The organism is Litorilinea aerophila (genome assembly GCF_006569185.2).
Lineage (GTDB): Bacteria > Chloroflexota > Anaerolineae > Caldilineales > Caldilineaceae > Litorilinea > Litorilinea aerophila.
The window spans coordinates 115,343-173,013 of the sequence record NZ_VIGC02000007.1; the positions used below are offsets into that span (position 1 = coordinate 115,343).

At 64.9% G+C, this 57,671-nt stretch carries 42 protein-coding genes (2 of these 42 running past the window's edge); 24 read left to right on the forward strand and 18 right to left on the reverse strand.

Annotated elements, in window-relative coordinates:
• The 6 genes from FKZ61_RS06885 to alaS form a co-directional block, all read right to left on the reverse strand.
• Window positions 1-674, reverse strand: the 5' portion of a protein-coding gene (locus FKZ61_RS06885) for a glycosyltransferase family 4 protein (RefSeq protein WP_141609344.1). It extends 586 nt beyond the left edge of the window; only the first 674 of its 1,260 coding nucleotides appear in the window; it begins with the start codon at window positions 672-674; its stop codon lies beyond the left edge, outside the window.
• Window positions 675-754: 80 nt separating this feature from the next.
• On the reverse strand, window positions 755-1,708 hold the full coding sequence (locus FKZ61_RS06890) for an ABC transporter substrate-binding protein (protein ID WP_229964170.1): 954 nt from the start codon (window positions 1,706-1,708) through the stop codon (window positions 755-757).
• A 235-nt stretch (window positions 1,709-1,943) separates the two neighbouring features.
• A complete protein-coding gene (mltG, locus tag FKZ61_RS06895; RefSeq protein WP_170199382.1) occupies window positions 1,944-3,248 on the reverse strand; it encodes an endolytic transglycosylase MltG in 1,305 nt (434 codons plus the stop codon).
• 22 nt (window positions 3,249-3,270) lie between these two features.
• Window positions 3,271-3,819, reverse strand: a complete 549-nt coding sequence (gene ruvX / locus FKZ61_RS06900) for a Holliday junction resolvase RuvX (RefSeq protein WP_141609347.1) — start codon at window positions 3,817-3,819, stop codon at window positions 3,271-3,273.
• 23 nt (window positions 3,820-3,842) lie between these two features.
• On the reverse strand, window positions 3,843-5,432 hold the full coding sequence (locus FKZ61_RS06905; RefSeq protein WP_141609348.1) for a baseplate J/gp47 family protein: 1,590 nt from the start codon (window positions 5,430-5,432) through the stop codon (window positions 3,843-3,845).
• A gap of 156 nt (window positions 5,433-5,588) precedes the next feature.
• A complete protein-coding gene (gene alaS, locus FKZ61_RS06910) occupies window positions 5,589-8,288 on the reverse strand; it encodes an alanine--tRNA ligase (RefSeq protein WP_141609349.1) in 2,700 nt (899 codons plus the stop codon).
• A 294-nt stretch (window positions 8,289-8,582) separates the two neighbouring features.
• Here alaS and FKZ61_RS24240 point away from each other — a divergent pair, with 294 nt between their 5' ends.
• Window positions 8,583-11,198 carry a CHAT domain-containing protein gene (locus FKZ61_RS24240; RefSeq protein WP_141609350.1) on the forward strand — a complete coding sequence of 872 codons (2,616 nt, stop codon included), beginning with the start codon at window positions 8,583-8,585 and terminating at the stop codon, window positions 11,196-11,198.
• Between the two features lie 49 nt (window positions 11,199-11,247).
• On the forward strand, window positions 11,248-13,875 hold the full coding sequence (gene mutS / locus FKZ61_RS06925) for a DNA mismatch repair protein MutS (RefSeq protein WP_141609351.1): 2,628 nt from the start codon (window positions 11,248-11,250) through the stop codon (window positions 13,873-13,875).
• A gap of 6 nt (window positions 13,876-13,881) precedes the next feature.
• On the opposite strand, the gene FKZ61_RS06930 is transcribed toward mutS, so the two are convergent.
• Window positions 13,882-14,733, reverse strand: a complete 852-nt coding sequence (locus FKZ61_RS06930) for an ABC transporter ATP-binding protein (RefSeq protein ID WP_141609420.1) — start codon at window positions 14,731-14,733, stop codon at window positions 13,882-13,884.
• 440 nt (window positions 14,734-15,173) lie between these two features.
• On the opposite strand from FKZ61_RS06930, the gene FKZ61_RS06935 reads away from it, so the two are divergent.
• The 5 genes from FKZ61_RS06935 (at window position 15,174) to purN (ending at window position 22,927) form a co-directional block, all read left to right on the forward strand.
• Complete coding sequence (locus FKZ61_RS06935; RefSeq protein WP_229964171.1) at window positions 15,174-17,453, forward strand: MFS transporter; 2,280 nt, start codon at window positions 15,174-15,176, stop codon at window positions 17,451-17,453.
• Window positions 17,454-17,494: 41 nt separating this feature from the next.
• Complete coding sequence (locus FKZ61_RS06940) at window positions 17,495-19,723, forward strand: MFS transporter (RefSeq protein ID WP_170199386.1); 2,229 nt, start codon at window positions 17,495-17,497, stop codon at window positions 19,721-19,723.
• A 255-nt stretch (window positions 19,724-19,978) separates the two neighbouring features.
• Window positions 19,979-21,184: an MFS transporter gene (locus FKZ61_RS06945; protein ID WP_141609354.1), complete on the forward strand. Its 1,206-nt coding sequence runs from the start codon at window positions 19,979-19,981 to the stop codon at window positions 21,182-21,184.
• Complete coding sequence (gene purM, locus FKZ61_RS06950; protein ID WP_141609355.1) at window positions 21,181-22,209, forward strand: phosphoribosylformylglycinamidine cyclo-ligase; 1,029 nt, start codon at window positions 21,181-21,183, stop codon at window positions 22,207-22,209. The genes FKZ61_RS06945 and purM overlap by 4 nt, the downstream gene beginning before the upstream one ends.
• Window positions 22,210-22,327: 118 nt before the next feature.
• Window positions 22,328-22,927 (forward strand): phosphoribosylglycinamide formyltransferase, encoded by a 600-nt coding sequence (gene purN / locus FKZ61_RS06955; protein WP_141609356.1) that lies wholly within the window; start codon window positions 22,328-22,330, stop codon window positions 22,925-22,927.
• A gap of 36 nt (window positions 22,928-22,963) precedes the next feature.
• Here purN and FKZ61_RS06960 read toward each other — a convergent pair whose 3' ends face one another.
• Window positions 22,964-23,251 carry an FmdB family zinc ribbon protein gene (locus FKZ61_RS06960; protein ID WP_141609357.1) on the reverse strand — a complete coding sequence of 96 codons (288 nt, stop codon included), beginning with the start codon at window positions 23,249-23,251 and terminating at the stop codon, window positions 22,964-22,966.
• Window positions 23,252-24,178: 927 nt separating this feature from the next.
• Here FKZ61_RS06960 and FKZ61_RS06965 point away from each other — a divergent pair.
• From FKZ61_RS06965 to FKZ61_RS06975, 3 genes are all read left to right on the forward strand, one after another.
• Complete coding sequence (locus tag FKZ61_RS06965; protein ID WP_141609358.1) at window positions 24,179-25,837, forward strand: ABC transporter substrate-binding protein; 1,659 nt, start codon at window positions 24,179-24,181, stop codon at window positions 25,835-25,837.
• A gap of 103 nt (window positions 25,838-25,940) precedes the next feature.
• The gene (locus tag FKZ61_RS06970; protein ID WP_141609359.1) at window positions 25,941-26,882 is read left to right on the forward strand and encodes an ABC transporter permease; all 942 of its coding nucleotides are present in this window, start codon (window positions 25,941-25,943) and stop codon (window positions 26,880-26,882) included.
• Window positions 26,883-26,913: 31 nt separating this feature from the next.
• Window positions 26,914-27,801 carry an ABC transporter permease gene (locus FKZ61_RS06975; RefSeq protein ID WP_141609360.1) on the forward strand — a complete coding sequence of 296 codons (888 nt, stop codon included), beginning with the start codon at window positions 26,914-26,916 and terminating at the stop codon, window positions 27,799-27,801.
• Between the two features lie 110 nt (window positions 27,802-27,911).
• On the opposite strand, the gene FKZ61_RS06980 is transcribed toward FKZ61_RS06975, so the two are convergent.
• The 6 genes from FKZ61_RS06980 to FKZ61_RS07005 all read right to left on the reverse strand — a co-directional run bounded on the left by FKZ61_RS06980 (window position 27,912) and on the right by FKZ61_RS07005 (window position 37,068).
• Window positions 27,912-29,333 carry an MATE family efflux transporter gene (locus tag FKZ61_RS06980; protein ID WP_170199387.1) on the reverse strand — a complete coding sequence of 474 codons (1,422 nt, stop codon included), beginning with the start codon at window positions 29,331-29,333 and terminating at the stop codon, window positions 27,912-27,914.
• A gap of 346 nt (window positions 29,334-29,679) precedes the next feature.
• Window positions 29,680-30,099, reverse strand: coding sequence for an isoamylase early set domain-containing protein (locus FKZ61_RS06985; protein WP_141609362.1), 420 nt, complete (start codon window positions 30,097-30,099; stop codon window positions 29,680-29,682).
• Between the two features lie 531 nt (window positions 30,100-30,630).
• The gene (gene leuS, locus FKZ61_RS06990) at window positions 30,631-33,114 is read right to left on the reverse strand and encodes a leucine--tRNA ligase (protein WP_141609363.1); all 2,484 of its coding nucleotides are present in this window, start codon (window positions 33,112-33,114) and stop codon (window positions 30,631-30,633) included.
• Window positions 33,115-33,557: 443 nt separating this feature from the next.
• Entirely contained in the window at window positions 33,558-34,496 is a 939-nt protein-coding gene (locus FKZ61_RS06995) for a branched-chain amino acid transaminase (RefSeq protein ID WP_141609421.1), read from the reverse strand.
• A gap of 188 nt (window positions 34,497-34,684) precedes the next feature.
• On the reverse strand, window positions 34,685-36,064 hold the full coding sequence (locus tag FKZ61_RS07000) for a VWA domain-containing protein (RefSeq protein WP_229964172.1): 1,380 nt from the start codon (window positions 36,062-36,064) through the stop codon (window positions 34,685-34,687).
• Window positions 36,065-36,099: 35 nt separating this feature from the next.
• On the reverse strand, window positions 36,100-37,068 hold the full coding sequence (locus tag FKZ61_RS07005) for an AAA family ATPase (RefSeq protein WP_141609364.1): 969 nt from the start codon (window positions 37,066-37,068) through the stop codon (window positions 36,100-36,102).
• 264 nt (window positions 37,069-37,332) lie between these two features.
• Here FKZ61_RS07005 and FKZ61_RS07010 point away from each other — a divergent pair, with 264 nt between their 5' ends.
• The gene (locus FKZ61_RS07010) at window positions 37,333-38,511 is read left to right on the forward strand and encodes a YgeY family selenium metabolism-linked hydrolase (protein ID WP_141609365.1); all 1,179 of its coding nucleotides are present in this window, start codon (window positions 37,333-37,335) and stop codon (window positions 38,509-38,511) included.
• A gap of 135 nt (window positions 38,512-38,646) precedes the next feature.
• On the opposite strand, the gene FKZ61_RS07015 is transcribed toward FKZ61_RS07010, so the two are convergent.
• Genes FKZ61_RS07015 through FKZ61_RS07030 form a run of 4 tightly spaced genes read right to left on the reverse strand, consistent with a single transcriptional unit; the run spans window position 38,647 to window position 45,931 of the window.
• Window positions 38,647-41,541 carry a PBP1A family penicillin-binding protein gene (locus tag FKZ61_RS07015; protein WP_141609366.1) on the reverse strand — a complete coding sequence of 965 codons (2,895 nt, stop codon included), beginning with the start codon at window positions 41,539-41,541 and terminating at the stop codon, window positions 38,647-38,649.
• Window positions 41,542-41,579: 38 nt separating this feature from the next.
• A complete protein-coding gene (locus FKZ61_RS07020; protein WP_141609367.1) occupies window positions 41,580-43,103 on the reverse strand; it encodes a hypothetical protein in 1,524 nt (507 codons plus the stop codon).
• A 5-nt stretch (window positions 43,104-43,108) separates the two neighbouring features.
• The gene (locus FKZ61_RS07025; protein WP_141609368.1) at window positions 43,109-45,079 is read right to left on the reverse strand and encodes a S9 family peptidase; all 1,971 of its coding nucleotides are present in this window, start codon (window positions 45,077-45,079) and stop codon (window positions 43,109-43,111) included.
• A gap of 3 nt (window positions 45,080-45,082) precedes the next feature.
• The gene (locus FKZ61_RS07030; protein ID WP_170199389.1) at window positions 45,083-45,931 is read right to left on the reverse strand and encodes an ABC transporter permease; all 849 of its coding nucleotides are present in this window, start codon (window positions 45,929-45,931) and stop codon (window positions 45,083-45,085) included.
• Between the two features lie 203 nt (window positions 45,932-46,134).
• On the opposite strand from FKZ61_RS07030, the gene FKZ61_RS07035 reads away from it, so the two are divergent.
• The 13 genes from FKZ61_RS07035 to FKZ61_RS07095 all read left to right on the forward strand — a co-directional run.
• Window positions 46,135-46,476, forward strand: coding sequence for a hypothetical protein (locus FKZ61_RS07035; RefSeq protein WP_141609370.1), 342 nt, complete (start codon window positions 46,135-46,137; stop codon window positions 46,474-46,476).
• Between the two features lie 156 nt (window positions 46,477-46,632).
• On the forward strand, window positions 46,633-46,938 hold the full coding sequence (locus FKZ61_RS07040) for a hypothetical protein (protein ID WP_141609371.1): 306 nt from the start codon (window positions 46,633-46,635) through the stop codon (window positions 46,936-46,938).
• Window positions 46,939-47,095: 157 nt separating this feature from the next.
• The gene (gene atpB / locus FKZ61_RS07045) at window positions 47,096-48,115 is read left to right on the forward strand and encodes a F0F1 ATP synthase subunit A (protein ID WP_141609372.1); all 1,020 of its coding nucleotides are present in this window, start codon (window positions 47,096-47,098) and stop codon (window positions 48,113-48,115) included.
• A 134-nt stretch (window positions 48,116-48,249) separates the two neighbouring features.
• Window positions 48,250-48,477 carry an ATP synthase F0 subunit C gene (atpE, locus tag FKZ61_RS07050; RefSeq protein ID WP_141609373.1) on the forward strand — a complete coding sequence of 76 codons (228 nt, stop codon included), beginning with the start codon at window positions 48,250-48,252 and terminating at the stop codon, window positions 48,475-48,477.
• 110 nt (window positions 48,478-48,587) lie between these two features.
• On the forward strand, window positions 48,588-49,091 hold the full coding sequence (atpF, locus tag FKZ61_RS07055) for a F0F1 ATP synthase subunit B (RefSeq protein WP_141609374.1): 504 nt from the start codon (window positions 48,588-48,590) through the stop codon (window positions 49,089-49,091).
• Entirely contained in the window at window positions 49,088-49,621 is a 534-nt protein-coding gene (gene atpH / locus FKZ61_RS07060; RefSeq protein ID WP_141609375.1) for an ATP synthase F1 subunit delta, read from the forward strand. The genes atpF and atpH overlap by 4 nt, the downstream gene beginning before the upstream one ends.
• A 168-nt stretch (window positions 49,622-49,789) precedes the next feature.
• A complete protein-coding gene (gene atpA / locus FKZ61_RS07065) occupies window positions 49,790-51,307 on the forward strand; it encodes a F0F1 ATP synthase subunit alpha (protein WP_141609376.1) in 1,518 nt (505 codons plus the stop codon).
• A 118-nt stretch (window positions 51,308-51,425) separates the two neighbouring features.
• Entirely contained in the window at window positions 51,426-52,298 is an 873-nt protein-coding gene (gene atpG, locus FKZ61_RS07070) for an ATP synthase F1 subunit gamma (protein ID WP_141609377.1), read from the forward strand.
• 96 nt (window positions 52,299-52,394) lie between these two features.
• Window positions 52,395-53,801, forward strand: a complete 1,407-nt coding sequence (atpD, locus tag FKZ61_RS07075; RefSeq protein ID WP_141609378.1) for a F0F1 ATP synthase subunit beta — start codon at window positions 52,395-52,397, stop codon at window positions 53,799-53,801.
• Between the two features lie 5 nt (window positions 53,802-53,806).
• Complete coding sequence (locus FKZ61_RS07080) at window positions 53,807-54,250, forward strand: F0F1 ATP synthase subunit epsilon (protein ID WP_141609379.1); 444 nt, start codon at window positions 53,807-53,809, stop codon at window positions 54,248-54,250.
• 469 nt (window positions 54,251-54,719) lie between these two features.
• The gene (mreB, locus tag FKZ61_RS07085) at window positions 54,720-55,745 is read left to right on the forward strand and encodes a rod shape-determining protein (RefSeq protein ID WP_141609380.1); all 1,026 of its coding nucleotides are present in this window, start codon (window positions 54,720-54,722) and stop codon (window positions 55,743-55,745) included.
• Between the two features lie 295 nt (window positions 55,746-56,040).
• Window positions 56,041-56,421: a RidA family protein gene (locus tag FKZ61_RS07090; protein ID WP_141609381.1), complete on the forward strand. Its 381-nt coding sequence runs from the start codon at window positions 56,041-56,043 to the stop codon at window positions 56,419-56,421.
• A 217-nt stretch (window positions 56,422-56,638) separates the two neighbouring features.
• On the forward strand, window positions 56,639-57,671 hold the 5' portion of the coding sequence (locus FKZ61_RS07095; protein WP_170199391.1) for a 30S ribosomal protein S1. 227 nt of this gene lie beyond the right edge of the window; the window shows 1,033 of its 1,260 coding nt (coding positions 1-1,033); the start codon lies at window positions 56,639-56,641; the stop codon falls past the right edge of the window.

Genomic DNA, 57,671 nt, shown 5'->3' on the forward strand with positions numbered 1-57,671 from the left:
GTGCGTCGTTCCTCCGGCCGGCAGTGGTGGAGTCTGGCCGGATCGATGCCGTTGGGGATGACGCTGATCTTGTCCTGGGGCTGCTGGAAGTAGCGGTGTACCTCGTTGCGCATGAAGTTGCTGCAGACGATGACCCGCCAGGCTTCGTGGCAGATCTGCCACTCCAGGGCGTCGATCTGCTGGCTGGTGTAGTTGCAGATCTGCCCTTGATGGCGCCCTCGTTCTGTGGCGTGGATGGTGGTCACCAGGGGAACCTTCCACTCATATTTGAGGGCCACGCCGGCAGGACCAGCCAGCCAGTCGTGGATGTGGATCAGATCGTATTGGCGGTCTAACACCAGTTGGCGGGCGTAGGCCAGCAGCTGCTCGTTGCTGGCCACCACGCTGTTGTACAGGTCGTGGGGATCCAGGGGCGGTAGATCCAGCCGATGGACCGTCACAAAGTCATTCACCGTTTCCACGGCGTAGCCGCCGGCATAACGGGTGGTGATGAGGTCCACCTGTTGTCGGCCATGGTCGGTCGCCAGGCCGCCCAGGCGAGGCACCAGCCCCGCCACATGGCTGCCCATTCCTCCCACGATGTATGGGGGATATTCCCAACTTAACATCAACACCCGCAACATACGTTTCCTGTCATGGACTGGCTCGGTGTAGGGCTGTTGATAGGCTAGCATTTCCACCTCTTACGCTGATTCAGCTCAAACAGCGGAATAACCGGGCGAGGAGCCTCCTACGCCCTGGGGTCGCCAGGCGATTAAGGGTTGGATCGCCCTTCACGCACCCCAGGGGCGGCTTCTGGAGGTACTCCGCCTGCATCGGCCTGGTTCGTCGGCGGCTCCAATGCCTCCAACGATAAGGGGATGCTTTCTCCGCCAGGTAGAAGCTGGAACAGGCGTACTTCCCAGCCACCCGCTGGCGGGATGGTGATCCCGCTGATCACAGCAATGGCATAACGTGTGCTCTGGTAGACCAGATACGCAGCGGGCGAGTTGGGGGTGTGGGTGGTTGCCCACGGATTATACCCGGAGTCGCTCCAGATCGCCCAAAAGACGGGTCCCGTGATGGTGGCCCTGGCCCCAAAAACCGGGTCGCCCCCCTGGCTGGCCAGCCAGAACGGGATCTCTGGTTGAACCTGACGTACGGCTGTCAGCATCTTCGCCCCTTCTGCCGGGCTGCCCAACCACAGAACCGCATCGGTGGCTCGCAGCCCACTGATCTGCCAGGCCCCATCATCGACCCATTTTACTTCTATGGCTGGAAGGGAGATCTCTATTCGCGGCCAGCCCGCTTCCCAGCCAGCCAGGATCAGCCGCTGGGCTCCCTGGGCAGCGGCCGCTGTGGCCACCGCCTCGATCAGGCCGGACGCCCACTGGCTGGGCGGGTCTTGGGGTGGGGCAAAACCGTGGGGACGGGCAACCTGAAAGGGCACCACCCAGTGGGGGGCGCCCTGCCCGAGAACGGGCAACACCGCGCGCCAGGTGGCCGGATCCAGGGGGCCCACCACGGCATGCACCGCTGGATCGACCAGCAGCTTCTCGGCCGCCCGGCGGGCATGGTGGGGCTCGGCCATGTCGTTCAACGCCAGGGGCAGGATATCCAGGTGGGGGGCCGGGGTGTCCTGGATGGCAGCCCGCATGGCCGCCAGGGCCTCGTAGCCGCTCTGGCGGTAGAGGCCCTCAAAGGGCGCCAGCAGGCCAATTTTCACCATGGGGCGGATGGAGCGGCAGGATCCCAGCCAGAGGGATGCACCCAGCAGGATACACCACAGCCAGATCAGGGAGCCGGAAGGCCTGGCATCCTGTCGGCGGCCCTCTAGTAAATCCCGGCAGAAATTTGCCGATAGTACCCACCAGAGGGCGTGCCGCCGAATTTCTGCCGTGGTATTTACGCCAGACTGGACTAGCCGCCGACAGTCGCCTTCGGTTTCACAGGCAGCCATGGCGCTACCGGTAACCGTAGATCTGCAGGTTCTGCTGATGTTCGGCCAGCGTCTGGGCGAAGACGTGGCGGCCATCATCCCCGGTGCCCAGGAAGAAGCAGTAGTTGGTCACGGCCGGGTTGCGGGTGGCCTCGATGGCGCTCAGGCCAGGACTGGCAATGGGACCCGGCGGCAGGCCTGGGTAGAGATAGGTGTTGTACGGGCTGTTGACAGCGGCGTACTCTTCGATGCGTTCCGGCTTCCACCACCAGTTGCCCACCGTCCCCCGCGCGTACTGGACGGTGGGGTCGGCCTGGAGGTAGTTGCCACCCACTTCGGCGGTGCAGGTGCCGTTGAGCCGGTTGACGTAAACGCTCGCGATTAGCGGGCGCTCATCTGCCTGGACAGCCTCCCGCTCCACGATGCTGGCCAGGGTGATCAGATCCCGGCCGCTCAGGCCACTGCTGCCACCCACCAACAGGCCTGCCTGGCCCACTTTGGCCTCGAAGTTATCCAGGAAGGAGCGGAGGACCACCTCCGGATCGCTGGCCAGGACCGGGAAGCGGTAGGTGTCCGGGAAGAGGTACCCCTCCAGAGAGGCATCGGGCGGCAGGTCCTGCAGGAAGTCGTAGTCGTTGAAGAGGCTCAGGCTGCGGGGCTGGCGCACCGCGGCCAGGAAACGGTCCGGCTCGATGACGTTGTTCTCCGAGAGCCGTTCGGCGATCTCCTCGGCCCGGAAGCCTTCGGGAATGGTGACCAGCACCTCTTCAAAGAGGGCCGTCTGGAGGGCCTCCGCGATCTCCGGCATGGTCATGGTTTCCGACAGCATGAAGTTGCCCGCCTCGATGCGCCGCTCCAGACCTGTGACCCGCAGGTAGAGGTTGAAGAGGTCCGCGTCCCGGATCAGCCCTTCCTCCTGCAGGCGGGCAGCGATGAAACGGGCCGGCTCGCCTGGAATGATGGTGAAGGGACGGGGGCGGGGGTCGGTGCCGGCGGGCAGGTAGAGCTCATTTTCCCGCAGGCGCAGGCTGAAGGCCAAAATCTGGCGTTCGATATTTTCCGGCGTCAGGGCGCCCTGGCCCGCGTTGGGGTCGATCAGCCCGGCCGTCCGCTGGGGGATGCCCAGAAATTGTTCCGTCAGGTGGGCGTCGGCCACGATCCAGGTGCCCACCAGGACGCCGACGACCAGCGCCAGGAAGCCGACCCGGATCAGGTTGGCCCATAACACGGCCGGATGGCGCCAGCCGTCCTTTCCCGGCCAGGTCGGGGAGACCTCCCGGTGGCGGTTGCGATACTGAAAGACAATGCGGTTGCGAGCTTCTGTGGCCATGGGCAGTTGAACGATCGACTCTTTATCCCCGGTCGATGGGGGTCCGTTTCGAGGCATCCTGATCTCGGGCCGCCGGATCCCGGGGCGGCAGATCGATGCGGCCAAAGTCTCGGGGTTGGGGCTGTCGCCGGGCATCCAGATAGCTCTGCAGGATCACCGCGGCGGCCACCGCGTCCTCCGCCACCTGCCCCCGCTGCAGATCGTGGGCCGCCATCCACTCCTGGGCAGCAAAGGTGCTCAGCCGCTCATCCCAAAAGATGACCGGAATGGGCCGCCCCACCAGGGTACGCAGGGCGTAGGCCAGTCGCTCCGCCCAACGGCGGGTGGAGCGGGCCTGGGGACCTTCGCTGCCGTCCATGTTCAGGGGCAGGCCACAGATGACGGCCTGGGCTTCCTCCTCGGTCACCAATTGGGCCAGTTTGGCAAAGTCCGCCCGCCGGCTGGTGCGATGAATGACGGTCAGCGGGTGGGCGGCCAATCCCAGGGGATCACACTTGGCCACGCCGATGCGGGCCAGGCCCACATCCACGGCCAGCAGCTTGCCCGGTGGATTCGTCTCTGGCGGGTTCATCTTCGGCGCTTCTGGAACGGCGCTCACTGGGTGGCCACGCTTTCGTCGTATTCCACCCGCACCTGGATCCGGCTGGGGAAGGAGGGCAGGGTGGCCAGCCAGTCAGGATCCTGGTAGATGTCCGGCGGCCGGGCCAGTAGCCAGCGGGACATGAGGGCCGCCTGCGCCTCGGCCGGTGACAGCCCGGCCACTGTGCTCTTCACCTCGGCCGGGTCGATGGGAACCACATACTCGGCCCGGGCGGTCATGGTGAACTGGACCGATTGGCCGATGACCTGGGCGCCCTCCTGGCGCTGGGTGACCACTGAGTCGGCCACCAGTTTGCCGCGCTCGGGGATGGCCCGCTGCAGCGCGGCCAGAACAGCCTGGCTCATCACGGACTGGTCCAATGCCACCCCCTGGACCAGCACCCGCAGGTCCAGGCCCAGCTCGGTAGCCTCCGCGTCGTTGAACTGGTCAAAGACCTGGGCCACGGTGTAGATCTGGACCGATTCGGGCGGCAGCCATTCGTTTTCCTGCAACTCCTGTTGAAGCCGGGGGTAGGCCTCTGCCTGGGCCTGTTCTTCCAGCATGGCCAACAGGTTTTCCCGATCTTGCTGGCTGACAACCGGCACCAGGCGAGAACCGCCGCCAAAGGTGCCGTCCGGGTTGATCACCCGGACCCGGAAGCGGAGCGCCCCGCTGACGGTGTTGATGGTGTTGGCCCGCACATTGCCCTGAATGCCCGGCTCCAGGGCCTCGATGGGCACCGAGACCCGGGCGCCCACGCCGCCGGGTAGCTCGGCGGACGCGGTGGTGCGGAAGCTCACCGGCGCGCCGGTGCTGGTGCTGACGATGGTGCCTTCGGGGATGTTTACCGGCGCGGTGCCCAGGTTGCTGAAGATCACCACGCCCGTGGCCCGGTCGGTGGGCTTTTGTTGCGAGCCGGTGGTGGGTATCGAGCCGTGCAGCTCCAGGGTGGTTTCCACCAGGCGAGCGGGGAGGAGGTTGGCCTCCAGATCGGGCTCGTCCAGGTTGGGGTCTGCGGTCAGCCGCAGGACGACCTCCAGGTTTTCCCGGCCTGGCACCATGGTGATGGTGGCCGCAGGCAGAACGTAGAGGCCAAAAAAGGCCAGGACGGCCACCAGCAGGCTGCCCATGGCCACGTAGCCCAGGATGGGCAGCCACCAGGGCAGGGGGCGTCGGTAGGCTACTTCCGAGCGGATACGCTGGCGACGGGCCTGGTGGAGGGTGGGCCGGGCCGTGCGCTGCACGATTTCAGCCCGGCGCCAGGGCGGGGGCTCGGGCAGGCCCGCTTCTGGCCGCTGGGGATCGACCACGGGCACGGGCGGCTGCATTCGCCAGGGCCGTCGGGTCACGTCTTCCAGCCGCTGAAAGACAGGGATGCCCAGTTGTTGGGCCACCTTGCGGGTCTGTTCGTCCCGGGTGAGCAGGCCCAGATCCAGGCGCTGAATCTGGGCCTGGCGCTGCAGCAGGCGCATGCGAGCCGCGTTGTCCAGTTCGGTCCAGCCCTCGGGTACCTCCAGGACCACACGGTCGCTCTGAACCTGGGCCAGTTGACGCCGCAGGGCTTCCAGCCTGGCGCCAGGGGGGATGCGAATGATATCGGTCATAAAAAGGTTAAGATGCCTCGGCTGGCCCGGTCCCAGGGGCGGGCCAGCACAGTCCGACGTCAATACCGCGGCAGAAATTCGGCGGCACTTGCTCTGACGAAAACCATTGGCGAATCGCTGCCAGGCTCTGGGAGCATGCCGCCCGCGGACAGGGCGTCAATTCAGGTGGGCCTGGACCCACGCCGGCACGCTGCGCAGGGCGTCGGCCAGCTTGGCCGGATCTCGGCCGCCTGCCTGGGCCATGTTGGGCCGGCCACCGCCGCCACCCCCCATGATCTTGGCCGTGTCCCGGACCAGGTTGCCGGCGTGAATACCCCGCTGGACCACGTCGGGGGTGGCCGCCGCCACCAGCATGGGCTTATCGCCCACCACCGCGCCCACCACGACCACGCTGCTGCCCAGACGATCCCGCAGCCAGTCGGTCATCTGACGCAGGGTGTCCACGTCCGGCGCTTCCACCTGGACGGCCAGCACGGCTACGCCGTCCACCTGGGTGGCGTGGCTCAGCAGCTGCTGGACCTCCTGCTGGGCCAGTTTCTGGCGCAGTTGGGCCAGCTCCCGCTGGAGTTGCTGGTTCTGTTCTGTCAGGTTGGCGGCAGCCTGCTCGACTTCGTCGGGTCGGGCGTGGAGGATGGCCGCCACCCGGTTGAGCTGGCGGAAGCGCTCCTCGATGAGCCGCTCGGCATGGCGGCCGGTCACGGCCTCGATCCGGCGCACGCCAGCGGCCACGCTGCTTTCCGATGTGATGCGGAAGCTGCCAATCTCGGCCGTGGAGTTCACGTGGGTGCCGCCGCACAGCTCCATGCTGACTTTGTCTTCCTCGCCAAAGCTGACCACCCGCACTTCGTCGCCGTACTTCTCGCCGAAGAGGGCCATGGCCCCTTCTTGGACAGCCCGCTTGTAGGCGGTCCAGCGGGTGTGAACGTCGTAGTTGGCCAACACGATTTCGTTGGCCCGCCACTCAATGTCCCGGAGCTCCTCTCCGCTCAGGGGCTGGGAGTGGGTGAAGTCGAAGCGCAGCCGGTCCGGCGCTACCAGGGAACCCGCCTGATGGACGTGGGTGCCCAGCCGCTCCCGCAGCACCGCGTGGAGGATGTGGGTGGCGGTGTGGTTGCGCATGATGTCCCAGCGCCGTTCCACGTCGATGCTGGCCTCCGCCGGGTCGCCGACCCGCACGGTGCCGCTGGTCACCCGCCCCACGTGGACGATCAACCCCGGGATGGGGCGGCGGGTGTCGGTGACTTCCACGGTCCAGGCTGGCCGTTCCATCCCTTCCGGGAAGTAGTAAATTTCGCCCGTATCGCTCACCTGGCCGCCGCTCTCCACGTAGAAGGGCGTCTCGGGCAGGACCACCTCCACCTGGGCGCCTGCGTGGGCCTCTTCCACCGACTGGCCGTCCACGATGAGCCCGGCCACGGTGGTGGAGACTTCGGCCACGTTTTCGTAGATCAGGTGCTTCACACCCTCGCGACCAACGATGCCGGCCTCCTGCAGGTTCCCCAGCAGTTCGCCGTAGACGGCCGCATCGGGCGCGTACTTGCCCTGGACACTGCTGGCCCGGCTCTTCTCCTTCTGTTCGGCCAGGGCCGCCTGGAAGCCGGCCTCATCCACGGTGAAGCCGTGCTCCGCGGCCACGTCCCGGGTCAGATCGATGGGGAAGCCGTAGGTGTCCCAGAGGAAGAAGGCGTCCCGTCCGTCGATCTCGCTGCGCCCTTCCTCCCGCAGGCGGGCCATGAGGTCGTCCAGCATGTTGAGGCCGGTGGAGAGGGTGCGATGGAAGCGCTCCTCCTCCTCGGTGATGGTGCGCAGGATGAAGTCTCGCTTGGGCGGCAGGTCGGTGTAGTGGCCGCCCATCAGCTCGATGACCGTATCGGCCAGGTGGGCCAGGAAGGGCCGTTCGAAGCCGATGAGCTTGCCGAAGCGGGCTGCTCGGCGCAGGATCATGCGCAGGATGTAGTTGCGGCCTTCGTTGCCCGGCAGGACGCCGTCGCCGATGAGGAAGGTGATGGCCCGGCTGTGATCGGCGATGGCCCGGTAGCGGAAGAGGTGGGCCTGGCGCTCCTCGTCGGTGTGGCCGGCCAGCTCCTGGATGCGCTGCATGATGGGCAGGAAGGCATCGGTGTCGTAGTTGTTGTCGGTCCTCTGGAGGATGCTGGCCAGACGCTCCAGGCCGGCGCCCGTGTCCACGCCCGGTTTGGGCAGGGGAACCAGGGTGCCGTCGGCCTTCTGGTCGTACTGCATGAAGACCAGGTTCCAGATCTCCAGGTACTCGTCGTCCCGGTTGACGCCGGCTGCGGTCTGTTTTTCCAGGTCGCCCCAGTAGTAGTGGATCTCCGTGTTGGGGCCGCAGGGGCCGGTGTCGCCCATGGCCCACCAGTTGTCCTTCTTGCCAAAGCGCAACACCCGCTCCGGCGGCGCGCCCACGTCGATCCAGAGCTGCTCGGATTCGTCGTCCTCGGTGTAGACGGTGAACCAGAGGCGTTCCAGGGGCAGCTCCAGCTCGTGGATGAGGAGGTTCCAGGCGTACTGGATGGCCTCTTTCTTGAAGTAGTCGCCGAAGGAGAAGTTGCCCAGCATCTCAAAAAAGGTGTGGTGGCGGGGGCTGGGGCCGACGTTCTCCAGGTCGTTATGTTTACCGCTGACCCGCATGCACTTCTGGCTGGTGGTGGCCCGGGTGTAGGGGCGCTTTTCCAGCCCCAGGAACACGTCCTTGAACTGGACCATGCCGGCATTGGTCAGGAGCAGCGTGGGGTCGTTGGTGGGCACCAGGCTGCTGCTTTCCACCACGGCGTGCCCCAGCTCGGCAAAATAGTCCAGCCAGAGTTTGCGGATTTCATGGGTGGTCAGTCGTTTCATAACGGCAAGCCTTCTGCGCTAGATGGGTCGGGCGTCTGTCTCCGGGACAAGGGTCTCATCCCTGCGATTTTAGGGCAAGATCTGGTGAGTGTCAAAATAGCGGGGAAACAGCGGGTGCATCCCTTCGGGCCACGTGGGGGCTTGGCCATGCCACATCTGTTCTATATCCCACCCCCGTGCTGTATCTGTGCTATAATGGTGCCTTTGAAGAGGCGGGTCGATGCAACCCACACTGCCCTGCGCGCAAGCCGCACAGGCGCGAAACCACCGCGAAACCACCAGGAGCAAATCGACATGGCCTGGATCAGTTTGGATGAACTGCTCGAACAGATCGTGCTGGCGGTTTATGCCCGCTGGCATGAGCCGGAGCTGGCCGGGCTCCAACCGGAGCTGGACCAGGCACGCCGGGACCTGGCCCATACCCTGACCACCCTGGCCGAAGATGCGGTCCCGGTCGGGGAAGACGCCATCCTGGCCTTCCTGGACCGACTGGCCGCCTGGCCCGAGGTGGTGGCGTGCGCGCCGGAGGCCTTCGACCAGGTGGCGACCCTGCGGGAAGCCCTCCTGCGCCGACGCCAGGGAGGACGGCCCGTGCGGGGGACCGTGGTCAAGGCCACGGATCTGAGCCCTGCCCGGCGCCAGGATCTGGTGGCACTCCTGGAGGAGGGGCAGCCGGCGGTGCTGGCCATCCGCCGTCGACACTACCCCCGGGATCCGGGCCAGTGGGCCATCCTCCTGGAGGAGGTCCTGGATCGGCTGTACTTTGACTGGGATCAGCTCCCTCTGGCCATCCGCCAGGAGCTGCTGGACCGCCTGGCTGCCCTGGCGCCGGCCGTGGACGCCGGGCACTCCCTCCCCGCGGACCAGATCCTGGCCCTGTTGACCTGGCTGGAGGCCCAGCCGGCGGTGGTGGCCATCGCCGCGCCCGCCTTTCTGGCCCACAAGCTGGCCCAGGCGCCCAAGACCATCCGCCACCCGGGGCAGCGGTTGGTGACCGTTGGCTCCCGCTTGGCCACCATGATCACCCAGCCGCCTTCCGTGGACGCGCAGCTCCATGCCGCTGCCATCGACCGCATGGAGGCCGCCCCGGCAGAGCCCTTTCCGGCGGAGCTGATGGAGGCGGCGCCCGCCGAGGGTCAGGAAGCCCCCGGCCAGGAGGTGCGCCTCCACACAGATGTCCAGTTTCCCCGGCAGGTCCAGGCTGGCGCCGAGGTACCCCTGGTGGTGCGCCTGACCCTGGAACAGGTGGCCAGCTCCCTGGTCGCGGGCCAGCTCTCCGTCACTTTTGACCAGCTGAGCAAGCCCGAGTACGTGGAGGTGGTGCTGGTCGCGCCGGGGTTCAAGGAGCGGACCCAAAGCTGGAGTCGGACCATGGCGGTCTACAGCGATCGGGATTCCCAGCCAGCCATCTTCCTGCTTCAGGCCGGCGATGAGCTGGGGCCGCGACGCCTGACCCTGGACTTCTACCACAAGGATCGCTACCTGGGCAGTGCGCCCTTTCAGGTGGAAATCACCGCCACGCCCACCCAGATGGATGGCGGGGTGCAGCTGGACGGCCGCCCCCTGCTGGCCCGTTTCCTGACCCAGCCGCCTCCCCCGGCCGACCTGGAGCTGCGTATCGTCAAGGGCAGCCGGGAGAATGTGCTCAACTTCGTGCTCCACTCGGCCCGGGCTGGCGTGGGCTACCACTGGCGCCCGGTGGGGCAGGTGGAGCTGACCGCGGCCAACCCCGCCCAATATTTGGAACACATCTTCGAGCAGATGAGCAGTCTGGCCGCGCGCCCGGTCGAGCGGCTGTCTGAAGCCGATGCGGCCGTAGCCCAAGGCGATATCATCAACGTGGGCCAGCGCCTCTTTCAGGAGCTCTTCCCGCCGGAGCTGAAGGCCGAGTACTGGCGCAAGATCCGACCGCTGCGCCGGGACGAGGCCAATCCCCAGGGGCTGATCCGCACCCTCCTCATCACCAGCGACGAGCCGTGGATCCCCTGGGAGATGGTGAAGCCCTACGAGTTGGATCCGGACACGGGTGAAGAGCGCAGCGACGGCTTCCTGGCCGAGACCTTCCAGGTCTCCCGCTGGCTGGCCGGCCGGGGCCCCGCGGACGCGGTGCAGGTGCGCCGGGCCGCGGTGGTGGTGCCCCGCAGCGACCTGGCCTACACCGCCCAGGAGGAGCAATATTTTCGGCAACTGGCCGAAAATGGGCGGGTGGATGTGCCGGAGCCCCTCCACCGGGTCCAGGAGTTTTTGCAGCTGGCCCAGGAAGGCAGCGCGGAGTTGATCCACTTCGCCGCCCACGGCCGCTTTGAAGCCGACAACGCCGACCTTTCTCCCCTGAGCTTCGAAGACGGGGCGTTGACCCCCGAGGCCCTCTCCGGCCAACGGGTGCGGGGGCTGGTGCGGACCCGTCCCCTGGTCTTCCTCAACGCCTGCCACACGGCCCGCCTGGCCTTCACCCTCACCGGTTTGGGCGGGTGGGCTGAAAAGCTGGTGGACCAGGTGGGCGTCAGCGCGTTTGTGGGCACCCTGTGGGAGGTCAACGACCTGCTGGCCGCCGAATTCGCCATCCGCTTCTACGAAGAGCTGCGGGCCGGGGCCACCCTGGGCCAGGCGTTTCACCGGGCCCGTCTGCACATCCGCGATCGCCAGCCGGCCAATCCCACCTGGCTGGCCTACGTCCTCTACGGCGACCCCAACAGCACGGTGCGCTTCGGCCGGGATGGGGAGAGCCGGCCAGAAGGCGGCCCGTCGGAGCTCTCTCCGGCTGACGTGGGGCTGGATCTGGAGCAGGTGCGAGCCTCTCTGCGTCAGAGCCTGGCGGCCTCTCTGCAGGCGTACATCGAACAAAATCTGCCCCAACTGATCGACGCCGCGCTGGCCCGGGTGTTGGACGATTCCTCCACCCTGGAATAGGCCGCGCCGGACGTCGACAGGGCTTCAGAGACCGAGGATAAACGTTGCCATGACCACTCCCATGCGACGGCAGTATCTGTCGCTCAAGCGCCAGTATCCGGACTGTATCCTGTTCTTTCGCCTGGGCGATTTCTACGAGACCTTCGACGAAGATGCCAAGATCGTGGCCAAAGTCTGCGATGTGGTGTTGACCAGCCGCCCGGTGGGCAACGACCAGCGGGTGCCCCTGGCCGGCGTCCCCTACCACAGCGTGGACGGCTACCTGGCCCGCCTGGTGGAGGCCGGCTATCGGGTGGCCATCGCCGAGCAGGTGAGCGAGCCGGGTAAGGGCCTGGTGGAGCGGGAAGTGGTGCGGGTGGTGAGCAAAGGCACGGTCACCGAGCCGGGCCTGCTGGATGACCGGCGCAACAACTATCTGATGGCGGTGGCCTTCGACGCCCGGGGACAGAAGGCGGGCATCGCCTACTGCGACATCACTACCGGCGAGTTTGCCGCCACCGAGATCGAAGCCGACGGGCCGGAGGCGGCCGAGCGCCGGGTGGGCGAGGAGCTCAGCCGCCTGCACCCCAGCGAGCTCATTGCCGTGGACTGGCGCCCGGCCGAGTCTTCCCTCCACAACCTGGTGGCCTCTTTGAACCCCCTCCTGTCCGATGTGGAGCCCTGGCAGACGGAGCCCGACACGGCCCGGGAAGCCCTCCAGCGCCATTTCCAGGTCTCCACCCTGGACGGCTTCGGCCTGCAGGGAAAGACCCAGGCCATCCGGGCAGCCGCGGCCATCCTGGCCTACCTGCAGGAGATGCAGCCGGCCGCGCTCAAGCAGTTGACCCGGATCCACAGCTACGCCCTGGGCGAATTCATGATGCTGGATGAGGCCACCCGGCGCAATCTGGAGCTGACCGAGACCATCCGCGGCGGGGAGGTCAAGGGCAGCCTGCTGGACGTGCTGGACTGCACCCTCACCCCCATGGGCGCGCGCCTGCTGCGCCGCTGGTTGAACCAGCCGGCCCTGGATGTGGCCACCATCAACCGGCGGCTGGATGCGGTCCAGTTCTTTTTCGACGACTCAGCCCGGCGGCTCAGCCTGCGGGAGCTGCTCCAGGGGGTGGGCGACCTGGAGCGGTGGGCCAATCGGGTCGTTCAGGGGGTGGCACTGCCCCGGGACCTGGTGGGTATGCGGGAGGTGTTGGCCCGGGTGCCCCAGATCGTGGCCACCCTGGCCCCGGACGCGGCCCGGAACGGTGGGCCAGAGCCGGCCTGGCTGCCTCCCCTGCCCCTCTGCACCCCGGTTCTGGAGCTCCTCCAGGCTGCCATTGCCGATGAGCCCCCGGCGACCCTGGCCACGCCCGGCGTGATCCGGCCGGGCTTCAGCGAGGAGCTGGATGAGCTGGTGGAGCGCAGCCGCCACGCCAAGCAGTGGATCGCAGACCTGGAGCGAACGGAGCGGGAGCGGCTGAACATCAAGAGCCTGAAGGTGGGCTACAACAAGGTCTTCGGCTACTACATCGAGATCACCCACGCCCACGCCGACAAAGTTCCTGATGACTACATCCGTAAGCAGACCCTGACCAACGCCGAGCGGTACATCACGCCCGAGCTGAAGGAGTACGAATCCCTGGTCCTCAACGCGGACGAGCGCCGGCTGAGCATCGAGCAGGAGCTCTTCCGGGAGATCTGCAGCCAGGTGGCGGCCCATCACGGCGAGCTGCTTCAGCTGGCCGCGGGCCTGGCCCTGCTGGACGTCTACGCCTCCCTGGCCGAGGTGGCCCTCTTGCGCCGCTATGTGCGGCCGGTGGTAGACGAGGGGCCCGCCATCGAGATCGTGGCCGGCCGCCACCCGGTGGTGGAGCTGACCCTCACCGATGAGCCCTTCGTCCCCAACGACACCCGGCTCACGCCGGAGGCCTGCATCCACATCCTCACCGGCCCCAACATGGCCGGCAAGAGCACCTACCTGCGCCAGACCGCCCTCATCACCCTCATGGCCCAGATCGGCAGCTTTGTGCCCGCGGACGCCGCCCAGATCGGTGTGGTGGACCGCATCTTCACCCGCATCGGCGCCAGCGACGAGATCCACCGGGGCCAGTCTACCTTCATGGTGGAGATGGTGGAGACAGCCAACATCCTCAACCACGCCACCAGCCGCAGCCTGCTCATCCTGGACGAGATCGGCCGGGGGACCAGCACCTACGACGGCCTGGCCATCGCCTGGGCGGTTATCGAATACATCCACAACCACCCCGGCCTGCGGGCCAAGACCCTCTTCGCCACCCACTATCACGAGCTGACCGACCTGGCCGAACGCCTGCCCCACGTGGTCAACTACAACGTGGCGGTGGACGACAGCGGCAACGGCAAGGATGTGGTCTTCCTGCGGCGGATCATCCCCGGCAAGGCGGACCGTTCCTACGGCGTCCACGTGGCCCGCATGGCCGGCCTGCCCACCGCCGCGGTCAACCGGGCCGAGGAGATCCTGGAAGAGCTGGAGCGCAGCGGCGCGGCCGGCCCCCGCCGCCTCTTCGAGCCCGAGTCCCGCCGGGGGCGGCCCGCGGCCATGCAGGTCTCCCTCTTTGCCGACACCCACCCGGTGGTGGAGGCCCTGCGCCGGCTGGACATCAACGGCCTGACACCCCTGGACGCCCTCAACCGGCTGTATGAGTTACAAAAGATGGTGGAGTGAGGGGCATCAGGCGGGTACGGCCTGGCCCGCAGGCATGGCCGCGGCGCCGGCCGGGTCCGTGGATGGGCGTACCCGCCTGTGCTTGCGGCCGATGGGCACGCACAAGGGTGTGCCGGCCACCGGATCCTCCAGGATGCGGCACGCCATGCCGAAGACCTGTTGGACCAGTGCCGCGGTCATGATGGCCTGGGGTGAACCCTGGGCCACGATGGTTCCATCCCGCAGGGCCACCAGGTGGTCGGCGTAGCGGCAGGCCTGGTTCAGGTCGTGGAGCACCATGACGATGGTGCGTCCCCCCTGGTTGAGCTCGTGGAGCAGGTCCAACACTTCCAACTGGTAGGCCAGATCCAAAAAGGTGGTGGGTTCGTCCAGGAGCAGGATCTCCGTCTCCTGGGCCAGGGCCATGGCAATCCAGGCCCGCTGGCGCTGCCCGCCGGAGAGGGTCTCCAGGGGCCGGTCGGCCAGGGCCGACATCCCGGTGATGGCCAGGGCCTGGTGGATGGCCGCTTCATCCGCGGCCGACCACTGTTGGAACCACTGTTGGTGGGGGTAGCGCCCCTGGGCCACCAGCTCCCGCACGGTTAGCCCTTCGGGCGCCAGGGGGCTTTGGGGAAGGAGCCCGATCTGCCGGGCCACGTCCCGGGTGTTCAGGTGGTGGATGGCCTTGCCGTCCAGGTAGACGGCGCCGCCCCGGGGCTTGAGCAGGCGGGCGAGGCCCCGGAGCAGGGTGGACTTGCCGCAGCCGTTGGGGCCCACCAGCGCGGTGATGCGTCCAGGTGGAATCTGCAGGTCCAGCCCCTGGATGATGGCGCTGCCCTCATAACCGAGGGTCAGGTTGCTGGCTTCCAGGTGATGCATGTTGGTGTTTCCCATGATATTTCTGAATTTGATTCCTGGGCAAATTTATGCCGCCTGACACCGGGGCGTGCACCCAGGCTGGACCCCGGGATCGTGAAGGCGGCCAGGGGCCATTGTAGCACAGGAGGAGCGACCCTGTTGGGCCGATTTGGCGGATGGCCCGTTTCGGCGCGGGCGTAAACGGGCGCAAAGGGTGGTTAAGCCTGCCGTTAATCGGGGTTAAGTCCGCGCAGGTCCAGGCTTTTGACCCCTGATCCCCGGCGTGTTAGACTTGATCTCGAACCAACCATTTCTGTCGGCGGCCCTTTCAGGGCCAGTGGGCACCTGGGGTTTCAGATGCACCCCGGGAGGGTTCCTGTTTTGCGGCCGCCGGCCCATCAACCATCGGCGTGTGGCCAAGGCAGTACGGCAGCCCGCCACGGGGTTGGATGTGCGTATCCATGTCTCTGTCAACGACCCTTTCCGATTCGCAGGCAACCTCCTCCCAAGAACCGACCACGGTGGAAAAGTTGCGCGGCCTGCCCTGGAGCATCTTCTCCAACGCCGCCAACACCGTCTTTGCCCAGTTCACCTTCTTCGGCTCGGTCTTTGTCCTCTTTCTCAGCGACCTGGGCATGAGCAAGGCCCAGATCGGCTTTCTGCTTTCTCTGCTGCCCTTTTCCGGGTTGGTGGCCCTCTTCATCGCACCGGCGGTGGCCCGCTTCGGCTATAAGCGCACCTACATCACCTTCTTCACCCTGCGCAAGTTCATCACTGCCGGTCTGCTGCTGACGCCCTGGGTGTTGTCCCGCTACGGCCGGGAAACCATGGTCCTATACGTCACCCTGATTGTGGCCGGCTTCGCCCTGGCCCGGGCCGTGGCGGAGACCGGTGTCTACCCCTGGATCCAGGAGTACATCCCCAACTCGGTGCGGGGCAAATATTCGGCCACCAACAGCATCTACACCACCCTGACAGGGCTCCTGGCCGTGGGCGTGGCCGGCTTCACCCTGGGCTACTTCTCCGGCCTGACCGGTTACATGGTGCTCATTGCCGCGGGGGTCTTCTTCGGCCTGCTCTCCGCCTGGGCAGCCACCTTCATCCCCGGCGGCGCGCCCGACCGTAGCCCGGGCCGGCAGGCGTCCCTGATGCGGGACATGTTGGCCACCCTGCGGGATGCCAACTTCCTGCGCTATCTCATGGGCGCGGCCCTGATCACCCTGGGCACGGTGCCCATGGGCTCCTTCCTGCCCCTCTTCATGCAGGAGCAGGTGGGCCTGGCGGCCAGCCACATTGTCCTGATCCAGTCGGGGACGCTGGTGGGGACACTGCTTTCCAGCCTGGCCTGGGGCTGGGCCGCGGACCGCTATGGCAGCAAGCCGGTGATGATCTCCGGCCTGACGTTGAAGCTGCTCCTGCCCGTGGCCTGGTTCCTGATGCCCCGCCACAGCCCCCTGAGCCTGCCCGTGGCCCTGGGCATCGCCGTGGTGGTGGGCATCTCGGACATCGGCTGGGCCATCGGCGCGGGGCGGCTGCTCTTCGTCAGCGTGGTGCCGCCCGACAAAAAGATGGCCTACATGGCCGTCCACTACGCCTGGGTGGGGGTGGTGGGAGGCCTGAGCCAGCTGGCCGGCGGCTGGCTGTTGAGCCTGTCGGCCAACCTGCAGGGCCAGGTAGCCGGCTTCACGTTGGATCCCTACACGCCCCTCTTCGCCCTGGCCTTCATCCTGCTGCTGGGCTGCCTCTGGCTGCTGCTGGGGATGCGGGCCGACAACGTCTACGGGGTGGGGCAGTTTGCCGGCATGTTCTTCCGTGGCAACCCCTTCCTGGCGGTGAACGCCCTGGTCCGCTATTACGCGGCCCGGGACGAGCGGGCTGCCGTCTCCGTGACCGAGCGGCTGGGCCAGGCCAAGAGTCCCCTGGCAGTGGACGAGCTATTGACTGCCCTGCGGGATCCCCGTTTCAACGTGCGCTTCGAGGCCATCATCTCCATTGCCCGCATGCCCCCCGAGGACCGCTTGATCCAGGCCCTGATCGACGTGCTCAACGGCACCGAGCTGGCCCTGGGGGGCGTGGCTGCCTGGGCTCTGGGACGCATGGGGGATCCCCGGGCCATCGAGCCCCTCCACGCGGCCCTGGATTCCCCGTACCACTCCATTCGGGCCCATGCGGCCCGGGCTTTGGGCGCGCTCCACGACACCAGCGCGGTCCCTATCCTCCTGGCCCGGCTGCCGGTGGAGCAGGACAAGGGCCTGCAGATGGCCTACGCCTCGGCCCTGGGTAACATCCGGGCCCGGGAGGCCCTGGAGCCTATCCTGAAGCTGATGTACGCCACCCAGAACGAAGGCGCGCGCCTGGAGCTGGCCCTGAGCGTGGCCCGCATTACCGGCGATGAACATACCTTTGTGCAGCTGGTGCGCCAGATGCGGGACGACCCGGGCACTGCCGCGGCCCAGGCCCTGGCGGCCTTCCGCCGGCGTCTGCAGCGGCTGCGGTCCGGCCCGGAGGCCGAGCTGGCCGCCCTGGAAGCGGCGGAAGGCGCCTTTGCCCGGGGGCATCTGCACGAGGGCGCGCAGCGGCTGGCCGCGCTGCTCCATCAACTGCCGTCCACCTGGTTTGAGGAGCACGGCGGCCAGGTCTTGGCTGAATGTGCCCGCCGTCTGGAGGAATCTGGGGAGAGCCGGCAGGAATATTTGCTTCTCGCCTTGCACCTGTTGCCCCTCTCCCTCACCCCACCCTGATTGCATGCCGACCCCCTGGGCCGGCTGGATGGTATGAACCCATGAGCACAGAACCCACCACCGTCGAAAAGTTGCGCGGGCTGCGTTGGAGCATCATCTCCAACGCCATGAACACCGTCTTCGTCCAGTTCACCTTCTTTGGCTCGGTCTTCGTCCTCTTCCTGGACGCGCTGGGCCTGAGCAAGACCCAGATGGGCTTCCTGCTCTCCCTGTTGCCCTTCTTCGGGCTGGTGGCCCTCTTTGTGGCGCCGGCGGTGGAGCGTTTTGGCTACAAGCGAACCTACCTGACCTTCTTTGGCGTGCGCAACGTGGCGGCCGCTGGCCTCCTGTTGACGCCGTGGGTACTCTCCCATTATGGCTCCCAGGCGGCCCTGCTCTACGTGGCGGTCATCGTGGCCCTCTTTGCCATGCTGCGCGCGGTGGGGGTGACCGCCAGCTTCCCCTGGGTGCAGGAGTATGTGCCCAACAACGTGCGGGGCAAATACACGGCCACCAACAACATCTTCACCACCCTGACCGGCTTTGTCGCCGTCACCGTGGCCGGCTTCGTCCTGGCCCGTACCCAGGGGCTCACCGGTTTCATGATCCTGATCGGTGCAGGTGTGGTCTTCGGCCTGATCTCGGTGGCCTTCGCCGCCTTGATCCCCGGGGGCGCGCCCCGCGCAGATCAGAGCCGGGAGGGGACAGGCCGGGACCTGGGAACGGCCATCCGGGATCGGGATTTCCTGGCCTACCTGGCCGGCGTGGGGCTGCTCACCCTGGTGACGGTGCCCCTGGGCTCCTTCCTGCCCCTCTTCATGCAGGAGCAGGTGGGCCTGGATGCCAGCAAGGTGGTGTGGCTGCAGACAGGGACCCTGTTGGGCAGCCTGCTTTCCAGCTACCTGTGGGGCTGGGCCGCGGATCGCTACGGCAGCATCCCTGTGACCCTGTACGGCCTCAGCCTGCGCGCGCTGCTGCCCATCTGCTGGATGTTGATGCCCCGCCACAGCGATTGGAGCCTCCACGTGGCCCTGGGCATTGCCCTGTTGCAGGGCATCGCGGACATGGGCTGGGGCATTGGCTCCGGCCGCCTGCTCTACGTCCGCATTGTCCCGCCGGACAAGCGTACCGACTACATGGCCCTCTACTACGCCTGGATCGGCATCGTGGGCGGCGTGAGCCAGCTCATGGGTGGGCGCATCCTGGACTACACCCAGGGGCTGAGTGGCCAATTCTTCTTCCTGCCGGTGGATCCCTTCCTGCCCCTCTTCCTGGCCGGCGTGGTGTTGCCCATGGTCAGCTTCCTGTTGCTGCGCAGCGTCCACGAGGAAGCAGGCGTGGGGATGGGCGAGTTTGCGGGCATCTTCCTGCGGGGCAACCCCTTCCTGGCCATGAGCTCCATGATCCGCTATCACCTGGCCAAGGACGAGCACGCCACGGTGCTGATGACCGAGCGCCTGGGCCAGGCCAAGAGCCCCCTCACGGTGGAGGAGCTGCTGGAGGCCCTGGCCGATCCCCGCTTCAACGTGCGCTTCGAGGCCATCATCTCCATCGCCCGCATGGTGCCGGACCCCCGCCTGACCGCCGCGCTGATCCAGATCCTGGAGGGGACGGAGCTGGCCCTGACGGTGGTGGCGGCCTGGGCCCTGGGGCGCATCGGCGATCCGGCTGCCATCCCGGCCTTGCGCCGGGCGCTGGATTCCGACTACCGCTCGGTGCGGGCCCACAGCGCCCGGGCCCTGGGCGCGCTGGGGGATCGGGAGATCGCGCCCCTGCTGTTGGAACGTCTGCTCCATGAGGAGGACAAAGGGCTGCAGATGGCCTATGCCTCAGCCCTGGGCAACCTCCAGGCGGTGGAGGCCACCGGCCCCCTGCTGCAGCTTCTGGACACCATGGCCAACGAGGGCGCCCGCCTGGAGCTGGCCCTGAGCCTGGGGCGGATCGTGGGCGAGGAGCACAACTTCATCCAGCTGGTGCGGCAGGTGCGCGGCGACGCGGGCACGGCCATGGCCCAGGCGGTGGCCTCCCTGAAGCGCAGGGTGGAGAAGCGGGTGAACGCCGGCCTGCCCGCGGCGCTGGATGCATGCGCGGACCTGCTGGCCCGAAACAACCTGGCGGCGGGCACCCGCCAGCTGGCCCAGATCCTGGAGCGATTGCCCACCGACAGCCTGCACCCCTGGTCCGTGGCTATCCTGGCCGAGTGCCGGGTTCACCTGGCCCAGGATGGCGCGGATCGCATGGAGTATGCGATTTTGGCTTTGCATGTGTTACAGGTAGACTGGCTTCAGTAAGACCTGATACAGCCGGTCTTGGGCCGATGAGTAGGACCACAATCAACCGCGGTACGTCCATCGGCCCGGTGACGAGGCATTGAAATGCCTCGCTGGGGCAGGAAATCCGTTGAAAACGGATTCAAGCCGGGCACCATCCGCGCCGGGGAGTGCGTTTCAACGCACTTGGGGTGTGCCAGCCGATGATTTCAATCATCGGCCCAAGGCCGGCCACGGTTTCATGCAGAGCTACCTGAACTTGACGGAGCAAGGACTTTGCGGAATTCCCTCCTCCTGCCGGTCTATGTGCCGACCCTGATTCTGGCTTTCGGCACAGGCATGCTGGTGCCTGTGCTTCCCCTCTACGCCCGCTCCTTTCAGATCTCCTACGGGCTGGTGGGGTTGGTTCTGGCCAGCCGTGGGCTGGGGAACCTGGTGGGGGACGTGCCCGCCGGGATCCTCCTGGGCAAGATGGGCCAGAAGTGGTCCATGCTGGTGGGGATCGCCGTGCTGGCCGTCTCCATGCTGGCCATGAGCTGGGCCCGTTCCGTGGTGGAGCTGGTGTTGTACAGCTTTGTGGCCGGGGTGGGCATGGCCATGTGGAACATCTCCCGCCACGCCTACATCACCAACGCCACGCCCCTCCAACGGCGGGGGCGGGCTAACTCCATCTTCGGCGGCATCAACCGCATCGGCAGCTTCGTGGGGCCGGCGGTGGGCGGCGCCCTGGCCACGGCCTATGGCCTGCGGGCGCCTTTTGTGCTTTATGCGGCCGTGTCCGTGGTGGCGTTGGCCATTTCGGCCCTTTCTGCTGAAGACAACGACGCCATCCGGGTGGAATCCCGGGGCGGACTGGGCGGGCATACCCGACACCTGGCCCAGCTCCTGCGCAGCCACGGTTACATCCTGGCCACTGCTGGCACGGGACAGCTCCTGGCCCAGATGATCCGGGCCGGGCGTCAGACCATCGTGCCCCTGTTTGCCTCCGATGTCCTGGGGCTGGACGTGCAGGCCATCGGCTGGATCGTGACCCTCTCTGCCTTCGTGGACATGTCCATGTTCTACCCCGCGGGCTACATCATGGACCGATTCGGCCGCAAGTATGCCTATGTGCCCTGCTTCGCCATCCAGGCGGTGGGCATGGCGCTGATCCCCTTCGCCACCGGCTTCTGGAGCATGCTCATGGCCACCTTGCTCATCGGCTTCGGCAATGGCCTGGGCTCCGGCACCATGTTGACCCTGGGGGCCGACCTGGCGCCCAAGGAGTCCATGGGCGAGTTTCTGGGCATCTGGCGGTTGATCGGGGATTCTGGCCAAAGCGGCGCGCCCCTGGTGGTGGGCGGCGTGGCCGATCTCTTGGGCCTTTCTCCCGCCACCTTTGTGATTGCCGGCGTAGGCCTGGCCGCGGCCCTGGTGCTGGGCCTGCTGGTGCCCGAGACATTGCAAACAGAGAAGAAGACCCCTGCGGAGGTGCAGGCATGACAGGCAGCGCGCGCTATCGAGAAGCAGGTGTGGATATCGACGCCGCCAACCGGGCGGTCTCTTTGATGAAGGACGCGGTGCGCTCCACGTACACCCCCGGCGTCCTGGCCGATGTGGGCAGCTTCGGCGGCCTCTTCGCCCTGACCCAACTGCCGGCCCGGCCGGTGCTGGTGGCCTCCACCGATGGCGTGGGGACCAAGGTCAAGCTGGCTGCTCAACTGGGCCGCTGGGAAAGCATCGGCCACGACATCGTCAACCACTGCGTTAACGATATCCTGGTGCAGAACGCCCGCCCCCTCTTCTTCCTGGACTACGTGGCCACCAGCCGCCTGATGCCGGAGGCCGTGGCCGCGGTGGTGACGGGCATCGCGGCCGCCTGCCGGGCAGCCGGCTGCGCGCTCCTGGGCGGGGAGACGGCCGAAATGCCGGGCGTCTACGTGGAAGGGGCCTTCGACCTGGTGGGGACGGTGGTGGGCCTGGTGGATCAGGCGGAACTCCTGCCCAAAACGGAACGCATGCAGGCCGGCGACCTGCTGTTGGGGCTGCCCAGCAGCGGTCCCCACACCAACGGCTACTCCCTGATCCGGCGGTTGGTGGCAGAGCGGGACCTGCAGGAGAAGCTGGCGGACGGCCGCACCCTGGCCGATGCCCTGCTGGCGCCCCACCGCAGCTACCTGGCCGAGGTCGACCGGCTACAGGCAGCCGGGGTACGCATCTGGGGGATGGCCCACATCACTGGCGGCGGCTTCTGGGAGAACATCCCCCGGGTGCTGCCGGATCACCTGGGTGCCCAGGTGGACGTGGACGCCTGGCCTGTGCCTGTGCTGTTTCAGGAGCTGGTCGCCTGGGCCGGCCTGGACGTGCAGGAGGCCTACCGGGTCTTCAACATGGGCATAGGCATGGTGCTCATCATCCCGGCTGCCGCGGCGGCGCAGGCGATGCAGGCTGAGCCGGAAGCCCGGGTCATCGGTCGCCTGGTATCCCGCTCACCGGCGGATCCACCTGTCCGGCTGGTGGGGGCGTAATACCGATTGCCTGATCAAAAGGCATCGTCGGTCCGGTTTCCATACCGCACCGACGAAATCATGCTTGACGGCAGGGACCACAGATTACAAGGATTACACATACATCGATTATCCAACCATGACGAGCAAACTGGCTGTACTGATTTCGGGTAACGGCTCCAACCTGCAGGCCATCATCGACGCCATCCGGGCCCGGATGCTGGACGCCGAGATCGTGGTGGTGGTCTCCAATCGAAAGAACGCCTATGGCCTGGAACGGGCGGCCCAGGCGGGCATCCCCACCCGCTATCATCCCCTAAAACCCTACCGGGATGCCGGGCGCAGCCGCCAGGAATACGACGCGGATCTGGCCCGTATCCTCCAGGAGTACCGGCCGGACTGGGTCGTGCTGGCCGGCTGGATGCACATCCTTAGCGACGCTTTCCTGCGCCACTTCCCCTACCGGGTGATTAACCTGCACCCGGCGCTGCCCGGCCAGTTCCCCGGTGCCACGGCCATCGCCGATGCCTTCGAAGCCTACCAGCGGGGCGAGATCAAGGAGACCGGCGTCATGGTGCACCTGGTGCCCGACGAACAGGTAGACCGGGGGCCGGTGGTGGCGTCGGAGGCGGTGCCCATCTACCCCAGCGACAACCTGGAGACCCTGACCAACCGCATCCACCAGACCGAGCATCGACTGTTGGTGGGCGCCCTGCGTCGCCTGTTGGAGGGCGACTGACACGCCTTTGGCGGGCAGGGCCACCCTGGGCGCAGGTTACGAGCTGGCGGCGCGGGGTTGCTTTCCGGCTCGCAGCTTGTCGATCTGCTCCTTCGGCGTGATTTTCGCCAGGCGTTCCTCCTGGGCCCGTTGGGCTGCCTGTTCACTGGGCGTCAGCCCCCCCAGCGCGCCCAGCACGGCCACCTGGGAGATGACCCGTTCGGTCTGTTCGCTGCCACATTGAGGGCAGGGGGGCGGCGGGCTTTCCCCGGCGGCGCGGATGGAGGGCCAGAAATGGCTGTAGGTATGGCTGCAATCCAGACAGGTGTATTCGTAGATCGGCATCAGCTTCCTCCAGCATCAGGCGTTGGGTCTCGGTGACGATGGTGGGCCAGTACAGTCTGGCGTCAATATCCCGGCAGAAATTCCGGGTGCCCTCTGGGCGCGCTCCCTCTGGTGGAACCTATCGGCGAATTTCTGCCGGGATTTACCAGATTGAATTTTCCGGCTTGCCTTCCCATTATTTTACCCACCGCCGGTTTCAGTCAAGTCAATTTGCTTCCCAAAGGTAGCTGTTCAGCCCCATCTTCCTGGTCCTTTCCCCCAATGGAAAAACGACCCACGGTTCTTCTCCCCTCCTCCTTCGCCGCAAAGCGGCCACTATCTTCGCACTTTGTTTTCAGCCACAGATTCCACGGATTACATCGCCTCTGAGGATGCTCCCTCCGTATATGGACAACTATGACAACTATCGGGAAGGACTGAATCCGTGCTCATCTGTGGCATCCATGGCTCGAATCAAATTTGCAAAGGTAGTGCGGGGAGCGGGGGAAAAAAGCAGCTCCTAAATTCAAGTTGACAATTCCAATCGCCTACGGTATTTTAGAAACTCCGGCGGGGTGCGTATTCTCCCGAGCCTTGGGGCCGGGACAAAGTCGCCCCTTTGGTCGTGCTTTGTGACCCTTCCCTCCACCGGCCCCGGCTTAGCGCCCGCCTCCGTGTCTGCGGATAGACCATTTTCGGGCAAAATCAGCACGTTCGCTGTGTCATCCCAGGGCGACGGCATTTCCGACGCCTGGCGCTGCCAATCTCTGGGATGCCGGCCACGGCAGCCTGTCCATCGCAGCCTATCCAGGCCCATCTCTGGACACCTGCCAACGCCGGCCAGGTCCCCTTTCTGGACCGGGCACACCGCAGGTCATTGGGTGCGTCGGCACCCCGTACGCACCCCAGGTCATCGGTCATTTCAACCCAGTGAAAGGAGTCGTCTTCATGCGGAAACTGCTCTTCGTAGTTGCCCTACTCATGTTATTGGTCGTGGCCGGCTGTGCCGCGCCTGCCCAGCCCGCTGCCGATACAGGCCAGGCAGCCCCTGCCACCGGCGGCGAAGAAGCGGCCGAAGCGGCCGAAGCGCCTCTGCTGCGCTTTGGCATCAACGCCGCCGATTTGGGCACCCTGGATCCCCACTTTGCTTCCTCCACCAACGACCGGACGGTGGTCAGCATGATCTTCAACGGCCTGGTGCGCTACAAGCCGGGCGAAGCGCCCGAGATGGAGCCGGACCTGGCCACGGCCATCCCCGAACCCGAGATCGTGGATGGCAAGCAGGTCTGGACTTTCGAGCTGCGCCAGGGGGTCATGTGCCACCCCAGCCCGGAGACCGAGGCCTACGAGCTGACCGCGGATGACGTGGTCTACTCCCTCACCAAGTCGGCCAACCCGGATCGCTCGGCCTACGCCGGCGAATACACGGGCATGACCGTCGAAAAGGTGGATGACTACACCGTGCGCATCACCCTGGACCAGCCCCTCTCGCCGGTGCTCTTCCTGCCCAAGGTGGCCGACTACGCGGGCGGCTTCATCGTTTGCAGCAAGGCGGTGGAAGCCCTGGGTGACGAAGCCATCAAGACCCACCCGGTGGGCACCGGCCCCTTCATGTTCGACAGCTACACGCCCCAGGACCGGGTGCGGCTGGTGGCCAACCCCGACTACTTCCGGGGCCAGCCCAAGCTGGGCGCGGTGGAAGTGCGCTACATGCCCGACATCAGCAGCCGGGAGCTGGGCCTGAAGGCTGGCGAGCTGGACGTGATCTCCGGCCTGGATGAGGCCCAGTGGATCGAGGATGTCAACAGCGATCCCAACCTGCAGGTGGACGTCTTCGGCGTGGGTGAGGTGGCCACCATCCACTTCAACACCACCGTGCCGCCCCTGGACAACCCAGACGTGCGCAAGGCCATCGCCTACGCGCTGAACCGGGACGAGTTCCTGGCCCTCTTTGGGCCGGGCGTGGCGGAAAACGTCTACTCGCCGGTGCCGGCCCAGTTCATGCCCGGCGGCCTGACCAAGGAAGAAGTAGAAGCGCTGGGGCTGGACTACAGCTACAATCCGGAGAAGGCCCGGGAGCTGCTGGCCCAGGCCGGCCTGGCCGACGGCTTCAGCCTCTCCGTGGTCTCCTCGGAGATGCCGGCCTACCGCAAGATCTATGAGAGCATGCAGGCCCAGCTGGCCGCGGTGGGCATCAACCTCCAGGTGGACATCGTGGATCACTCCACCATGCACACCAAGATCCGGGAGGATGTGAATCCCATCGTGGTCTACGTGGCCTTCCGGCCCAACGCCGACGTCTACCTGACCCGCTTCTTCCATTCCGATTCCATCGTGGTCACCGGTGCCAAGCCGGACACCAACTTCTCCCACTACGACAAGATCGACGACCTGATCGAGGCTGCCCGGGTCGAGACCGATCCGGACAAGCAGATCGAGCTGTGGAAACAGGCCCAGATCCAGATCCTGGAGGACATGGTGGCCCATACCCTCATGTACCAGAACCAGGTCTACGCCCGCAACACCGCTGTGGACTACGGCCACCCCCTCAAGGCGGTGCTGAACCTGAATCCGCAGATCACCGAACAGACCCAGATCGTGCGTTAACCCATGGCCGTCGGGGGTGGGCGAACCGCTCGTCCCACCCCCGGCCCCATGGCCCGATGAAGCGGGCCGGCTATCGTCCGACACTCACCACGGGTAAACCCCTATGCTGATTTATACGGTACGGCGTCTACTGTTGTCCATCCCGACCCTGCTGGCAGTCCTAACCCTGGTCTTCGTGATCGTCCGGGTCCTACCTGGTGATCCGGCCCAGGCAGCCCTGGGCGACTACGCCTCCAAAGAGGCGGTGGAAGCCCTGCGGGCGCGCATGGGCTTGGACAAGCCGCTGGCGGTCCAGTATGTGACCTTCCTGGCCGGCCTGCTGCGGGGCGATTTGGGGAATTCCATGAAGAGTGGAAAGCCGGTGGCCGAGCAGATCGGCTTTGTGTTGCCCCATACCCTGCAGTTGACCCTGGCTTCCATTGTGGTGGGGGTGGTCTTCGGGGTGCCGTTGGGCATCGTCACCGCGGTGCGCCGCAACGGCCTCATGGACTACTTCGGGCGCATCTTCTCCCTGGCCGGCCTTTCCATCCCGGCCTTCTACCTGGGCATCTTGCTCATGTTGATCTTTGGCCTGCGCCTGGGGTGGTTTCCCATCCTGTGGAATGACGCCCGGGGCAATCTGATTGCAGCCATCCGCCAATTGGTGTTACCGGCGTTGACCCTGGGTCTGATCATGACCGCCTACGTCACCCGCATGACCCGCTCGGCCATGCTCAACATCCTGGGGGAGGACTATGTGCGCACGGCCCGGGCCAAAGGACTGGCAGAACGGGTGGTGATGTTCCGGCACGCCCTGCGTTCTGCCCTGATTCCTATCGTCTCCATCGTTGGGATCTTCGCGGTGAGCCTGATCGGCAGCTCGGTCATGACCGAAATCGTCTTCTCCCGCCCTGGGCTGGGGAAGCTCATGGTGGATGCCGTCAAACAGCGGGACTACACCACCCTCCAGTCGGTGATGGTGGTCTACGCCTTTTTGATCGTGATCATCAACCTGGTGGTCGACCTCCTCTATGGCCTGGTGGACCCGCGGGTCCGCTACGATTGACCTTTTCCTTGAGCCGTGTATAGGTGACTTCATGCAGGGTGCCCAAACCATCGATCTTGCTGTCCAACTTCCCCAGACCCTGACCCAGCGCCAGCGCATGTGGCGGGCCTTCACCCGCAACCGGGTCGCCGTGGTGGGCCTGGTGCTGGTGATCCTCATTGCCTTCGTGGCGGTGGCCGCGCCCTGGTTGGCCCCGGCCGATCCCATTGCCCAGGCGGCGCGGGAACGCCTCTCCCCGCCCAGCCCGGCCCATCCCCTGGGGCAGGACAACTATGGCCGGGATATTCTCTCCCGCCTGATCTACGGGACCCGCATCTCCCTGCTGGTGGGTATCCTTTCGGTGTTGTTGGGCGCCTCTGTGGGGACGGCCATGGGGGTGATCGCGGGGTATCGGGGAGGATGGGTGGAAGCCATTCTCATGCGGGTGGTGGACACCCTGCTGGCATTCCCCGACCTGATCACCGGCCTGCTAGTCCTGGCCGTGTTGGGGGGCGGGCTGGACAAGATGATCATCGCCATTGGGATCGTCATCTCACCCCGTTTTGCCCGCCTGGCCCACGGGCCCACCCTGGCCCTGCGGGAGAAGGATTTTATCAGCGCCGCACGGTCCATCGGCGTGGGCCATATTCGCATGCTCACCCGGCACATCCTGCCCAACATCGTGAGCGAGCTGCTGGTGATGGCCAGCCTCTGGACCGCGTCCGCCATCCGCATTGAAGCCAGCCTGAGCTTCATCGGCCTGGGGGTGGCGCCGCCCACGCCCACCTGGGGCCAGATGATCAACGACGGAACCCAGTATCTCACCAGCCTGCCCTGGTTCTCGGTGGCGCCCGGCCTGGCCATCCTGGTCACGGTGATGGCCTTCAACCTGTTGGGGGACGGGCTGCGGGACGTGCTGGATCCTCGCATGCAGAATTGACCGGCTATTACAGTCTGGCGTAAATACCACGGCAGAAATTCGTCGATAGTATCCACCAGGAGGTAGTGCCGCCGCATTTCTGCCGTGATTTACTATTTGAATGTGCCGGCTCAGCTGAAAGCCGCCACCAGCTTTTCCCGGGTGATGGCCCGGCGGAAACGGCGCAAGAGCAGGGTAGAAGTCACCGGCGCCACCAGCAGGAACGCCACCCACACCGTGGCCAGCCCCCCGCCCATCAAACGTAACAGCAGTGCCCCCAGTAGCACCGACGTCCAGACGCCGATGGTGTTGACCCGCAGGGGGTACTGGGTATTGCCCGTCCCCCGCAGGGCCCCCCCCTGGACGAAGAGGACGGCCCAGAAGGGCATGGTCAGGGCCAGGGGACGGAAGGCAGCGGCGCCCATCTCGATCACGGTCGGATCGTCGGTGAAGATCCCCATGATGGCCCGGCCGAAGAGGAAGAAGACCACGCCCAGGGACCCCATCCAGATCAATGCCCACTCGGTCGCGATGCGGGCAATCATCCAGCCTTCTGCCTGACGCCGGGCGCCGATGCTCTGCCCCACCAGGGCGGTGGCCGCGATACCGAAACCGATGCCCGGCAAAAAAGCCACCGACAGGGCGTTGAAGGCGATGCGGTGGGCGGCCAGCGCCAGGGTGCCCAGGCGGGCCACCACGATGGTGAGGACCAGAAAGCCCACCGAAATCAACATCTGCTCCAGGGCGGCTGGAATGCCGATGCGCAGGATGTTGCGGGCCAATTGCAGGCTGGGCCACCAGCCCTGACGTCCCCGGATGGTGATGCCGTGTCTTCCTCGCCAGAGAACCACCAGGAGGATCGCTACACCCAGGGCCCGAGAGAGAAAGGTGCCCCAGGCACTCCCCACAGCCCCCAGCTCCGGCATGCCCAACCGACCGAAAATCAGCCCGTAGGTCAGAACCACATTGACCAGGTTGGCGCACGCGGTGATCAGCATGGGCGTGCGGGAGTCACCCGCACCCCGCAGCACACCCCCGCCCAGCAGCAGCAGGGTCAACACCACCACCGTCCCCATGGTCACCTGGAGATACTCGGTACCGATGGCGCTGACGGCCGGCTCCATGCCGAAGATGGCGATAAGCCACTCCGCGCTGAAGAGCCCGGCCACAATAAGGGGAATGGAAATGATGACGCTCCAGACCAGGGACTGCTTGGCCAGCCGGCTGGCCCGGGCAAAGGCCTGGGCTCCCACCGCCTGGGCCACCAGGACCGAGCTCCCCACCGAGGTGGCGCTGAGGGCCGAGATGATGAAGAACATGATCTGGATGGCTGCACCCACCCCGGCGATGGCCTCGGCGCCCAGTTGCGCCACCATCAAGGTATCCACCACCCCCAGGAGAGTCTGGAGGAAGTTTTCGCTGATCACCGGCCAGGCCAGGTTAAAGACGCGTCGCCTGAGGGAAAGCTCCGTGGGGTCATCCCCTGGCGGCTGGGGATGATCGTCTGCCGGGTCAGGGCCCGCTACCTCGGGAAATTGCTCACGCTCTTCCACCCAGTTCCTCCTGCTGAATTCTGTGTGTCGTATCGAGGGGCGTAAGCGCGCCTGGTGCATCGGCGGGTTCGGCCCCACATCGTAGGTCCAGTTTCCCGGCTGGCGACAGGCGCCGGCACGTTTGCTCTCCGCGCGCTTCGGCCCCGCGGCGTCGGTCGTGGCGAATGTCTGAAGCCTTTACTATAACAGATGTGAAAGGGGAGCAGAAACTGGCGGGGCGTTGATCTTCATGGGAACGGGCAACCCAGGGGTGGGGAGAAAGAAAAAAAACGGGGTAGACAACGGAAAGCTGTCTACCCCGGGCAATGGCCTGTAAAAAGTCCTGGTCTGTTTGCGCCAGCCGGTATCAAGCGGCCAGGCTGTAGCGCCGGCTTCCAGGTTGGTGGGGCGCCACCTTTTCCGGCAGGGACAGGGCTTCGTTCAGCTCATGGACCAGCCCATTCTGGAGGACGGTGAGTTCTTCCTCGGGCAGCTCGGCCCGCACCACACTGTTTTCGGTGCCGTAGTTGTTGGTGGTGAAGCCATCGGCGTGAAAATCAGTCCGCCACTGGCCGTCGATCAGGTAGCGAAACTCGTAGCTCTGCCCTGCCGGTAGCTCCACTTCCGCACGCCACACGCCGTCGTGGTCCTGGCGCATGGGAGTGGCCGTCTGATCCCAGTTGTTGAAATCGCCGGTCAGATAGATCCGGTCGGCCCAAAGACATGCGGGGAGTTCAAAAACGACGCGTACGTAACCGGGTCTCGAAGCTTTAAACTTGCGAATCATGGCCTGTCCTCCTTCGGGTCAAATGCCGGGTTGGGTCCTGCATCAAGAATCTGACCTGCGAATTCCACCGAAAATTCGGCAACGGCTACCCGCTCGGCGGGTGACCGTCTGAGTTCCCTGGAATCTCCGTCAGATAATACGGATTGATAAGAGCGAATTTATCGATCCCGGCCGTGACCCGTTCTCCTGTCGGGCTGGCAGTGGTTCATGGATGCCTGCAGTGGGTCTGCGATGAAAGCTCGCCACAGGCTTGCTATGATACAGGCTACGTCTCGCAACTTAACAACAGGTTACAGAATCTTAATGGTTGGGTTAAAGTTCATCCCTGGTAGCTTTACTGCTTTCGATAGTATAGACCATTGAACGAAAAAACGAAAGGGTCCTTTGTCCTAAAATCAATCTGAATGATTTTGTGCCGCCGGAGTCGACAGGTGCACCCCAGAATGTGGCTTCAGGGCAAAAGCAGGGGGACAGCCAAAACGTCCACTGTCCCCCCCTGGCCAGCTTATCGGATTCGATGCTTGTGGCGGTTCATCCCACCACGATATTCACCAGCCGGTCCGGCACCACGATCACCTTGCGCACCTGTTTGCCGTCGATCCACTTCTGCACGTTGCCCAGGGCCAGGGCCTGGCTTTCCAGGGTGGCCTTGTCTGTGCCCGGGGAAACCAGCAGCTTGTCCCGGACCTTGCCGTTCACCTGGACCACCACGGTGATCTCCTCCTCCCGGGCCTTTTCCGGATCTCCCTCAGGCCAGCGCTGCAGGTGTACGCTTTCGGTGTGGCCCAGCCGATGCCACAGCTCCTCGCTGATGTGGGGGAAGATGGGCGCCATCAGCAAGATCAGCGTCTCAATCGCTTCCTGCCACAGGGCGCTGCCATAGACAGGCGTCTCCTTGAGCCGCAGCAGCAGGTTGTTCAGCTCCATCATGGCGGCAATGGCCGTGTTGAAGCGGAAGTTGGCGATGTCGTCGGTCACCTTCAGGATGGTCTGGTGCAGCTTGCGCTCCAGGGCCCGTAGCTCCTCCCCGGCCGGCTCGGCCTCCTGCTGGGCCGGGTCGCCCTCTTCCACCACCACATGCCAGACCCGGTGCAGGAAGCGGCTGACCCCTTCAATGGCGCTGGGATCCCACGGCCCGCCCAGTTCCCAGGGGCCGATGAACATCAGGTAGCCCCGTACCGTGTCTGCCCCGTATTTCCCCACGTAGTCGTCGGGGTTGACCACGTTGCCCCGGCTCTTGGACATCTTCTCCCCATCCGGCCCCAGGATGGTCCCCTGGTTGAACAGGCGCAACATGGGCTCGTCGAAGTTCACGATGCCCAGGTCCCGCAGGGCCTTGGTGAAGAAGCGGGTGTAGAGCAGGTGCATGGTGGCGTGCTCAATGCCGCCCGTGTACTGGTCCACCGGCAGCCAATATTCGCCCTTTTCTGGATCCCACGGCATGTCGTCGGCGTGGATGGTTTCCCCGGCCTTCCAGTAGGGCGAAACATAGGCGTAGTGGTACCAGCTGGAGCACATGAAGGTGTCCATGGTGTCGGTTTCCCGCTCCGCGTCGCCGCCACAGCGGGGGCATTTCACATAGCGGAAGCCGGCGTGGTATTTCAGTGGGCTTTCTCCCGTGGGCTTGAACTCGGCATCGTCGGGCAGGCGCACGGGCAGCTCTTCGTAGGGGACGGGCACCGTGCCACACTGGGGGCAGTAGATGATGGGGATGGGCGCGCCCCACATGCGCTGGCGGCTGATCAGCCAGTCCCGCAGGCGGTAGTTGACCGCGGCCTTCCCCTTGCCCGTCTCTTCCAACCAGGCGGTGACCTTCTTGGCCGCCTCCTTGACGGGTGTGCCGTCGAAGGGGCCGCTGTTGATCATGAAGCCTTCTTCCTTGGAGTCGTAGGCTTCGGTCAGGGGGCCGTCTTCGCCGTTGGGGCCGCTGATCACCCGGCGAATTTCCAGGCCAAACTTTTGGGCAAACTCGAAGTCCCGCTGGTCGTGGGCGGGGACGGCCATGATGGCGCCGGTGCCGTAGCCCATCATCACGTAGTCGGCGATCCAGATGGGGATGCGCTCGTTGTTGACCGGGTTGATGGCGTAGCCGCCGGTGAAGACGCCGGTCTTCTCCTTGTCGGTGGCCGTGCGGGTGATCTCGTCCAGGCGGGCAGCGGCGGCCTTATAGGCCTGGACCTCCTCCCACTGTTCCGGCGTGGTGACCTTGTCCACCAGCAGGTGCTCCGGCGCCAGCACCATGAAGGTGGCGCCCCACAGGGTGTCGGGGCGGGTGGTGAAGATCACCACGGGGTCGCCCTGCTCCGTGTGGAAGGTGACTTCCGCGCCCTCGCTGCGGCCGATCCAGTTGATCTGCATCACTTTGACCCGCTCCGGCCAGTCGATCTGGTTCAGCCCCTCGATCAACTCATCGGCGTAGCGGGTGATGCGGAACTTCCACTGTTCCAGCTCTTTCTTGATGACGGGGGTTCCGCAGCGCTCGCAGTGGCGATCTTCTCCCCAGACCTGCTCCCGGGCCAGGGTGGTGTTGCAACTGGGGCACCAGTCCACCGGCGCGTATTCCCGGTAGGCCAGGCCGGCTTCATAGAATTTCAGGAAGAACCACTGGGTCCACTTGTAATATTCCGGGTCGCAGGTAATGGCTTCCCGGTCCCAGGCCCACATGGCGCCCATCTGGCGCAGTTGTCGGCGCATGCGCTCGATGTTGGCGTAGGTCCACTCTTTGGGGTGGATGCCGTGCTTGATGGCGGCGTTCTCCGCGGGCAGGCCGAAGGCGTCGAAGCCGATGGGGAAGAAGACGTTATAGCCGTTCATGCGCCGCCAGCGGGCCGCCGCGTCGCTCGGTGTGAACGCGTACCAGTGGCCGGTGTGCAGGTCGCCCGAGGGATAGGGTAACATGGTCAACGCGTACCATTTGGGCCGCTCGGGGTCTTCCACCGTCCGGTACAGCCCTTCTTCTTCCCAAATTTTTTGCCACTTGGGCTCGATTTCTTGTGGATTATATCGATCGGACATGGACGTCGCTCCTATGGGTCAACGCTCGTGAAGGCTTGAATATCAACGGACGCTGATAGTTGCCAGATGCTGGCATCGGCTGCGCGCCATGCGGCCAGGCATCCGCTTCTCGGCCTGTCAATTCTGGCGCTATGAGACAGCCTGGTCATCAACAGCCTGAATTGGAAAAACAGCGAGAGTGGGGTGTGGCCCGCGCGCAGGTCAGCGGGCTAGCTAAGCGCGAGGATACCGCCCACCGAACCGGCGGTCAAGGGGAAGCGACTGGACGAAAAAATCTTCGCAACATACCGGCGTGCATTCATAAATTTTATTGTATCACAACCGGTCAAGTTCTTGAAAAATTCTTCCGCATTCACACAGGGGCACAGAGTAGAGACGCACGGCCGTGCATCTCTACTCTGTATATCTCTACTCTGTGCGTCTCTATGCTCTATGGACGGGCCTCAGCCGGCGCGGACCGTTTCAGCCAGGCTCACGGGCGTGAACCAGTTCCATTTGTCGGGCAGCTCGCCCCGGATGATGCCGAAGAAGACATCCTGGATGCTCTTGGTGATGGGGCCGCGGCCGCCCTTGCCCACCGGCAGCCGATCCACCGAGCGAACCGGGGTGATCTCGGCGGCCGTGCCTGTGAAGAAGATTTCGTCGGCCAGGTAGAGCATCTCCCGGGGAATGGTGGTCTCCCGTACGGTGTAGCCCAGGTCCCGGGCAATGGTGATGGCGCAATCCCGGGTGATCCCCCCCAGGATGCTGTTGCCCAGGGGGGGCGTGTAAATTTCACCTTTGTAGATGAGGAAGATGTTCTCGCCGCTGCCCTCGCTCACGTAGCCGTTGATGTCCAGGGCGATGCCCTCGTTGAAGCCGTTATCCTTGGCTTCCATGACCACGTTCTGGCTGTTGACATACTGGCCGCCGATCTTGGCCAGCGCGTTGAGGGTGTCGGGGGCCATGCGGCGCCAGCTGCTCACCTGCACGTCCACGCCCTTTTCCAGGGCTTCGGCGCCCAGGTAGGCGCCCCAGGGCACCGTGGCCAGGATGGCGTCCACCGGGCAGCCCCGGCCGTCCACGCCCAGGGAGTCGTAGCCCCGGAAGACCAGGGGGCGGATGTAAGCGCTGCGGTGTTGATTGGCGCGCAACACCTCGGCCGTCACCTGCATCCACTCGTCGACGGTCAAGGGGGATGGAATGCGGGCGACTTTGCAACTGAAGAGCAGCCGTTCGAAATGTTCGGGCCCCCGGAAGATGGCCGGGTTCCCGTCCCGTTCGTAGGCGCGGATGCCCTCGAAGACGCTGCTGCCGTAGTGCAAGGCGTGGGTGAAGACGTGGACCTTCGCCTCGTCCCACGGGATCACCTTGCCATTCATCCAGATATAATCAGCCCGCATGGCCATAAGGCGTTACTCCTTGTCGCTTCAGTTGTTCCGGGTGGCTTGTTCCCGGTTGGGTGGAAAACAGGGAATTCGTTGTCCGCTATTATACAAAGGATGGCCGACCTTTGTCATGTTTGCCCGACGGCTGGGCGCACTTCAAGCCCGGGGGACAATCCGGGGAGCAAGGCCAGGTCTACCGTCCCTCAGGACGCGGTGAGCAGGTGGTCGATGGCCTGGGTCAATTCACCCAGGGTGGCGGCGACGATGACGTCGTCACAGTAGCGGGCATATTCCAGCATGTCGCTGTCACCGGTGCCCCAGAGCATGGGCGGCTCCGGGTTGAGCCAGATGGTGCGCCGGCAGCGCCGGGCCATCATGCTGAAGAGATCCAGCCGGGGGTCGTGGTAGTTGTTGCGGGCATCCCCCACCATGATAAAGGTGGTGCGGCTGTCCAGGGTGTCCAGGTAGTTGCGGGCGAAGTTGTCCAGGCTGTAGCCCAGGTCCGTGTTGTAGGAGCCGGGCGGCATGCGCACCAGCACCTGGCTGATGGCATCTTTGGCTTCCTGTCCCACAAAGTCCGGCGTGATGTATTCCAGGTGGTCGATGAAGGCGAAGGCGTGGGTCTTGGTGACCAGATCCTGGAGCGCGTAGACCAGGCTGAGCATCAGTTCGGAGCAGTGGCGCATGGAGGTGCTGATGTCGCAGATGACCACCAGCTTGGGCTTCAGCCGGTGGTCCCGATGTTTGATCTCCATGGGGACGCCCCCGTGCTTCAGGTTGGCCCGCAGGGTGGCCTTGGCGTCCAACTGGCCGCTCTTGGCCCGCTTCTGGCGCAGGGCGATGCGGCTGCGCAGACGGTTGGCCAGGCGGCTCACCTCTTTGCGCAGCCGGTCCATGTCCCGGTCCGAAAGGGCGCCGAAGGGGCGGTCCAGCAGTTCGTCGATGCCCTGGTCCGGTCGTTCTTCGCTCATGTTTTCGGCGATGCGCTGGCCGGCGAACTGGGAGAGCTGCTCCTGGATGGCCTGTTGATTGGCCTGGATGAGCTGGCGCATCTGCTCCAGGCGCTCTTTGCTCATGCCCATCTGCGCCAGGAGCTGCATCAGTTCCCGCAGGGCTTCCCGCACTTCGTCGAAGCGCAGGGCCCGCATCATACGCCGGGCCATCCACTCCCGGTAGCGCATGTCGTTCATGCGGTTGAGGCCTACCATCTGGCCCAGTTGTTCCAGCTCCTGCTGGCTGAGCTGTTCACCCCGGAGGAGCTTTTCCATCATGCGGCGGAGCTGCTCGCTGAACATGCGCAGCGCCTGGGCCAGCATCTGGGCCTCCTCCGGCGACATGTCTTCCGTGATGTCCATCATGGGTGGCTGGTCGCCGCTGTCGAAGAAGAGGGGGAACAGCTCGTCGAAGATGGGCAGGCTGTTGGCGTCCTTGACCAGGGTGGTGCGCAGGCTGAGGCGGAAGAGCTCCCGCTCCTGGACGCCCATGTGGTCGACCGCCTGGAAGGCATCCGCGCTCTCGGCCAGGCTGATGCGCACGCCGCCCGCCCGCAGCGCGGCGATAAATTTGAGCATCCGATCTTCCATGGTCAAACTCCTCTGGTCATCCCGTCGCCACGGGGCTAATCCCGCCAGCGGAACTGGCTCAGGTCATCGTCCTCAATGTCCACGCCCCGGGAGCTGACCTGCATGCGGCGACGAACTTTCTGCAGGTCGCTCTCGTGCTTCAGCAGGACGTTCAAGGTGGTCTCCAGGGTCTCTTCGTCCAGTTGTTTGGCGTTGAGGGCCACCAGGGAACGGGCCCAGTCCAGGGTTTCGCTGATGCTGGGCGATTTGCGCAGATCCAGATCCCGCAGCCGTTGCACCAGCTCCACCGCCTGGCGGGCCAGCTTGGGGCTCAGCTCGGGCACCTTCAGGCGCACCACGGCCAGCTCCTGTTCCAGGGAAGGGTAGCCGATGAAGAGGTAGAGGCAGCGCCGCTTCAGGGCTTCGCTCAGCTCCCGGGTGTTGTTGCTGGTCAGCACCACCAGGGGGCGATGGACCGCTGCAAGAGTGCCCAGCTCCGGCACGCTGACCTGGAAGTCGCTCAGCACTTCCAACAGGAAGGCCTCGAACTCGGCGTCGGCCCGGTCGATCTCGTCGATCAGGAGGACAGTGGGCTTTTCACTGAGGATTGCCTTGAGCAGGGGGCGTTGCAGCAGAAAGCGCATGGAGAAGAAGACGTCCTCTTCAGCCGCCAGCCGGTCGGCGGCTTCGGCCAGGGAATGGGTGTTGGCCAGGGTCTCCTGGAGCTTGTCCCGCAGCAGCTGGGTGTAGAGCAGCTGCTTGGCATATTCCCATTCGTACAGGGCCTTGGTTTCGTCCAGCCCTTCGTAACACTGGAGGCGGATGAGTTCCCGGCCGGTGGCGCCGGCAATGGCCTTGGCCAGCTCCGTCTTGCCCACGCCGGCCGGCCCTTCGGTCAGCAGGGGTTTGCCCAGCTGCTGGCAGAGGTAGACGGTGGTGGCGATTTCGTCGCTGGCGATGTACTGTTGTTCTCCGAGCGCTTCTTTGACAGCGCGGGGGGAAGTGTAGACTCGATTGTTGGTCACAGGAGGATCTCCTCAATGAACAAGATGTTCAAGACGGCCCAATCTGGTGAAAGTGTACATCAACGCCAACTGTTTGTAAACCAAACTTTCGAGGGGGGCAGTTGCGCCACCGGGATGACTTGGCTACAATCGGCCCAATCGACGGACATGGTAGGTCACGTTTCCACATGTGATTGCCGGTCCGATATAGAAACCGGAGCTACGAAATCTGCGTGCCCCCTCGCAAGACAATTCGGTATACCCACGGAAATCCCGGAGGAACCCATGACAGAGATGAATCAGGAGCGGCTGGTGCAGTTTGCCCGGGAGCTGGTACAGCTCCCCAGCCTGAGCGGGCAGGAACAGGCGGTGGCCCGGCGGGTCCAGGCAGAGATGGAGGCCCTGGGCTTCGACCAGGTCACCGTGGACGAGAACGGCAGCGTGATCGGGGTCATCGAGGGGAGGGAGCCGGGCAACACTCTGCTCCTGGATGCCCACACCGACACCGTGGACGTGACGTCAGGGGTCCCCTGGCAGCGGGATCCCTTCTCCGGCGCGGTGGTGGACGGTGCTCTGCACGGCCGGGGCAGCGCGGACATGAAGGGCGCGCTGGCGGCCATGGTCCACGCCGCCGCCGGCCTGGATCGCAGCCATCTCCGGGGCCGGGTGGTGGTGAGCGCCTCCACCCTGGAGGAGGTGCTGGAAGGGATCGCCCTGCAGGCCGTCATGGCCCGCTATCCCCCGGACTTCGTGGTCATCGGCGAGGCCACCGGGCTGAACCTGAGCCGGGGCGGTCGGGGGCGGGCCGAAGTCCGTCTGGAGACGGTGGGCCGGCCGGCCCACTCCTCGTCCCCCCAGCTGGGCCGCAACGCGGTGCTGGACATGCTCCAGGCGGTGGCCGCCGTGGAGGCGCTGACGCTGCCCACCCACCCCCTCATGGGGCCGGCCATCCTGGCCCTGACTGATATCATCTCCGAGCCCTACCCGGGCCACTCGGTCATTCCCAGCATCTGCCGGGTGACCTACGACCGGCGGCTCTTGCCCGGCGAAACGGAAGAGGACGTGCTAGGTCCCATCCTGGCGCTGGCGGAGGGCGACCTGGCGGCCCGACAGATTCAGCTACGGGCCACCATTGCCACCGGCGAGTACACCGCCTACACCGGCAACGTCTTGCGCATGGCCAAGTTCTTTCCGGCCTGGCTCCTGCCGGAGGACCACGCCTTCGTCCAGCGTTCCCTGGCTGGCCTGCACGCGGCCGGCCTTCAGCCCGAATTGACCACCTACCGCTTCTGCACCAACGCGGCCTACAGCGCCGGCGTCGCCCATGTGCCCACGGTGGGCTTTGGCCCCGCAACCGAGGCCGATGCCCACGTGGTAGACGAGCGGCTGCGGCTGGAGGACCTCCTGGCTGCGGCCCGGGGCTACCGGGGCATCATGGAGGCCGTGCTGAACGGGACGGATTGACGCCGTCTCAAGTCGTTCCGTCTGGTCAATCCCGTCCGAAATTCGCCGATAGGTTCCACCAGAAGGAGCGCGCCCAGAGGGTACCCGGAATTTCTGCCGTGGTCTTTACGCCAGACTGTAGTCGTGCCCCACTGTCTACGGTGGCCCGCCGGTCAAGACCTCAGTGCCGGTCAGGGTCACGGTGGTGGTGAGGATGCTGCCGGCGTCGGCTTCCGGGCTGGGCAGGGGCGTCCACGTGGGCGTTGGCCCATCCCCAGGTGATTCTGTGGGGGCTTCGGTGGGCACCTCTGTAGGCGCAGGAGTGGCCGTGGGCGCCTCGACGGTGGGCGTGTCCGTGGGCGGGGCCTCCGTCACCGGCGGCACGGCCGTGGGCGTCTCCGTGGGTACCTCTGTGGGGATCGCCGTGGGGAGCGGCGGTGTGGGCGTGTCCTGGGGCACCGGCGTCCAGGTGGCTGTGGGGGGTGGCGTGGGCGTGGGCTGCTCCACAAAGACCCGCACCCGGGTTTCGTACATGGCGCCAGCCCGGTCGTAGACCACCAGGCGCAGGGTGTGGGGGCCGTTGCCCAGGCTCCGGGTGTCCCACTGGCCCAGCACGCCGTCCAGGACGGGCTGGCGGGCGGCTTCCGGCGCCGGCCCGATGGGCGGACTGAAGGCGCCGGGGTCATGGCTCACGCCGTAGGAGAGCTCGTAGTGGTCAAACTCCGGCACATTGGCCGTGCCCACCACGGTCACCACGCCGCCCACCACTTCACCCTCCACCGGCTGGCGGATGAAGAGCTCCGGCGCAAAGGCGAAGGTCTCTTCAGGGCTGGCCGGCGGTTGGGGGATGCCGTGGGCTTCGGCCCACTCCCGGTACGGTTCCGGATAGATTTTGAACACCTTCTCTTCGATGGCCTCGGGCGGCGTGAACTCGGTGGCCAGCCGGCCGCTGGTCCGATCCAGGCGCACGATCTGGTAGAGGTCCTTCTCCGGCGGCAGGGGCGGCCGGTCCTCAGCGAACCAGTACTGGCGGGTTTCCGGGCAGGCGGGGCTGGGCAGGGTCCCCGTGTCGGCGCAGACTTCGAAGCGGCGGACGCCGGGTGGCGGCGTGAATTCCTGCACCGGTTCATTGACCAGGGCGGCGGTCATGAACTGGTTCCAGATGGGGCCCGCACCGCTCACGCCGGAGATGTCCCGCATGGGCGAGTTGTCGCTGTTGCCCACCCACACGCCGGTCACCAGCTGGGGCGTGTAGCCCACGGTCAGGTTGTCCCGGAAGTCGTTGGTGGTGCCCGTCTTGACCGCGGCCGGGCGGTTCAGGCGCAGAACCGAGTTGGGGCCGAAGGTGGGGCTGCGGGCCTCGTTGTCGCTCAGGATGTCGGTGATGAGGAAGGCGTCCACCGGATCCACCACCTGGCCTGCGTCGGCCGGCTGGCAGGGGCGGTCGCTGTTCATCTCGCAGAGCACCCGGCCCTCGCTGTCGGTGATGCGCAGGATGGCCACAGGCGGCACCCGGTATCCGCTGTTGGCCAGCACGGCGTAGGCGCCGGTCAGCTCCAGCAGGGGCACTTCTCCGCCACCCAGGGCCAGGCTCAGGCCGTAGTCCGGGCGGGTCAAGGTGGTGATGCCCAGGCGCCGGGCCAGCTCCAGGAAGTTGGGCAGGCCCACCGTCTGCAGGGCGCGCACGGCCGGGATGTTGTAGCTGTTGGCCAGGGCAGTGCGCACCGTGACCAGCCCGTGCTCCCGGTTGTCGTAGTTGGTGGGCACGTAGGGTGGGTTGGCGCCGTCGGGAAATGCCTCTTCGATGTCCGCCACCAGGGTACCCGGCGTCCACCGCTCCGCCAGGGGTTTATCCGGCTGGGCGAATGCGGCCAGGTAGACGAAGGGCTTGATGGCGCTGCCGGGCTGCCGGGGGGCCAGGGCCATATTCACCTGGCCGTCGATCTCCACATTGTCAAAGTCGGCGCTGCCCACGAAGGCCAGGATCTCGCCCGTGTTGGGGCGCAGGGCCACCAGCGCGCCGTTGGAGACGTTGCGATCGGCCAGCCGATTCACCTGCTCCTGCACGATCTGCTGGGCCATCTCCTGCAGGGAGAGATCCAGGGTGGTGGTCACGTTGAGCCCGGTCTGGTAGAGGGCTTCCGGCCCCAGGAGCGATTCCAGCTGTTGGCGCACGTAGAGGGTGAAGTGGGGCGCCTTCATCTCATAGCTCAGGGGCGCGTAGGAGAGGGGCTCCAGCCAGGCGGCGTCCGCCTGCTCTGGGGTGATGTAGCCGTTCTCCACCATCAAGCTCAGGACCACGCCCTGCCGGGCCTTGGCCCGGTCCGGGTGGGTGTAGGGATCGTAGTAGGCGGGAAGCTGGGGCAGGCCGGCCAGCAGCGCGGCTTCGGCCAGGGTGAGCTCCGAGACGTCTTTATTGAAATAGGTCTCGGCAGCTGCGTCCGCCCCGTAGGCCAGGTTCCCGTAGTAGAGCTCGTTGAGGTAGAGCTCCAGGATCTGGTCCTTGTGGTAGCGGCGGCTGATCTCGGCGGAGAGGATGGCCTCTTTGACCTTGCGGGTGATGCTCCGCTCGGGGGAGAGGAAGACCAGCTTCACCAGTTGCTGGGGAATGGTGGAAGCGCCCGAGACCACATCCCCCTCCTGGACTGCGTAGTAGAGGGCCCGTAACAGGGCCACCGGGTCGATGCCCCGGTGCCGGTAGAAATTGGCATCTTCGGTGGCAATGGTGGCCTGGATCAGGTAGGGGGAGATGCGGTCCAGGGGGACCACCTGTCGCCGTCCGGCGTTGGGGTCGAAGGTCTCGTTCAGCAGCTCGCCGTTGCGGTCGAAGATGCGGGTGCTCTGGAAGCTGCTGGCCCGGCTGGTCAGCTCGTCCGGCGCGGGGAGGTCCGCGGCGATCACGGCATAGCCGATGAGGCCGCCGCCCAGCCCGAAGGCGGCCAGCGCCACAAAGGCCAGGATGCCGCTGATCAGCCCGCGCACGAAGCCGCCGCCGGCGCGGGGCCGGCTGCGCCGAGGGGCTCTGGGTTGCAGTTCAAAACGATGGGCCATTTTCAACCATCTTCAATCTTCAGTCTTCAGTCTTCGACTCACTTCGGCCACGCCCAGGGCAGCGTGTTCTGGTAGATCCATGCAGCCGTGTGCAGGGCCTGTAAAAATAATAGAGGCGCCATCCCCATCCAACGATACCAGGGATCGGGCAGCCGCCGTTGGGCCAGGTGGGCCAGGAGCAGGGCCGTCGGCAGGGCGGCCAGGCTGAAGAGATCCCAGTCCCGTTGGCCGCCGTAGTCCGGGTTCCAGACCCAGGTGAAGAGCTGGTAACTGACGGTTGCGACCAGGAGAAAGGGCAAGATGCCGTCGGTGGACCCTACCTTGGGCCGGCGATGTGGGGCAGCCAGGGCCAGCCACGCCAGGGCCGGCATCACCACCGGCGCCACCAGCAACTGTTCGTTGAGCCAGTCCCGCAGGTGGAGCCAGCTGAACAGGGTATAGTGCTCCCAGCGGGTCTCCGTCTGCCAGAGGGGGACGAACCAGCGGGCGTCGCTGCCCCCCGGCCGGTCGGTGGTCAGGAGCGCTGCCAGACCGTGCCCGCCCCACTCCATCAACAGCACGGTGCCCGTCGCCACCAAAGCCATGGGGATGGCGACGGCCAGGAAAGTGGTCCACCACCCTCTGCCGGCCAGGCGGCCCCGAGTTGTGAAAGTTCCACCAGAAGAAACGTGGGACAGCCCCTTTTGGTTTCCCGATGATGGGTTTCCCGATGGCGGGCCGTCCATGCAGCGCCAGCCGCAGTAGAGCAGGCTGGGGGCCAACACCACCGTGCTGGGGTGGGTGGCGTTGGTGAGGGCCAGGGCCAGGGAGGCCAGCCAGAGGGGACTGCGTCCCTCCAGCGTCCGGAGCCCCAGCCACAGGTAGGCCAGGACCCCGGCGGCGGCGAAGCTGTAGTTTTCCACATAGCCGAAGAAGAGCTGGAGCAGACCCAGGCTGGCCAGCAGGCCGAAGGTCAGCCAACCGGGCGCCAGCCGCCGATCCCGGCTGAGGGCTAGGGCGACGGCCAGGTAGAGGAGGCCGGCCAGCGGGCTGAGGAGCCGGTACACGGGCACCGCATCGCCGCTGGCCTCGCCGCTGCCGGCGAAGAACCAGTGCCAGACTCGACTGTGGAGGTAGACGTCCAGGGGGGCCTGCCACGAGTGGGTCAGGCGCAGGGCCGGATCGGGCCAGGCGATGCTCTTGCTCAGGATGTACGCGTCGCCCCAGCGGGTGTGGGCAATGGGGAAGAGAACACTGGCCGTCACCAGAGCCAGGCTGATGCCCGCCAGCCACGGAAGCGGGCAGGGAGGCGGGATCCGCCTGGCGCCACGCCATTCCATCCACCAGAGCCAACCTGCGAAGATCAGCCAGGCCGTGGCCCCGACGGCCACGGCCAGCCCGGGTGCATAGGTGACCGGCCACAGTCCCCACCAGGCCGCCTCGGCATCCTGGGGCGAAGGCAGGGGCGTGGGCGTGGGTGGCAGGGTGCGCACGTAGAGGTGGAGCGCCAGTAGCAGCAGCGCCAGGGCATGGAGCCCGAGCACCAGCCTGCGACAAGAGCCCCCGGGCGATTGGTGATCCATGGGCTTCAGGCCGAGGTCAACATCTCGCTGAACCAATCCAGGTTGCGCTGGATGGCGTCGGCCAGTAGCCGGGGCTCACTGATGGCGTGGCCCTGGCGCGGGTAAATGTACAGGGTCACCGGGACGCCCCGCCGGGCCAGCCCGTTGTAAAACTGGAGGCCCTGCTCCAGGGGGACCCGCTCGTCCGCGTCGCCGTGTTGGATGATGGCCGGGGTGCGTACCTGGTGGACGTGGAAAATGGGCGAGTGGGCCAGGTAGAGCTCCCGCTCCTCCCAGAATTCCGCGTCAAAGTAACCTGGCACAAGGCTGGGAATGTCGGACGTACCGTTGAAGCTCACCAGGTTGGTCACCGCCGCGCCGATGGAGGCAGCCTTGAAGCGGTCCGTCTGGGTGATGGTCCAGCTGGTCATGAAGCCGCCGTAGCTCCAGCCGCAGATGCCCAGCCGCGCCGGATCGCCGATCCCCATCTCGATCACCCGATCCACGCCCTGCTGGAGATCCCGGTAGTCGCCGCCGCCCCAGTCCCGCCGGTTGGCAAAGCGAAATTCCTGGCCATAGCCGCCGCTGCCCCGGGGGTTGCAGCGCAGGACGGCGATGCCCCGTTCGCAGAGGGCCGCTGGCGTGTAGTAGTAGGGCTGGGCGGCAAACTGGCGCTGGAAGACGCTGGCCGGCCCGCCGTGGACGTGGAGCAGGAGAGGCAGGCGGCCATCCCGCTCCCGGTCGTAGTTGGCCGGCAGGTAGAGGATGCCCTCGATCCGGTAGCCGTCCGGCGTGGTCCAGTGGAGCAGCTCCACCTGGGGCAGCGGGCCGTTGTCCGGGAAGGCGGGCGCGGTAGGTTGGGCGACCCGCTGCCACCGGCCCTCATGGGCGCCGGCCAATTCAGCCACGTAGACGCTGTTGGGCTCGTGGAAGTCGTCCATCACCAGCGCGGCCAGGCCCGCCTGGTTGATGTGCCAGGCGGCCACGTGTTTGGATGGGTCCAGGCAGACCTGAGCCGGGCTGCCGTCCACGGGCAGGGCCATGACCTGGGTGTCGATGCCATGTTGGTTGATGGCGTAGACCGCGCGTCCATCGGGCGCCCAGCCCATGACCAGGGGCATGGCATCGGGCACCGGCGCCAGGGGCCGGGAATCGCTGCCGTCCGCGGCAAAGAGGTGCACGTGGCTGGCGTAGGGCCAGCTCCCTTGGGGATCGTCGCCCACCGCGCACGCAATCCAGCGGCCGTCGGGGGAGAAGAAGGGCTCGGCCTGCTGGCTGGCGATGGGGGCCAGGTCCGTGGGCGGGGCGGACCCGTCCGCCGGGACCGTGGCCAGTCGGGTGGCGGGCCAGGTGTCGTAGAGGGGCGCCGGCCGGTGGGTGAAGGCCAGGGTGTGGCCGTCCGGGTGCCAGCAGAAGTCCAGCACCGTGAAACGGCCCTGGGTTAATTGGCGGGCCGCCGGAAGGCCGACACCGGTGCCGGCGGCCAATTCCCGGAAGTCGATGACGAAGAGATGCGCGAAATCGTACTCTTCTCGCCAGCGTCGCACGTCTTCCTTGCGCTGGCGGCGGGCCTCCTGATCGGCGTCCCAGGGGACGGTGAGGAAGGCCAGGCGGGTGCCGTCGGGGCTCCACTTGAAGCGGGTGACCGGGTTGCGTATCTGGTTGGCGGCGCCGGTGAGAGGCCATGCCTCGCCGCCATCGGCAGCCATGACCCAGAGGCCGGCCTGGCCTGTGTCGGGCACCTTGCGGAGGAAGGCCAGATGGCGGCCATCGGGGTTCCAACGAGGCTGGCCTGCCCCTTCGCCCACGGTGAGGGGACGCACCTGTCCATCGTCCAGGCTGGCCAGGAAGATCTGGGGCCGGAATTCGCTGGCCGAGTCGGTCAGGTGGGCTGTGCGCCCGGTGAAGAGCACCCGGCGGCCATCGGGCGAGAGGTCCACATGTTCGATCAGGGGGTAGTGGATCAGGGCCTGGGGCGTCCAGACGAAATCGGCCATGGCCTACTTCCTTTCCAGGATGGCAGTAAAACTGCGCACGCCGAACCAGTTGCAGAGGGCGGCAAAGGCCAGGAGAACGGCCACATCCAGGTAGGGGGAGAGGGTGCCATTGGCGAACAGGGTATGGCGCAGGCCGTCCACCGCGTAGGTGGTTGGGTTCAGGTAGGCGAAGATGCGCATCCACGCCGGCATAGTGGCCAGGGGGTAGAGCGCGTTGCTGAGAAAGAGGAGGGGCAGGTTCAGCACAAAGAGCAGCATGTGGTAGCCGCCCACCGAGCGGCTGCGCGCGGCCACGCCATTGCTGAAGCCCACGAAGGCCATGATGTAAAGTAACAAGAAGAGGAGCGCACCGACCAGGTGGGTGGGGCTGCTGACCAGGTGGGCGCCGAACGCCATGGCCATGGCCAGGATGATGAGGGACTGGAGGAGGGTCTTGACCAGGCCGCTGCCGGTGGCCGCCAGCAAGATGCTGAGGCGGGGGATGGGGGCCACGAAATATTCCTTGAGCACGCCCTTGATCTTCTCCTCCAGCAGGGTCATGCCGCTGTTGACCGCGCCGCTGAGGGCGGTCAGGGCAATGATGCCCGGGGTGATGAAGGCCAGGTAGCTGCTGCTGCCCAGGATGTGGGTGTTGACCACCCGCTCCATGCCCAGCCCGAAGGTGGCCACCCAGAGGAGGGGCCAGCCCAGGGTGCCGCCGATTTCCATGGAGTTGCTGCGAAATTTGAGCATATGCTTGCTGAAGATGACCCAGGCGCCGCGCCATAGTTCTTGCCACGCCATGGTCATCTCCCGGGCCGGCCCGGTTGTCCGAAGGGACGGTGCCGGTTGGGCACCAACTGGAGTTTGCATGACTTGCCTCCCTGACATACGGATTGAGAACAGGTTAAGTGTATCCAATTGGATCGAAAAGGTAAAACCTTCCGGGTGGCCGGGGCCCCAAAAAATGGGGCGCACCCGGTTGCAATCGCAGGCAAGGTAGTGTAAAGTAGGCGTCAGGACCATCGATTTTGGGGACCGCCCTGTGCTTTCCACCGGTAACAAGCGAGGTAACCATGACACAGAAGACCACCACCCTGGGTCCGCTGCAATATGGCATTATTCTCCTGACCGTTGCCACGGCCGTCATCCATTTTTCCCTCTTGTTCCCCGACCTGCTTTTCATCCTGAATGGCCTTGGCTATCTGGCTCTGTTGTTGGCGCTGTATCTGCCCCTGCCGGCCCTGGAACCCTACCGCCATCTGATCCGGTGGACATTGCTGGCCTATACCGCGGTGACGGTGGTCCTCTGGATCTTCATCGGCTCCCGGGTGCCCATTGCCTACATCGACAAAGCCATCGAGGTCGCGCTGATCATCTTGCTATGGCTGGAAGGGCAACGGGCTGGCGAGCGGTAAAAGTCGCCGGGATGGAGGAGTGGTTCCAACTGCATGTGAAAATTTGCGCGATTAATAGCCCCACGCTATAATCGCCGTACTGTAGCGCAGGACTGTTCCTGAACACTGTTTCTGAGCGCTGAATCAATATCCATTCAGTCCCATTAAGGGCATTTCATGGCCGAGCAGCAGGCAGGGAGAGCGGACGTTCAAACCCACCTTCCAGCGGAAACGAGGGGAGCAGTCTCCACGACCGAGCCCTCCATGGACATTGGGCGATTGGTCCGGATCTTTTTTTGGAGTTTGGTGCTGCCCTTTGCCATTTCCCTGGCCCTCGACCTGGCCCTTGGGATATTGCCGCTGATTACCCTCGCTGCCATCGTCATTGTGATTCCCATTGCCAGTGTGACGGTGGGCCGCGCTGTTTTATCGGAGTTTAACAAAATCGTTCAGGTGGTGGCTCCAGACGCGCACGAATTTTGACTCTTGATCTTCGATAACGAAGATACGAATTTGATGCAAATTTAAGCCAGAATAAATAGCGAATCTTCCAGAAACACCAGAAACAAACGAACCGAAACCTAACAACGCCTGCAGCAGCCAACCCTGTGCTGCCTGCCGACCGGAGGGGAAAACCAGCATGGAGTCTGTGCAGAACTTTCTGAAGAATCTCTACGCCAAGACGGAAGCCTACGTCAAGGAGAATCCCCGTCAGTCTGCCATTATCGCGGGATCGGTCCTGTTGCTGATCATCAGTTTTCTGATCCCGGTCGATCCGCCCCACGTCTCCCTGAGTGGTGAGCCCATCTTCTCCACGGGCCCCAAGTGGTTGACCAATTCCATGTTGACGACCCTGATCGTCGACGTCATCATTATCATCATGGCGGTGGCTGCCACGGCCCGCATGAAGTTGATCCCCAGCGGCTGGCAGAACGTCATGGAAGCCATCCTGGAGTATTTGTATAATCTCTGTGAGAGTGTGGCGGGGAAGGATGCCCGCAAGTATTTCCCCTGGGTGGTGACCATCTTCCTGTTGGTGATCATCAGCAACTGGTCGGGGTTGATCCCGGGGGTCGGCAGCATTGGTTTCTATCATGGCGCTGGGGAGGCCGAGGGGCATGCCCTGGCTGCCAGCCGGCAGCTGGCCATGGCCGATGGGAACCTGGTGTTGGTGGAGGCTGCGGCTGCCCTGCCGGCCCCGGCGGGTGCCGAGGAGGAGGGCCACGCCAAGTTTGTTCCCCTGTTCCGGGCGCCCAGCGCCGATCTGAACATGACCTTTGGGCTGGCCATCGTCACCATGGTGATGGTGCAGGTGTTCGGCGTGCAGGCCCTGGGTTCCAGCTACTTCCACAAGTTCTTCAACACCAGCGGCGAAGGGTTCATGCGCTACATCAACGGGTTTGTGGGCATTCTTGAGCTCATCAGTGAGTTCTCCCGGGTGATAGCGTTTGGCTTTCGTCTTTTTGGCAATATCTTCGCCGGTGAAATCGTCCTGGCGACCATGGCCTTCCTGATCGCCTTCCTGCTCCCCATCCCCTTCTACATGCTGGAAATCTTCGTGGGCTTCGTGCAGGCGTTGGTCTTTATGATGCTGGCGCTGGTCTTCTTCAGCATGGCGACCATCAGCCACAGCCACGACCACGAACATCACGAGCACTGATCTGGCCCAGGCAGCGCCATGCCCGGTCTGCCCGCCAGGAAAGTTCGATTGTGCCTGTTAACCCGTTAGCTTAACAGTTTTTTGAATCACGAACCTTTGTAAACCATTCGAGACACATTTTAAGGAGATGCAAAATGGATGTAGAGGCTCTGAAGCAACTTGGTGCAGCGCTGGCCATCGGCTTTGGTACCATCGGACCGGGCATCGGCATCGGCCTCATCGGTGCAAAGGCCATGGAAGCCATGGGACGCAATCCGGAAGCCTCCGGCACGGTGCAGACGAACATGATTCTGGCCATCGCGTTCGCCGAATCCATGGGTATTTTTGCCCTGGTGGTCGCCCTGTTGCTCAAGTTCGTCTAAACAGATCGGAAGGATTCACACGGCCGTGCCTGACGGCAGCCCTTGCGGCCCCCCCCTGGGGCACGGCCATACGGACTACGTAGGTTACGTCAGTCATAAGGAGGCTAACCTTGGATCAACTTGGAATCAGTCCCGGCCTTCTGGTCTCGCAGATTGTGAACTTTATCCTGTTGATGGTTATCTTGCGCGTGACCCTCTACCAGCCGGTCCTCCGCATGCTCGACCAGCGCAAGGAGCGCATCGCCCAGAGCATGAAGGACGCCGAGCGGGTCTCCGCCGCGGCCCAAGAGGCCGAGCAGGAAAAAGCCCGGGTGCTGGAGGAAGCCCGCCGGGAAGCCCAGGAAATTCGGGCCCAGGCCACTCGGGACGCGGAGCGCATCGCCCAGGACATTCGGGCCCGGGCCGAACAGGAAGCCACAGAAATCCGCATGAAGGCCCAGCAGGAAGCCCGCCAGCAGGTGGAGGCCGCCCTGGCCGATGCCAACAAGCAGATTGCTGACCTCGCCATCCTGGCCACGGAGCAGCTCCTGGGCCGGGAGTTGGCCAACAAGGACGAGCAGGCACGTTTTGTGGCTGAGTTCCTGGCTCAGCAAAGTGGGAGCGGAGCTTCATGAGCGACAAGCGTGAGCGGGCCCACCGTTATGCCCAGGCCATGTACCTGGCCCTGCTGGAACGTTGGCAAAGCGCCCTGGATGAAGTGAGCGCTTTGCTGCGCAAAGACAAGAAGCTCGCCGCGCTGCTGATGGACAGCAGCAAGGACCTGGACGAACGCATCAACGCGCTGACGGCGGCCCTCCCTGCCGAAACCCCAACGGAGGTGGTCAACCTGCTGAAGTTGCTGGTGCAGGAGGGAGATCTGGGCCTGTTGGAGGCCATCAGCGAGGCCCTGGCCCAGGTGGCCAGCGGCCAGCGGACCCCCACCGTGGCCGAGATCACCAGCGCCGTCGAGCTGTCGGACCAGGACAAGGAAGCGCTGCAGAACAAGCTGAAACAACAGTATGGCGATGATCTGATCTTCGAGTTCCACGTAGATCCATCCTTGATGGGTGGTCTGCGGGTCCGGGTGGGCGACCGCCTGATCGATACCTCCATCGCCAGCCGGCTGGCTGCCCTGCGCGAATCCTTGACCGCTGTCGTCCGTTAACCGACCGTCCGCACCTCGACGTGCGCCCATGGATGTGGCACCTCGACCTGTGGTAGCAGCCGAGAGTGGGCAGCGGCGCCGGCTGAGCCCATGGGGCGCGCAAGGCGTATTTGTTGCCGATGTTGCCAGGGGGACGACGGATAGCTGCTGTATCAGGAGGATAAAACAATGGCTGTGCAAACGAATGATATCACAGCATTGCTGAAGCAACAGATACTTAACTTCAAGCCGGCGCCCAGCCAGGTGGACGTGGGCGAGGTCATCGAAGTCGGTGACGGCATCGCCCTGGTTTCGGGCCTGCGTGGAGCCATGGCCAGTGAGCTCCTGGAGTTCACCAAGAACGGCACCCTGGGCATCGCCCTCAACCTGGATGAGGACAGCGTGGGCGTCATCATCATGGGCGACTACCAGGACATCGAAGAAGGGGACCTGGTGCGGAGCACCGGGCGCATCGCCTCGGTGCCCGTGGGCGACGCCCTGATCGGCCGGGTGGTCAACGCGGTGGGCCAGCCCATCGACGGCAAAGGCCCCATCGAAACGGACAAGTACCGCAACGTGGAGCGCATTGCCCCCGGTGTCATCAAGCGCCAGCCGGTGAACGAGCCGGTCCAGACGGGCATCACCGCCATCGATGCCCTCATCCCCATCGGCCGGGGCCAGCGGGAGCTGATCATCGGCGACCGCCAGACTGGTAAGACGGCCATTGCCATCGACACCATCATCAACCAAAAGGGCAAAGACCTCATCTGCATCTACGTCGCCATCGGCCAGAAGCAGTCCAGCGTGGCCCAGGTGGTGGCAACCCTGGAGAAATACGGCGCCATGGAGCACACGGTGGTGGTCAACGCCTCCGCCGCCGACCCGGCCGCGCTCCAATACCTGGCCCCCTACGCCGGCTGCGCCATCGGCGAAGAGTTCATGGAACAGGGGCGGGACGCGCTCATCGTCTACGATGACCTTTCCAAGCACGCCCAGGCCTACCGCCAGGTGTCCCTGCTGCTGCGCCGTCCGCCCGGCCGCGAGGCCTATCCCGGCGACGTCTTCTACCTGCACAGCCGCCTCCTGGAGCGGGCCGCCCGTCTGGCCGATGAGTACGGCGGTGGCAGCCTGACCGCACTGCCGGTCATCGAAACCCAGGCCGGTGACGTCTCGGCCTACATTCCCACCAACGTGATTTCCATCACCGACGGCCAGATCTTCCTGGAGAGCGACCTCTTCTACGCCGGTATTCGCCCGGCGCTGAACGTGGGTATTTCCGTGAGCCGGGTGGGTGGTGCTGCCCAGACGCGAGCCATGAAGAAGGTGGCGGGCCGCCTCAAGTCCGAGCTCAGCCAGTTCCGGGAATTGGCCGCCTTCGCCCAGTTCGGCAGTGACCTGGACCCGGTCACCCAGCGGCAGTTGGATCGGGGGCGTCGCATGCAGGAGATGCTCAAGCAGCCCCAGTACAAGCCGGTGCCCCTGGACAAGCAGGTCATCAGCATCTGGGCGGTGGCCAATGGCTTCCTGGACAAGGTCCCTGTGGATCTGGTCAAGACCTGGGAGGCCGACATGCACGCCTACATCGACGCCAATCACCCGGAGATCGGCCAGACCATCATGCGCACCAAGGATCTGCCCGACGAGACGGTGGAGGCGTTGCGGCTGGCCCTGCAGGACTTCAACAACACGTGGAGTGCCCCTGAATAATCTGTCGGCGTGGCGGTCTGCATGCCAGGCCGCCACCCGCTCCAATCTGCGGCGTCGACGGGGCGTCTCAACGTCTCTTTCGGAAGTCGCCGTTCCGATGTGGTAAGGAGATAGCACCTTGGCCAGTACACGTGAAATCCGCCGCCGCATACGGTCGGTCAAGAATATTGCGCAGGTCACCAAAGCGATGGAGGCAGTTTCTGCTGCCAAGATGCGCAAAGCACAATCGCAGGTGCTTGCCACGCGGCCCTATGCCCAACAGGCGCGGGAAGTTCTCTCCTACATCGCGCGCCTGCCCAACATCGAAAACGAACTGAACCCGCTGATCCAGTCGCGGCCGGTCAAGCGGACCGGCATCCTGCTCATCACGGCCGATCGGGGGTTGGCTGGCGGGTTCAACGCCAACGTCATCCGCCGGGCGGCCGCCTTCATGCGCGAACGGCGTCGGGCCGGGGTCGAGGTGGAAGTGGTGACGGTCGGACGCAAGGGGCGAGATTGGCTCCTGCGCTACGACCCGGTGGTCCGGGCAGAGTTCACCGGCATGCCCGACAGCCCCACCTCCTACGACATTGGCCCCATTGCCCGGGTGCTGATCGACGACTTTACCCAGGGGCACTTTGACGAGGTGGTGATGGTCTACACCGACTTCGTGAACACCCTGCGCCAGGAACCTGTCGTCCAGAAGCTGTTGCCCATTGAGCCGGCTGAACCCTCGGTGACCATGGCGCCCGAATACATCTTCGAGCCGTCGCCCGAGGCCGTCCTCAGCCGAGTTCTCTATGGATTTACCGAGGTCCAGATCCTGCAGGCCCTCTACGAATCGATCGCCAGCGAGCACTCGGCCCGCATGGTCGCCATGCGCAACGCCACCGACGCGGCCAACGAGCTCATCGACACCCTGACCCTCACCTACAACAAGGCGCGTCAGGAAGGCATCACCAGCGAGTTGATGGACATCATCGGCGGTGCCGTGGCTCTGGAAAGAGCCTGAGCCTTTGAAACGGCGCAGGCGATTCGAAAATAGAACTGTTCATCTTACGAAAACGAATGGATAAACGAATATCTGTCATGTGCGAGGAGGCCCGCAGTGCCTGAACAACTGATCGGTACAGTCCAACGTGTCATCGGCCCCGTCGTTGACTTTCTCTTCCCGGACGGCGAGCTGCCGGAGATCTACGATGCCGTCATGGTCACCATGGACGATGGCACTGTTCAGACCTTCGAGGTGGCGCAGCAGTTGGGGAACAACGTGGTCCGCGCCGTCTCCATGGGCAGCACCGACGGCATGCGCCGCGGCATGCAGGCCATTTCCTACGGTGAACCCATCACCGTGCCCGTCGGCCCTGCCACCCTGGGACGCCTCTTCAACGTGGTGGGCGACCCCATCGACGAGAAGGGGCCCGTGGAAGCCGAGGTGCGCTACCCCATCCATCGCAAGCCGCCTGCCTTCGAAGAACAGTCCACCCAGGCCGAGCTCTTCGAGACCGGGATCAAAGTCATCGACCTGATCGCCCCCTTCACCCGAGGTGGGAAGACGGGCATCTTCGGTGGCGCCGGCGTGGGCAAGACGGTCATCATCCAGGAGCTCATCCACAACGTGGCCGAGTTCCACAGCGGCTACTCCGTCTTTGCCGGCGTGGGTGAGCGCAGCCGCGAGGGCAACGACCTGATGCGGGAGATGATCGAATCCGGCGTCATCGGCTCCACGGTGATGGTCTTCGGCCAGATGAACGAGCCGCCGGGCGCCCGCCTGCGGGTGGGCCTGACCGGGGTCACCATGGCCGAATACTTCCGGGATGAAGGCCGGGACGTGCTGCTCTTCATCGACAACATCTTCCGCTTCGTCCAGGCCGGCTCCGAGGTGTCCTCTCTGCTGGGTCGCCTGCCCAGCGCGGTGGGCTACGCGCCTACCCTGGGCACCGATATGGGGGATTTGCAGGAGCGCATCACCTCCACCAAGCGAGGGTCCATCACCTCCATGCAGGCGGTCTACGTGCCTGCGGACGACTACACCGACCCGGCGCCGGCGACCACCTTCGCCCACCTGGACGCCACCATCACCCTGCAGCGCTCCCTGGCCGAGCAGTTCCTCTACCCGGCGGTGGATCCCCTGGGCTCCACCAGCCGCATCCTGGATCCGCTCATCGTGGGCGAGGAGCACTATACCGTGGCCCGGGAAGTGCAGCAGACCCTGCAGCGCTACCGTGACCTCCAGGACATCATCGCCATCCTGGGTGTGGAAGAGTTGAGCGAGGACGACAAGCTGATCGTGGCCCGTGCCCGCAAGATCCAGCGCTTCCTGACCCAGCCCATGTTCGTGGCGGAACAGTTCACCGGCACCCCCGGCAAGTTCGTCAAAATCGAGGACACGGTGCGGGGCTTCCGGGAGATCCTGGACGGCAAGCACGACGACCTGCCCGAGCAGGCGTTCTACATGGTGGGAACCATCGAGGAGGCCGTCGAGAAGGCTGCCCAACTGCGGGCTGGAGGATAAGGCTCATGGGCATTCAGGTGGAGATCGTCACGCCCGAACGCAGGCTCGTCTCCGGCGAGTTCGACCTGGTGACGCTCCCCGGCGTCGATGGCCAGATGGGCATCATGCGGGGGCACGCGCCCCTGTTGTCCACCCTGGACATCGGTGAAATCATCCTCCACGCCGGCAGCGATACCCAGTACATTGCCGTCAGCGGCGGCGTGGTGGAAGTGCGCCCCGACAAGGTGACGGTCCTGGCCGATACGGCCGAACGGGCCGAGGAGATCGACGTGGAGCGGGCCCAGGCCGCCCTGGAGCGGGCCCGCCAGTCCCTGGCCGAGAATCCTCCGCCCCAGCGGCGGGTGGTCATGGAGGCGGCCCTCCGGCGCAGCAGCCTGCGCCTTAAGGTGGCCTCCCGGCGACGCATGCGACAGCGGCAGGCTCCCACCTTTGAGGAGAGCGAAGCGTAAATCCCGGCAGGTTTCCATCGGCGGTGGCATCGCCGAAGTGCTGCCGAGATATCGATGCGTGATTGGCGCCGGCGAGCATCGTCGCCAACATCCGGGCCGCTGCTTGTCGGGAGATTGACCAGGGTATCAGCTTGATGAGATCAGGCCGGGTTCCTGTAGGGGCCCGGCCTGCTGTTGTCGAGCTGAAATGTCGAGCTGAAATGTCGTGGGGCATGCCTGTTCCCCTGGCCGCGTCTGATTTGAGGCTCTGGAAACGATCCTGCTATAATTGTTGCCAAATAAGTCCTGATGCTGCCCCGGCCGGGGGCAAGGTTCCCTCCTTGCGGAGGCGAAGCGCCTTTCCCCCAGGGAAGCCCCAGGCCTGGGGATGTCTGCAAGGAGGGTAGGATGTCGGTGCAGGGGATGGTCACCGGCATCTTGATTTTTGCTGTCGTCTGAAAAGGATGGCAGGGTAAACCGACACAAAACTATGTTTCAAAAACACATTGGTATCGATCTGGGCACGGTGAATGTGCTGGTGCATGTCAAAGGCAAGGGCATTGTCATGCACGAGCCATCGGTGGTGGCCATACGTCTGCGAGACAACAAAATGGTGGCGGTGGGCCATGAGGCCTACGACATGCTGGGCCGCACCCCGGAAAGCATCGAGGTGGCTCGCCCCATGCGGGATGGCGTGATCGCCGACTTTGTGGTCACCGAGGCCATGTTGCGCTATTTCATTGAATCCATCGTCGGCCACCTCAACCCGCTTCTGAGTCCCCTCTTTAAACCCAAGGTCATGATCAGTACGCCCAAAGGCGTGACCAGTGTGGAGGAACGGGCCGTCCACGACGCGGCCATGCAGGCGGGCGCGGGCGCGGCCTATCTGATTCCGGAGCCCCTGGCCGCGGCTTATGGCGCAGGCCTGCCCATCGGTACGCCCACCGGCAACATGGTGGTGGACCTGGGTGGCGGCACCACCGAAGCGGCCGTAGTCTCCATGTATGACATTGTGGTCTGGAGCAGCGTGCGGGTGGGCGGCAACCGTTTCGACGAAGCCATCGTCAACTACATCCGCAAGAAGTACAACCTCTTGATCGGTGAGCAGACTGCCGAGGAGATCAAGATCGGCATCGGCAGCGCCCTGCCCATGGAGGACGAGCGGGTCATGGAGGTGCGGGGCCGGGATCAGGTAACGGGCCTCCCCAAGATCATTACGGTCAACAGCAGCGAGATCACCGAGGCCATGGCCGAGCCCCTCCAGGCGGTGGTGAGTACCGTGCGAGCCACCCTGGAAAAGACGCCGCCGGAGCTGGCCGCGGACATCATCGACCGGGGCATGGTGCTCACCGGCGGTGGCGCCCAGCTCCGGAACATTGCCCAGCTCCTCACCCAGGAGACAGGCGTTCCCTGCTACGTGGCCGAGAACCCCATCGCCTGTGTGGCTCTGGGCGCGGGGCGGGCGTTGGAAAATTACGAGATCATGCGCCGGAGCCTGCCCATCGTCCCCACGTAATGGAGTGCGTAGCTTGTGCGTAGTGCGTGAACCTATTGGCTTCATGCAAGTTTGGCTGGTTTGTTTCCTGGCGTACCACCACGCACTGCTCTACTACGTACCACGTAAGACCTTCGGTTGACGCTTTTGCTGTTTTCTTTGCCGCGCGTATTTTGACTTCCAATGAAAGTTCTATTACAATTTCATTGTGTTGCACGTTTGGTCCCTCGAGCCAGTCGTTCTGTCCCCATGCCCCCTTTGGACGGCTTCGTCGCGGCCACACGGCAACAAATCTCATGGAACTACGAGGTAACGAGTGAATCGTGAAGTCGTTGTAACCCAGCACGCTCCCGCCGCGGTTGGCCCCTATTCTCAAGCCATTCAGACCGGTAGTTTCATCTTCGCCTCTGGGCAACTCGGCCTGGATCCCCAGAACGGCCAGTTGCGCGAAGGGCTCGAAGCACAGACGCGCCAGGCGCTGGACAATCTGTCGGCCGTGCTCCAGGCCGCCGGCAGTAGCCTGTCCCAAGTCGTCAAGACGACCATTTTTCTGGTCGATATGGCAGCTTTCCCCACGGTGAATGCCATTTATGCCGAATATTTCCCCGGTGATCCGCCTGCCCGTAGCACTGTGCAGGTGGCGGCATTGCCATTGGGAGGGCTGATCGAGATCGAGGCGATTGCACTGAGCCAATAAAGCATTCACCATCTGATACCATCTGAACAGTTGGACTGTCGGGCAAAGAACAGCGCGCTATCCCCTCCCGTTGGGAGAGGGGAATCCTCTTGCCCATTCACCTGTCCGGTTCTCTATTGCGGTCAATTGCCCATCATCGTAGGCGGCAATTCTATATTTATTTTTGGAGGATGTTTTTTTCCTTATGAGCAACGGTCACGCAACTCTTGATGCAACGATGGCTCCTTATGCGGCAGGTTCGACTCAGGGAGCAGACAGCGCCCATGGCTTCCATACCCCCGACGGCGACGTCCACCCCATGGCGTTGTTGCTCGATGAGATCGAACAGACCCTGGCGGAACCCCAAACTGGGGAGATCCGCAAGGGGATCATTGTGGACAAGCGCCCCAATGAAATCCTGGTCGACATCGGGTTCAAGTCGGAGGGGATCGTATCCGGGCGGGAGTTGGACCGGATTCGAGACATGCTCGATTCGCTGGAGGTGGGCGCCGAGGTTCCGGTGTATGTGTTGCGGGAGGACAGGGACGGCAATCTGTTGTTGAGCATCAGCCGGGCCCAGGCCGAGAAGGACTGGGAGCGGGCTGAAGCGCTGATGCAGTCCCAGGAGATCTTCGAAAGCCCCGTAGCTGCCTACAATCGGGGTGGCGTCATCGTGAAGCTGGGGCAGGTGCGGGGGTTCGTGCCGGCCAGCCAGTTGAGCGCCGAAAGCCAGAGCCAGAGCGATCCCGAGGCAGAAGATGCCGAGGAGCGCTGGGCCAAGCTGGTGGGTGAGCGCCTGATGCTCAAGGTGATCGACATCGATCGCCGGCGCAACCGCCTCATCCTCTCGGAGCGGCAGGCCGTGCGGGAATGGCGTCGCCAGCAGAAGGATCTGCTCCTGGAGACGTTGAAGGAGGGTGACGTCTACGAGGGCGTGATCAGCAGCCTGGCCGACTTCGGGGCCTTTGTGGATCTGGGCGGGGCCGACGGCCTGATCCATCTGAGCGAGCTGAGCTGGAATCGGGTCTCCCATCCCAGCGAAGTGGTCTCGGTGGGCGACAAGGTCAAGGTCCAAATCTTGAGCGTGGACCGGGAGCGCCGGCGAATCGGCCTGAGCCTGCGCCGACTCCAGCCGGAGCCCTGGGATCTGGTGAACGAAAACTACGAAGTGGGCCAGATCGTGCGGGGGCGCATCACCAAGCTGGTCAATTTCGGCGCCTTTGCCCGCCTGGAGAAGGATGGCATCGAGGGCCTGATCCACATCAGCGAGC

What these genes read in the sequence shown, in the direction of transcription:
- FKZ61_RS06890 (WP_229964170.1), bottom strand. Translation starts at nt 1,708, where the DNA reads ATGGTGAAAATTGGCCTGCTGGCGCCCTTTGAGGGCCTCTACCGCCAG.
- FKZ61_RS07080 (WP_141609379.1), top strand. Translation starts at nt 53,807, where the DNA reads ATGGGCATTCAGGTGGAGATCGTCACGCCCGAACGCAGGCTCGTCTCC.
- FKZ61_RS07015 (WP_141609366.1), bottom strand. Translation starts at nt 41,541, where the DNA reads ATGGCCCATCGTTTTGAACTGCAACCCAGAGCCCCTCGGCGCAGCCGG.
- purN (WP_141609356.1), top strand. Translation starts at nt 22,328, where the DNA reads ATGACGAGCAAACTGGCTGTACTGATTTCGGGTAACGGCTCCAACCTG.
- FKZ61_RS06985 (WP_141609362.1), bottom strand. Translation starts at nt 30,099, where the DNA reads ATGATTCGCAAGTTTAAAGCTTCGAGACCCGGTTACGTACGCGTCGTT.
- alaS (WP_141609349.1), bottom strand. Translation starts at nt 8,288, where the DNA reads ATGAAACGACTGACCACCCATGAAATCCGCAAACTCTGGCTGGACTAT.
- leuS (WP_141609363.1), bottom strand. Translation starts at nt 33,114, where the DNA reads ATGTCCGATCGATATAATCCACAAGAAATCGAGCCCAAGTGGCAAAAA.
- purM (WP_141609355.1), top strand. Translation starts at nt 21,181, where the DNA reads ATGACAGGCAGCGCGCGCTATCGAGAAGCAGGTGTGGATATCGACGCC.
- FKZ61_RS06940 (WP_170199386.1), top strand. Translation starts at nt 17,495, where the DNA reads ATGAGCACAGAACCCACCACCGTCGAAAAGTTGCGCGGGCTGCGTTGG.
- FKZ61_RS06960 (WP_141609357.1), bottom strand. Translation starts at nt 23,251, where the DNA reads ATGCCGATCTACGAATACACCTGTCTGGATTGCAGCCATACCTACAGC.
- FKZ61_RS06965 (WP_141609358.1), top strand. Translation starts at nt 24,179, where the DNA reads ATGCGGAAACTGCTCTTCGTAGTTGCCCTACTCATGTTATTGGTCGTG.
- mutS (WP_141609351.1), top strand. Translation starts at nt 11,248, where the DNA reads ATGACCACTCCCATGCGACGGCAGTATCTGTCGCTCAAGCGCCAGTAT.
- mreB (WP_141609380.1), top strand. Translation starts at nt 54,720, where the DNA reads ATGTTTCAAAAACACATTGGTATCGATCTGGGCACGGTGAATGTGCTG.
- FKZ61_RS06935 (WP_229964171.1), top strand. Translation starts at nt 15,174, where the DNA reads ATGTCTCTGTCAACGACCCTTTCCGATTCGCAGGCAACCTCCTCCCAA.
- FKZ61_RS07040 (WP_141609371.1), top strand. Translation starts at nt 46,633, where the DNA reads ATGGCCGAGCAGCAGGCAGGGAGAGCGGACGTTCAAACCCACCTTCCA.
- FKZ61_RS06905 (WP_141609348.1), bottom strand. Translation starts at nt 5,432, where the DNA reads ATGACCGATATCATTCGCATCCCCCCTGGCGCCAGGCTGGAAGCCCTG.
- atpH (WP_141609375.1), top strand. Translation starts at nt 49,088, where the DNA reads ATGAGCGACAAGCGTGAGCGGGCCCACCGTTATGCCCAGGCCATGTAC.
- atpB (WP_141609372.1), top strand. Translation starts at nt 47,096, where the DNA reads ATGGAGTCTGTGCAGAACTTTCTGAAGAATCTCTACGCCAAGACGGAA.
- FKZ61_RS07010 (WP_141609365.1), top strand. Translation starts at nt 37,333, where the DNA reads ATGACAGAGATGAATCAGGAGCGGCTGGTGCAGTTTGCCCGGGAGCTG.
- FKZ61_RS06975 (WP_141609360.1), top strand. Translation starts at nt 26,914, where the DNA reads ATGCAGGGTGCCCAAACCATCGATCTTGCTGTCCAACTTCCCCAGACC.
- FKZ61_RS24240 (WP_141609350.1), top strand. Translation starts at nt 8,583, where the DNA reads ATGGCCTGGATCAGTTTGGATGAACTGCTCGAACAGATCGTGCTGGCG.
- FKZ61_RS07030 (WP_170199389.1), bottom strand. Translation starts at nt 45,931, where the DNA reads ATGCAAACTCCAGTTGGTGCCCAACCGGCACCGTCCCTTCGGACAACC.
- ruvX (WP_141609347.1), bottom strand. Translation starts at nt 3,819, where the DNA reads ATGAACCCGCCAGAGACGAATCCACCGGGCAAGCTGCTGGCCGTGGAT.
- FKZ61_RS06995 (WP_141609421.1), bottom strand. Translation starts at nt 34,496, where the DNA reads ATGCGGGCTGATTATATCTGGATGAATGGCAAGGTGATCCCGTGGGAC.
- FKZ61_RS06970 (WP_141609359.1), top strand. Translation starts at nt 25,941, where the DNA reads ATGCTGATTTATACGGTACGGCGTCTACTGTTGTCCATCCCGACCCTG.
- FKZ61_RS07035 (WP_141609370.1), top strand. Translation starts at nt 46,135, where the DNA reads ATGACACAGAAGACCACCACCCTGGGTCCGCTGCAATATGGCATTATT.
- FKZ61_RS07025 (WP_141609368.1), bottom strand. Translation starts at nt 45,079, where the DNA reads ATGGCCGATTTCGTCTGGACGCCCCAGGCCCTGATCCACTACCCCCTG.
- FKZ61_RS07020 (WP_141609367.1), bottom strand. Translation starts at nt 43,103, where the DNA reads ATGGATCACCAATCGCCCGGGGGCTCTTGTCGCAGGCTGGTGCTCGGG.
- FKZ61_RS07000 (WP_229964172.1), bottom strand. Translation starts at nt 36,064, where the DNA reads ATGGAAGATCGGATGCTCAAATTTATCGCCGCGCTGCGGGCGGGCGGC.
- atpE (WP_141609373.1), top strand. Translation starts at nt 48,250, where the DNA reads ATGGATGTAGAGGCTCTGAAGCAACTTGGTGCAGCGCTGGCCATCGGC.
- atpA (WP_141609376.1), top strand. Translation starts at nt 49,790, where the DNA reads ATGGCTGTGCAAACGAATGATATCACAGCATTGCTGAAGCAACAGATA.
- FKZ61_RS06930 (WP_141609420.1), bottom strand. Translation starts at nt 14,733, where the DNA reads ATGCATCACCTGGAAGCCAGCAACCTGACCCTCGGTTATGAGGGCAGC.
- mltG (WP_170199382.1), bottom strand. Translation starts at nt 3,248, where the DNA reads ATGGCCACAGAAGCTCGCAACCGCATTGTCTTTCAGTATCGCAACCGC.